Raw genomic sequence first — 57,055 nt, forward strand, 5'->3', positions numbered from 1 at the left:
AATCTCCAAACATCAAGGCGGTCAGAATAAAGTCCAGACCCAGGACTGCCAACGAGGCATAGACCACGGTCTTGGTGGTGGCACGGCTGATCCCCTCTGAGGTGGGCTCACAGTCATACCCCTGGAATACGGCGATCCAGGTCACGACGAAGGCGAACACCAGGCTCTTGATCAAGCCGTTGATCACGTCGTCGCTGAAAGAAACACTGTTCTGCATGTTGGCCCAGAACGAGCCCTCATAGACACCCAGCCAGTCCACGGCGACCCACGAACCACCCCAGATGCCGACCACACTGAAGATCAGCGCCAGCAGCGGCAGCGAGATGAAGCCGGCCCACAGGCGCGGGGCGACGATGTACTTGAGCGGGTCGACGCCGATCATCTCGAGGCTGGACAGCTGCTCGGTGGATTTCATGTTGCCGATCTCGGCGGTCAGCGCGGAACCCGCGCGCCCGGCGAACAGCAAGGCGGTAACCACCGGGCCCAGTTCGCGCAGCAGGGTCAGGGCGACCATTTGCCCCACGGCCTGCTCCGAGCCGTACTTGGTGAGAATGCTGTAGCCCTGCAGGGCCAGCACCATGCCGATGAACACACCGGACACGACGATGATCGCCAGCGACAGCACGCCGACCGAATACAGCTGCTTGACCAGCAACTGGAAGCTGCCGCCGATGCCGCCGCGACCAATCAGCGCGTGCCCGAGGAACAGGCAGGAGCGCCCCAGCACGGCCAGCACATCGATGGCCGAGCGGCCAAACAGGCGGATACGTTCGAGTAAGGATTTTCTGCGCATCAACGCGTCCCCAGCAGATCGGCGCGGTAGTCAGGCGCAGGGAAATGGAAAGGTACCGGACCGTCCGGGTCGCCCTTCATGAACTGGCGGATGCGCGGGTTGTCCGAGCCCATCAGCTCGGCCGGCGTGCCCTGCCCCAGCACCTGGCCATCACCCACCACATAGATGTAGTCGGCGATGCTGGCGGTTTCCGCCAGGTCGTGGGAAACCACGATGCTGGTGATGCCCAGGGCATCGTTGAGCAGGCGGATCAGGCGCACCAGCACGCCCATGGCGATCGGGTCCTGGCCGACGAACGGCTCGTCATACATGAGGATCTGCGGATCCAGCGCAATCGCCCGGGCCAATGCCACGCGGCGCTTCATGCCACCGGACAGCTCGTCGGGCATCAGGTCGATGGCGCCACGCAGGCCCACGGCCTGCAGCTTCATGAGCACGATGTCGCGGATCATCTCGTCCGACAGCTGCGTATGCACGCGCAAGGGGAAGGCGACGTTCTCGAAGACATCGAGGTCGGTGAACAATGCACCACTCTGGAACAGGACGCCCATCTGCTTGCGCGCATCGAACAGGTCGCTGCGCGAAAGCGCCGGCAGGTTCTGGCCGTTGACCCAGACTTCACCGCTGGACGGGCGCAACTGCGCGCCCATCAGGCGCAGCAGGGTGGTTTTGCCACACCCCGAAGGCCCCATGATGCCGGTGACCTTGCCGCGGGGAATACGAATGTCCACGTTGCTGAAAATGCTGCGCGAACCGCGCTTGAAGGTGACGCCCTTCAACTCGACCGCACAGGCGCTATCCACACTCATCTAGACTCCTTGCTAGTGCAGCCTCGCCTAGTTGACGCCGGCCTTCGTCAGGAAGGCACACGCGCCTGTGGCAGGCCGAATAGCGGCGAACTATAGCACCGCTGATAGGCCCGCCCCAAGGCCATCACCCGACTCGTTCAGGGCATAGACAGGCTGGCACGACAGACATATGACATTCGATGGATGAGCGTTTCACACATTGCGGCTATAATCGCCGCCTTTTCATCAGGCATTGCGTTCCGACATGACCCAATCCAGCGAGCTGATCCAATCCGCCCAGCGCACCCTGCGCCTCGAAGTCGAGGCCGTGGAGGCCCTGCTGGCCCGCATCGACGGCGATTTCGTCAAAGCTTGCGAGCTGATCCTGGCCAGCAAGGGCCGGGTCGTGGTGGTGGGCATGGGCAAGTCGGGGCACATCGGCAACAAGATTGCCGCCACCCTGGCCAGCACCGGCACCCCGGCGTTCTTCGTGCATCCGGCCGAGGCCAGCCATGGCGACATGGGCATGATCACCCGTGACGATGTCATTCTGGCCCTGTCCAATTCCGGCAGCACCGCCGAGATCGTCACCCTGCTGCCGCTGATCAAGCGCCTGGGCATCCAGATGATCAGCCTGACCGGCAATCCGGACTCGCCCCTGGCCCAGGCCGCCGAGGTCAACCTCGACGCCAGCGTCGCCCAGGAAGCCTGCCCGCTCAACCTGGCGCCAACCTCCTCGACCACCGCGGCGCTGGCACTGGGCGATGCCCTGGCCATCGCCCTGCTCGAGGCTCGCGGTTTCACCGCCGAGGACTTCGCGTTCTCCCACCCCGGTGGCGCGCTGGGCCGTCGCCTGTTGCTGAAGGTCGAAAACGTCATGCACGCCGGCGACGAATTGCCAGTGGTCAGGACCGGCACCCTGCTCAAGGACGCGCTGCTGGAAATGTCTCGCAAAGGCCTGGGCATGACCGTGGTCCTGGGCAACGACGACAAGCTGGCCGGCGTGTTCACCGATGGCGACCTGCGCCGCAGCCTGGATCGCAACATCGACGTGCACAAGACGCTCATCGACGAGGTCATGACCGTGCACGGCAAGACCGCCCGCGCCGAGATGCTCGCCGCCGAGGCACTGAAGATCATGGAAGACCACAAGATCAGCGCGCTGGTGGTCGTCGATCAGGACGACCGCCCGACCGGCGCCCTGAACATGCACGACCTGCTGCGCGCCGGAGTGATGTAAATGAACCAGGACCTGATGCAACGCGGCAAGGCCATCAAACTGGCGGTGTTCGACGTCGATGGCGTGCTCACCGACGGGCGCCTGTATTTCCTCGAGGATGGCAGCGAGTTCAAGACCTTCAACACCCTCGACGGCCAGGGCATCAAGATGCTCATGGCCTCGGGCGTGACCACCGCGATCATCAGCGGGCGCAAGACCCCAGTGGTCGAGCGCCGGGCCAAGAACCTCGGCATCCCGCACCTGTTCCAGGGCCGCGAGGATAAACTGGTGGTGCTCGACGGCCTGCTCGCCGAACTCAATCTAAGCTATGAACAGGTCGCCTACCTGGGCGACGACCTGCCCGACCTGCCGGTCATCCGCCGCGTGGGCCTGGGCATGGCCGTGCACAATGCCGCGCCGTTCGTGCGCCAGCACGCCCACGGTGTGACGCAGGCACGCGGCGGCGAAGGCGCCGCCCGCGAATTCTGCGAACTGATCATGCAGGCCCAGGACACCCTGGACGCTGCCAACGCCAACTACCTGTAAGGCCCCCCATGTTCAGCAAGAAGGTTCGCAATTTTGCGCTGCTTGGCGTGATCGCCGCCGTACTGGCAGCGGTCGGCTACTGGAACATCAGCCCCGAGAGCTTCCTCGACCAGCCCACGGCACAGGTCGACGAAAGCGCCATCGACTACTACGCCATCAACGCCCACAGCCTGCAGTTCCTGCCCGATGGCAAGCTGCAGTACGAAATGACCGCCGCCAAGGTCGAGCACCTGAAGGCCAGCGAGGTCACCCTGGTGACCACGCCCGACCTGCACATGTACCGTGGCACCGAGTACCCGTGGCACGTGCAGAGCAAGCGCGCCGAGGTCAACCCGGACGGCAGCGAGGTGGAACTGATCGACGATGTGCGCGTGGCGCGCACCGACGAGAAGCAACGCGAAACCATCATCACCAGCACACGCATGACCGTGTTCCCGCAGAAGCAATATGCGCAGACCGAGCAAGCCGTTAGAATCGACGGCGCCGGTGGCACAACTACGGGCAAAGGAATGAAAGCGTATTTGAAAGAAGGCAGGATGGACCTGCTCTCTAACGTAAGAGGACAGTATGAGGCTCGTTAAAACCATCCCCCTTCTGCTCAGCCTGGGCGTAGCACTGGGAAGCGCGAGCGCCTTCGCCCTGCCGAACGACCGTGACCAGCCGATCCGCATCCAGGCGGACAACGCCCACCTGGACGACAAACAGGGCGTTGCCACCTACACCGGCGACGTGATCATCACCCAAGGCTCGATGATGATCAAAGGCAACACCGTGACCATGACCCGTGCCGCCAACGGCGACATCGACGTGGTCACCTCGGTGGGCAACCTGGCCTACTTCGAGCAGCAGCAGAGCGCCGCCAAGCCGGACAAGATGAAAGGCTGGGCCGTGACCATCCAGTACCAGGCGCAGAAGGACACGGTAATCCTGACCGACCGCGCCAAGGTCGAGAACGAAGGCAACACCACCGAAGGCGAGAAGATCGTCTACAACACCAAGTCCCAGGTGGCGACCGCCGGTCGTGGCGGCAACGTGACTGCACCGCGTCAGCGTATCGACATGGTCATTCAACCGAAGAAAAAGGCCGAGTAAATGGCAACCCTCAAAGCCCAGCACCTGGCCAAGAGCTACAAAGGCCGGCAAGTCGTGCGCGACGTCAGCCTGTCCATCGACAGCGGCCAGATCGTCGGCCTGCTCGGCCCCAACGGCGCCGGCAAGACCACCTGCTTCTACATGATCGTCGGCCTGGTCCAGGCCGATCAGGGCCGCGTCCTGATCGACAACCTCGACGTCAGCCACCAGCCCATGCACGGCCGCGCACAGGCCGGCATCGGCTATCTGCCGCAGGAAGCCTCGATCTTCCGCAAGCTGTCGGTGGCCGACAACATCATGGCGATCCTCGAGACCCGCAAGGACCTCGACCGCGAGGGCCGGCGCAAGGAACTGGAAAGCCTGCTGCAGGAATTCCACATCAGCCACATTCGCGACAACCTGGGCATGAGCCTGTCCGGTGGTGAACGCCGCCGGGTCGAAATTGCCCGTGCCCTGGCCACCGCGCCCAAGTTCATCCTGCTGGACGAACCCTTCGCCGGTGTCGACCCGATCTCCGTCGGCGACATCAAGCAGATCATCCACCACCTCAAGAACAAGGGCATCGGTGTACTGATCACCGACCACAACGTTCGCGAGACCCTGGACATCTGCGAGACCGCCTACATCGTCAACGATGGCCAACTGATCGCCGAAGGCGATGCCGAGACCATCCTGGCCAACCAGCTGGTCAAGGAAGTGTACCTGGGGCACGAGTTCCGACTCTGACCCCGGTCTGCCCGGAGCACTGGCGCACAAGCCTGATCGAGGCTTAAGTTGTTACAGTGCTCTAGGCAAACGCTGCAATTTCAGGCATATAACTTGCTTAAATTCGGCGCCCACGCGCCCTACGTGTAGTGGATGGCGCATGCGCGCCGGCAAACAAGGTATTAAGCCCCTGCCATGAAACCATCGCTCGTCCTAAAAATGGGCCAGCAACTGACGATGACCCCGCAGTTGCAACAGGCCATCCGTCTGCTCCAGCTCTCCACCCTGGACCTCCAGCAGGAAATCCAGGAAGCGCTGGAATCCAATCCGATGCTCGAACGTCAGGAAGACGGCGACGATTTCGACAACAGCGACCCGATGGCGGACAACGCCGAGAGCAAACCGGTCGCCGAAGTCCAGGACAACAGCTTCCAGGAGCCGAGCGCCAACGCCGAGAGCCAGGAAGACGGCGAATGGGCCGAACGCATTCCCAACGAACTGCCGGTCGACACCGCCTGGGAAGACATCTACCAGACCAGCGCCAGCAGCCTGCCCAGCAACGATGACGACGAGTGGGACTTCACCACCCGCACCTCGGTGGGCGAGAGCCTGCAAAGCCACCTGCTCTGGCAACTCAACCTGGCGCCGATGTCCGACACCGACCGCCTGATCGCGGTCACCCTGATCGACAGCATCAACGAACAGGGCTACCTGGAAGACACCCTCGAGGAGATCTGCGCAGGCTTCGACCCAGAGCTCGACATCGAGCTGGACGAGGTCGAGGCGGTGCTGCACCGCATCCAGCAGTTCGAGCCCGCCGGTATCGGCGCCCGCTCCTTGGGTGAGTGCCTGCTGCTGCAATTGCGTCAACTGCCGGCCTCGACGCCGTGGATGAGCGAGGCCCAGCGCCTGGTCACCGACTTCATCGACCTGCTCGGCAGCCGCGACTACAGCCAGCTGATGCGGCGCATGAAGCTCAAGGAAGACGAGCTGCGCCAGGTCATCGAGCTCGTACAGACCCTGAACCCGCGCCCCGGCTCACAGATCGAGTCCAGCGAGCCCGAGTATGTGGTGCCCGACGTGATCGTGCGCAAGGACAGCGAACGCTGGCTGGTCGAGCTCAACCAGGAGGCCGTGCCGCGCCTGCGCGTCAACCCGCAGTATGCCGGCTTCGTGCGCCGCGCCGACACCAGCGCCGACAACACCTTCATGCGCAACCAGCTGCAGGAGGCGCGCTGGTTCATCAAGAGCCTGCAGAGCCGCAACGAAACGCTGATGAAGGTGGCGACGCAGATCGTCGAGCACCAGCGCGGCTTCCTCGACCACGGCGACGAGGCCATGAAGCCACTGGTGCTGCACGACATCGCCGAGGCGGTAGGCATGCACGAGTCGACCATTTCCCGGGTGACCACGCAGAAATACATGCACACCCCGCGTGGCATCTACGAACTGAAATACTTTTTCTCGAGCCATGTGAGCACCGCCGAAGGCGGCGAATGCTCGTCCACGGCGATTCGCGCGATCATCAAGAAACTGGTGGCGGCGGAAAATCAGAAAAAGCCATTGAGTGACAGCAAGATCGCTGGTTTACTGGAGGCACAAGGCATCCAGGTAGCCCGTCGCACCGTCGCCAAGTACCGCGAGTCGTTGGGGATCGCCCCCTCGAGCGAGCGCAAGCGACTGATGTAGCCCCGGGATGTGCCACCGCGTTTCAGTGGCAGGTGCAAGACCTGCCTCTTTATGCACGGGCAACAAAGGAGAAGCTGTATGCAAGTCAACATCAGTGGACAGCATGTAGAAGTCACCCAGCCACTGCGCGATTACGTGCTCGAGAAGCTCGCCCGCGTGGAGGGTCATTTCGACAAGATCACCAACGCGACGGTGATCATGAAAGTCGAGAAGCTGCAGCAGAAGATTGAAGCCACACTCCAGATTCCCGGTGGCGAAGTGGTCGCCAATGCCGAACACCAAGACATGTATGCCGCGATCGACGCCCTGGCTGACAAGCTCGACCGCCAACTGAAAAAACACAAGGAAAAACAGCAAAGCCTGCTGCAAGGTGCGGCCGCCCGCTGATACCCCTCATCCATGATCCGACTTGAAACCATCCTGACCCCCGGCCGTTCCCTCGTGAACGTGCCGGGCGGCAGTAAAAAGCGCGCCCTGGAAAAGGTCGCCAACCTGATCGCCGAGCAAGTCCCCGAGCTGGAGATGCAGGACGTCTTCGACAAGCTCATCGCTCGCGAGAAACTGGGATCCACCGGTTTTGGCAATGGCATCGCCATTCCCCACTGCCGGCTCGAAGGTTGCGTGGCGCCAGTCAGCGCCCTGCTGCACCTGGATGCCCCCATCGATTACGATGCCATCGACGGCGCCCCGGTCGACCTGCTGTTCGTCCTGCTGGTCCCGGAAGCCGCCACCGATGCGCACCTGGAACTGCTGCGCCAGATCGCCAGCATGCTCGATCGCAAGGAGGTTCGCGATCGCCTGCGTGCCGCCGACAGCAGCGAGACCCTGTACCAGGTTGTCCTGGACGTACAGAACGAGCACTGAACATGCGCCTGATCATCGTCAGCGGCCGCTCCGGCTCCGGCAAGAGCACCGCCCTCGACGTGCTGGAAGACAACGGCTACTACTGCATCGACAACCTGCCCGCGGGCCTGTTGCCGCAGTTGGCGGAAAACGCCCTGATCAATACCGAGCTGCTGCAGCCCAAGGTCGCCGTGTCCATCGACGCACGCAACCTGCCCAGCCACCTGTCGCGTTTTCCGGAACTGCTGCAAGAGGCGCGCGCACGACACATCCAGTGTGATGTGCTGTACCTGGACGCCGACGAAGAAACCCTGCTCAAGCGCTTCTCGGAAACCCGCCGGCGCCATCCGCTGACCAACGACAGCCGCTCGCTGGCCGAAGCCATCCGCGTCGAAAGCGAACTGTTGGGGCCGATCGCCGACCTGGCCGACCTCAAGATCGACACCACCAGCCTGAACCTCTACCAGCTGCGCGATTCGATCAAGCTGCGCCTGCTCAACCAACCCGAGCCAGGTACCGCTTTCCTGGTCGAGTCGTTCGGTTTCAAGCGCGGCATGCCGGTGGACGCCGACCTGGTGTTCGACGTGCGCTGCCTGCCCAACCCGTACTGGAAGCCGGAACTTCGCGAGCATTCCGGCCTCGAACAGCCGGTGATCGACTACCTGGCAGCCCAGCCGGACGTCGAGGAGATGTTCCAGGATATCTCCAGCTACCTGCTCAAGTGGCTGCCGCGCTTCGCCGCCAGCAATCGCGCCTATGTCACCATCGCCATCGGTTGCACCGGCGGCCATCACCGTTCGGTTTACATCACCGAGCGGCTTGGCCAGTTGCTCCAGCAATCCCTGAAAAACGTCCAGGTCCGTCACCGCGACCTCTAGCCCACAGGATATCCGCCCCACGATGCCCGCCCGCGAAATCACCATCATCAACAAGCTGGGCCTGCACGCCCGGGCAGCCGCCAAGTTCGTCGGCGTGGCCGGACGCTTCCCCTGCCAGGTACGGGTGGGCCGCGCACCGGACAAGCTGGTGGATGGCAAGAGCATCATGGCGGTGATGATGCTCGCCGCCGGCAAGGGCACGCCGGTGCACCTGCACACCGAGGGCGAGCAGGACGCTGAAGCCATGGATGCACTGGTCGCGTTGATCGAGAACTTCTTCGACGAAGGCGAGTGAACGCCGCAAGCAACTGCGCGCTTCGTGTAGGAGCGGCCTTGTGTCGCGAAAGGGCTGCGTAGCGGCCCCGGGACTTCAGCACAACTGCGCGATTGCCGGGGCTACAGGGGCCGTGTGGCCTCAGGACATCGCCGTATCCATCACCATCATCAAGCAGAACCCGACACACAGCCCCAGGCTCGCCAGGCGGTGATGCCCATTGCTGCGTGACTCGGGGATGATCTCCTGGGTCACCACCAGCAGCATCGCTCCCGCCGCGCAGGCCAAACCCAACGGCAACAGCAGTTCGGCGATGTTGACCAACCAGGCGCAGATCACCGCGGCCAACGGCTCGACCAGCCCCGACGCGGCGTCGATCAGAAACGCCTTGAACCGCGGCATCCCCGCCCCGGCCAACACCAGTGCGATCACCAGCCCCTCCGGCACATCCTGCAGCGCGATACCCATGGCCAGGCTATCGGCATCGGGCATGCCGCCCCCTGCGGACACGCCGATGGCCATCCCTTCGGGGATGTTGTGGGCAATGATGGCGATCACAAACAACCAGATCCGTGCAGCGATCACTGGCTGCTGATCGTTGCCGACCAAAGCCTCCGGCGAGGCGCCAGAGACCTTGAGATCGACCAGAAACAGGCACAGCGCGCCAAACAGCAGACCGGCGCTGATGACGCCACCGGCGCCCCAAGGGCTGAAGCCGATGGATTGCGCGGCATCCAGCCCCGGGATGATCAACGAGAACGCCGTGGCCGCCAGCATCACCCCGGCACCAAAACCGAGCAAGGTGTCGGCAACCGCCACCGGCATGTTGCGGATCACCAGCACCGGTACCGCGCCCAAGGCCGTCCCCAGCGCGCACAAGGCGCCCCCTTCGAGGGCCCGCAGCATGCGCGGCTCCAGGTCCAGCCAGGCGATGCCACGCGCTACCAGCAACGCGGTGCCGACCAGCAACAGCAAGGTCCCCAGCGCCAGGCGGAACAGGCGCACACTGCTGACAGACATCACCTCGGAGCGCATGCCGGCCAGACTCACTTCAGGGCTTCAAGGTAGCGACGTTCCACTTCGGCCCAGTCGACCACGTTGTAGAAGGCACCGATGTATTCCGGACGACGGTTCTGGTACTTCAGGTAGTAGGCATGCTCCCACACGTCCAGGCCGAGGATGGGGGTGTTGCCATGCATCAGCGGGCTGTCCTGGTTGCCACTGCTCTCCACCACCAGGTGTTTGTCCGGGGTGACGCTGAGCCAGGCCCAGCCGCTGCCGAAACGGCTCAGCGCGGCCTTGGTGAACGCCTCCTTGAAGGCCTCGAAGCCGCCGAGCTGGGCAGCGATGGCCTTGGCTACCTCGCCCTCGGGCTGGCCGCCGCCCTTGGGCGACATCACGGTCCAGAACAGGGTGTGGTTGGCGTGCCCGCCCCCTTGATTGATCACCGCGCCCTGCAGCTTCTCGGGCAGCTGCCGGACGGCGCCGACCAACTGCTCAACAGGCCATTCGGCCCACTCGGTGCCATCGATGGCGGCATTGAGGTTGTTGATGTAGGTCTGGTGGTGCTTGCTGTGGTGGATCTCCATGGTCTGGGTGTCGATGTGCGGTTCCAGTGCATCGTAGGCATAGGGCAACGCAGGCAAGGTATGCGGCATATCAGTGGATTCCGTAGGCAGGTGTGCGATCAGTGATATCCGCGTGCACGGCCAGCTCGCTGGCCGCCGGCGCCTGGCGATTGAGCAGGCGTTCGGTACGCGGGTATTGGCCATATTCGGCGATGAAACTCAGCAACTCGGTGTAGGTCCGCGCGCTGTGGCGCAACGCGGCGTCACGCAGCGCCTGGGGCAGACGCGCGTCCTGGCTGGCCTGCAATAGCCGCTGATGGGCGGCGCACAGGTAGTCGGCGCTTTCGTGGGGTTGGTTCAGGCGCAGGTGCAGGTCGGCCAGGTTGTGGTGGGCGACGACCAGTGCGGCCACCGCTTCGTCGACGTCATGCCAGCGCTCGAACAACACCTGGGCCAAGGCCAGCGCTTGCAGGTAGTGCTCGCGGGCGTCGACCAGCTCGCCCTGTTCGAACAGGCGATTGGCATTTTGCGTGGTGCGTTTCCAGTGCTGCATGACATGCCTCCTGGGCGGCCCGGGCTCAGATGCCGCCGGCGGTGAGTTTTTCCGGATCCAGCAGCGCCTCGAGCTGGTCACGCGACAGGTCGGTGTGCTCCAGCGCTACCTCGATGATCGGGCGCCCCTGCTTGTAGGCGGTCTTGGCGATCTCGGCGGCCTTGAGGTAACCGATGATCGGGTTGAGCGCGGTCACCAGGATCGGGTTGCGCGACAACGCTTCCTTGAGCTTGCCTTCGTTGACCTTGAAGCTGGCGATGGCCTTGTCGGCCAACAGCCGGCTGACATTGGCCATCAGCTCGATGCTCTCCAGCAGGTTGCGGGCGATCACCGGCAGCATCACGTTCAGCTCGAAGTTGCCCGACTGGCCAGCAACGGCAATGGTGGCGTCGTTGCCGATCACCTGCGCGGCGACCATGGCAGTGGCCTCCGGAATCACCGGGTTGACCTTGCCCGGCATGATCGAGGAGCCCGGTTGCAAGCCTTGCAGCTCGATCTCGCCGAGGCCGGCCAGCGGGCCGGAGTTCATCCAGCGCAGGTCGTTGGCGATCTTCATCAGCGCCACGGCGGTGGTCTTGAGCTGGCCGGACAGGGCCACGGCGGTGTCCTGCGAGCCGATCAGGGCAAACAGGTTGTCACCGGGGGTGAAGGTGACGCCGGTCAGGCCGCTGAGCTGGCGGGCGAAGCCGGCCGCGAACTGCGGGTGGGCGTTGATCCCGGTGCCGACCGCGGTACCGCCCTGGGCCAGCGCCTGCAGGCTCGGCAAGGTGGCCTGCAGATGCGCCTGGGCGCCTTTGATCTGCGCGGCCCAGCCACCGAGCACCTGGCTCATGCGCACGGGCATGGCATCCATCAGGTGGGTGCGGCCGGTCTTAACGTACTTGTGTACCTCGATGGCCTTGGCTTCGATCACCTGGGTCAGGTGACCCAAGGCCGGCAGCAATTGCTCGTGCAGGGCCAGGGCGGCGCTGACGTGAATGGTGGTCGGGATGATGTCGTTGCTGCTCTGGCCACAGTTGACGTGGTCGTTGGCATTGACCGGCTCGCCCAGCACGCGGCTGGCCAGGGTGGCGATCACCTCATTGGCGTTCATGTTGGAACTGGTGCCGGAACCGGTCTGGAACACATCCACCGGGAAGTGGCGGATGAAGTCTTCGGCCAGCAGTTGATCCACCGCCTTGACGATCGCCTCGCCCTGCCCCGCGCTCAGTTGCGCCAGTTCGACGTTGGCCTTGGCCGCGGCGGCCTTGGCCAGCAGCAGGGCGCGAATGAACTGGGCCGGCATCGGCTGGCCGCTGACCGGGAAGTTGTCGACCGCGCGCTGGGTCTGGGCGCCGTACAGGGCCTGGGCCGGTACCTGCAGTTCGCCCATGCTGTCGCGCTCGATACGGGTATCACTCATCTTCTTCAAGTCCTTGCATCAGTTCTTCGGGAGAAATCGACGGCAGCAGCACGCAGTTGGCGAGCTGCATCGCATAGGGTTGCCAGCGCTGGTTGTGTTCGCAGCGGTCGAGGTTGCGCAGGTCAAGCAAGGGCCGCCAGGCCTGGTCCAGGCACAGGCAGCGCCAATGCCAGGGCAGCATGCGGTCGTTGGCGGTATCCAGCAGCAGGCGGAAGGCGGTCATGGCGACCGTCCAGGGCGAGGTTTCGGTGCAGCACACCAGGTAACGCCCCTCGGCCAGGTAGTGGTCGATCAAGCGCGGCTCGTCAGGCTCGAGCGCGCAGCGGATGCGGCGGCTGAGCCAGCGCCAGTTTTCCAGGTAGGGCAGTTCGTGGAGGACAGGTTTCATGAACATCATCGCCGGGTTACTGGATAATGATATTCATTATTAGTTGATAATTAGAATCAGTTCAAGGTAGACGAAGGGCAAATAAAAACCCGGCGCGATGGCCGGGTTGCTTGCACACCCTGAATGAACGTCGGTCAGCTGCCTGCCACCGTCATCCGCTCGATCAGCACCGAGCCGCTATGGATGTTGCTGCGGGTCTCGATATCGCTGCCAATCGCTACGATTTGCTGGAACATGTCTTTCATATTGCCGGCGATGGTCACTTCCTGGACCGGGAACTGGATCTCGCCGTTTTCCACCCAGAAACCTGCGGCGCCACGGGAATAATCCCCGGTGACCATGTTCAGGCCGTGCCCCATCAGCTCAGTGACCAGCAGGCCACGGCCCATGCGCCGGATCAGCGCGGCCTGGTCTTCCACGCCATGGGTGACGAACAGGTTGTGCACGCCCCCGGCGTTGGCGGTGCTGGGCAACTGCAGCTTGCGCCCCGAGTAGGTGCCGAGGATATAGGACACCAGCTCACCCTTGTCGACGAACGGCTTGGCATAGGTCGCCAGGCCGTCACCATCGAATGCCGCACTGCCCAGCGCGCGCGGGATGTGCGGGCGCTCGTCGAGGCTCAGCCAGGTGGGGAACAGGCGCTGGCCGAGGGTGCCTTCGAGGAACGACGATTTGCGGTACAGATTGCCGCCGGAAATCGCCGAGAGGAAACTGCCGAACAGCCCCCCGGCCAGCTCCGCCGAGAACAGCACCGGCACCTCGCAGGTTGGCACCGGGCGCGCGCCCAGGCGGCTGGCGGCACGCTGCGCGGCGCGCTGGCCAATGCTGCGCGGATCCGCCAGCAAGCCGCCCTGGCGGTTGACGTCATACCAGTAGTCGCGCTGCATCTGCCCGTCGGCCTCGGCGATCATCACGCAGCTCAGGCTGTGCCGAGTGGAGGCGTAGCCGCCGATGAAACCGTGGCTATTGCCATATACCCGCACGCCCTGGTGGGTGTTGAGGGTGGTGCCGTCGGCATTGCGAATGCGCGTGTCGGCGTCGAACGCTGCGGCTTCGCAGGCCAGCGCCATCTCGATGGCCTTCTCCGGCTCGACATCCCAGTCGTGGTACAGGTCCAGGTCGGGGATTTCACGGGCCATCAGCGCCGCATCGGCAAGGCCCGAGCACTCGTCCTCGGAGGTGTGTTTGGCAATCGCCAGGGCCGCGGCGACGGTTTCACGAATGGCATCAGGGCCGCTGGCCGAGGTGCTGGCCGAGCCTTTGCGCTGGCCAACGTACAGGGTGATGCCGAAGCCCTGATCGCGATTGAACTCGACCGTCTCGACTTCACGCTGGCGCACCGTGGTGGACAGGCCCTGCTCCAGCGACACCGCCACTTCGCAGGCGCTGGCGCCCTGGCGGCGCGCCTCGGCGACGATCGCCTCGACCTGTTCCTGCAACGCCGGCAGGTCCTTGGGGCCTACGCTCTGGACTGCACTCATGGTTCTCTCCACTGAAAATTCTGCGTACGGCTTGGGTCATTCTACGACCGGGCCGGACAAGCGGCCCCCGACTGGTTATCATGGCGGCGATTTCCTGCGGACTGCCCCCATGGTTGATTCTTACGACGACGCCTTCGATGGCGAAAAAAGCAAAACCCAGATCAAGCGCGAGCTGCATGCGCTGGTCGAACTCGGCGAGCGCCTGACCACGCTCAAGGCCGATACCCTGGCGCGCCTGCCGTTGACTGACGAACTGCGCAAAGCTCTGGACGAAGCCAGCAAGCACACCGCCCACGGTGCCCGCAAACGCCACATGTCGTTCGTCGGCAAGCTGATGCGCGTACAGGACCTGGACGCCATCCATGCCGTGCTCGAGCAGGTCGACAGTTCGACCCGCCAGTACAACGAACGCTTCCACGGCCTTGAGCGCTGGCGCGACCGTCTGATCGACGGCAACGACGAGGACCTCGAGCGCTTCGTCAACGAGTACCCCGACACCGATCGCCAGCACCTGCGCTCGCTGATCCGTCATGCCCAGCACGAAAAGGCGCGGAACAAACCGCCAGCCGCCGCGCGCAAGGTGTTCAAGTACATCCGCGACCTCGACGAGGTCCAGCGCGGGTTGCGTTAGGGTTTGTACGAAAAGTCGCCGAGCGGCGATCAGGCAAGGCGAAAACAGGCGAGGAAGCGGAGTTGACTGGCTGTCAATGAGCATTCCGAGCCTGTTTTCAACGCAGCATGATCGTCGCGCAGGCACTTTTCGTACAAAGCCTAAGGCCAGAACCGGCTCGCCCTCACAGGCAAGCATGGCCGGCTGGCAAAACAATGTCCTTGTGGGAGCGGGTTCACCCGCGAACACCGGCGCAGCCGGTGCCATGCACCGCGTCGCCTGCTTCGCGGGCGAACCCGCTCCCACAAGGTTCGCCATCAAGCGCCGGTACCGCCCACGGTAATCGCATCCAGCTTGAGGGTCGGCTGGCCAACGCCCACCGGCACCGACTGCCCATCCTTGCCGCACGTTCCCACGCCACTGTCCAGCGCCAGGTCGTTGCCGACCATCGATACCCGGCTCATCGCCTCCGGCCCGTTGCCGATCAGGGTCGCGCCCTTGACTGGCGCGGTGATCTTGCCGTCCTCGATCAGGTAGGCCTCGCTGGTCGAGAACACGAACTTGCCACTGGTGATATCCACCTGGCCACCGCCGAGATTGGCGCAGTAGATGCCTTTTTTCACCGACCGGATGATTTCCTCGGGGTCGCTGTCGCCGGCGCGCATGTAGGTGTTGGTCATGCGCGGCATCGGCAGGTGGGCGTAGGATTCGCGTCGGCCGTTACCGGTCACCGCCATGCCCATCAGGCGAGCATTGAGCTTGTCCTGCATGTAGCCCTTGAGGATGCCGTTCTCGATCAGTGTGGTGCACTCGGTCGGCGTGCCTTCGTCATCGACACTCAGCGAGCCGCGACGGCCTTCGAGCGTGCCGTCATCGACGATGGTGCACAGGCTCGAGGCGACTTTCTCGCCGATCCGGCCACTGAACGCCGAGCTGCCCTTGCGGTTGAAGTCGCCTTCCAAGCCATGACCGACCGCCTCGTGCAGCAGCACCCCGGACCAACCCGGGCCGAGCACCACCGGCAGCGTGCCGGCCGGCGCCGGGATCGCCTCGAGATTGACCAGTGCCTGGCGCAGCGCTTCGCGGGCATACCCCATGACCCGCTCCTCGGTGAAGAAGCGGTAGTCGGTGCGTCCGCCACCGCCCTGCCCGCCACGCTCGCGACGGCCGTTGTGCTCGACGATCACGCTGACATTAAAGCGCACCAGTGGACGCACATCAGCGGCCAGGCTGCCATCGGCGGCGGCGACCAGAATACGCTCCCAGACCCCGGCCATGCTCACGCTGACCTGCTGGATGCGCGGATCAAGGGCACGCGTGGCGGCATCGACACGCTTGAGCAGGTCGACCTTCTCGGCACGGGTCAACACGTCCAGCGGGTTGTCCTGGCCGTACAGCGCGGTCACCTCCTGGCTACGGAAGGCCTGCACCGTGCCATGCTGCCCGGCACGGGAGATCGAGCGGGCGGCACGCGCCGCCGAGGTCAGGGCTTCGAGGTTGATCGCGTTACTGTAGGCGAAGCCGGTCTTCTCGCCGGCCTGGGCACGCACGCCGACGCCCTGGTCGAGGTTGAAACTGCCCTCTTTGACGATGCCGTCTTCCAATGCCCAGGTTTCCGAGATCTGGCCCTGGAAATACAGGTCGGCGGCATCAATGCCGGGGCCGGCCAGCTCGCCCAGCACCGTCTGCAGGCTATCAAGGGTCAAACCGCCGGGGCCCAGGAGCTGCTCGCTGACGGTGGATAGAATCTCGCTCATAGTCACTCCGAGGTGAGCGCAGGGCGCAAGGCGTCCTGCGAGAAAAAGCGCCGGTGGCTCAGCACCGGCATGCGCGCCCGGATGGACGCCTGTTCTTCAAGGTCGCGGCTGGCGAGCAGTACCGCCTCGCCCCGCGCCTGTTGCGCGACGATCCGCCCCCAAGGGTCGACGATCGCCGCCTGGCCATGGGTTTCCCGTGGCCCTGGGTGCTGGCCGCCCTGGGCCGCCGCCAGCACATAGCACTGGGTCTCGATGGCCCGCGCGCGAATCAGCACTTCCCAATGCGCCGCGCCGGTCACCGCGGTGAACGCCGCCGGCGCGCTGATCAGTTCGGCCCCGGCGGCGCGCAAGGCGCTGTACAGCTCGGGGAAGCGCAGGTCGTAGCACACCGACAGGCCCAGACGCCCGACCGGCGTGTCGGCCACCACCACCTGGCTGCCGTGGGCATAGTCGTCCGATTCGCGGTATCGCCCACGGTTGTCGGCCACATCCACATCGAACAGGTGCAGCTTGTCGTAGCGCGCGGCGATCTCGCCGTGCTCGTCGACCAGCAGCGAGCAGGCATGCGCCTTGGCTTCTGGCTGGTCGACCGGCGGTAGCGGCAAGGTGCCGGCGACAATCCATAACTTGAGGTCGCGGGCGGTGCGTTTCAACCAGGGCAGGATCGGCCCCTCGCCCACAGCCTCGGCCCGGCCGATGGCCGCCGCGTCGCGCCGGCCCATGGCGGCGAAGTTCTCTGGCAACACGGCCAGGCGCGCGCCACCGGCGGCGGCCTGTTCCAACAGCGCCGAGGCGCGTTGCAGGTTGCCCAGGATATCGTCCTGGCTGACCATCTGGATCACCGCTGACGTCATGACCACCCCGGGCTTATTTGTCGAAAGGTTTTACAAAAGTGATTTTAGGCTCTTTGATCGGACCTTCGACCCGATAATGCACGCTGGCGAAGCGCGCCACGCGGTCGCCGATCAGCCGATCGACCAGGAACAGCGCGCCGCCGACCGCCGGCGCACCGACGATCAGGGCCGCCAGCGGCAGGTTGTTGGTCACCGGCAAGGTCACCAGCAGCTTGGCATCGACGCGGTCGCGCACGAAGTCCATGGTGCCATCGAGCTCGAAATTGCTCGAAGGGCCGGTGACGGCGATCGGCTCGCGGGTCACGTAGACGCCTTCGCTGGCCACCAGCAAGCCCTTGACCCGGTCATAGGCCAGGCCCTTGCTGAACAGGTCGGAGAAGTCCAGGCGCAGGCGCCGACCGATGGAGTTGAAGTTGAGCAGGCCGAATACCCGCAGCGCCTGGGCGCTGCCCTCGACCTCGACGAACTGGCCCGAGCGCAGCGCCGCATCGAGGCTGCCGGAATACCGGTTGAGGCTGACCCAGGCCGGCGAGCCCGGCCAACGGCCATCGACATCCATGCGGAAGTCGCGGCTGGTGACGGTGGGGGCAAAGCCCCAGGCCTTGAGCACATCGCCCAGGTTCTTGCCGTCGATGCGTCCCTTGTACCAGCTCGCGGTCTTGCCCGGCTCGCCTTCCCAGCCGCCGCTGCCGTCAATGTGCAAGCCCTTGAGGTCGAGGTCGACATCACTCATGGCCATGCCCCTGGCGGTCTGGCGCAGCTTCAGGCTGGCGCTGCCGAACAGGTCGTCGCCGCGGTACAGCTTGTCGATGCTCAGGTCCAGTGGCGGCACCTTGCGCGGATCGACGCTGGCCAGCGGATCAGGCCCGTGCTCACTTTCGGCCTCGGCGGGATCGGCCGGCGGTAGGCGCAGAGTCTGCAAGCGAATGGTCATCGGCGTGGTCTTGGCATCGGGGATCCGCGCATTGCCTATGACTTCCTTGCTGTCCAGGCGCAAGTCCCAGGCTGGGCCGCCGCGGGCCAGGCGGATCACGCTCTGGTTGAGGTCCATGCCGAAGGCCTTGAGCTGGCCGATGCTCAGATCGACGCTTTGCAGGTTCTGCCGGGCATTGCCGCTCGGATCCTGGCCACCAAGGCGCTCCATCTGCTGCTGCCATGGCGCCAGGTCCAGCGCCTCGAGCCGGCCACGCACACGCAGCCCCTGGCCTGCTGGCAGGCTGGCGTCGCCCGTGCCCAGCAGCAGCTCGCCGCGGCCCTGGCCAAGTTTGTCGGCAGGGGCGGCATAGGCAAAGCGGGCAAGCTCGCCGTAGCTGGCATCGATGCGCCGCTCGGGGCCTTGCAGGGTCAGGCTGAAGCGGCTGTCACGGGTTTCCCCGCTGGCCTTGCCGAACGGCGCTGGCAGGTCGATCGCCAGCCCCTTGAGCGACGAGTTGACGCTCAGGCGGTTGTCACGGCTGCCCAGGGTCACTTGCAACTGGTATGGCAGGTCACCCGACACCGGCAGCGCCTGCTTGAACTGCAGCCAGTCGGTAAGCGTCTTGAGGCCGACCTGACCATTGGCGTTGATGCGTGACTGGATGTTCCCGCCCTGCCCTTCGGCGACGATCTGCGCGGTCACCGGTTTGCCGAAAGCGTACAGGGTGATGTCCTTGCCGCTCAGGCCCTTGTCGAAATCGAAGCTGAAGTCGCCTTTCAGGCGGCTCAGTTCCAGGGTCGGCGGCGCTACTTTCAGCGTCGCGTCCTGGGTGGCGAAGTCCACCAGCACCTTGGGGCGCTGGCCGTGGACCAGGGGAATGTCCAGCTTGACCTTGCCCTTGAGCGGGCCCTCGCCCTCCCAGCCGGCGAAGATCTCGCCGGTACCGATGGGCGCTTCCTTGAGGATCTTCAGGCCATCGCCGAGACTGCCGTCGAAATCGCCATCGAGGAACAGGTGGCTGTGCTGGTCGCCGTCGACATGGGGAATGTTGACGCTGACATCACTGACCTGGGTATCCAGCAACCGCCCATGATTGGCCTGGATGCGCACGCCGGTGTCTTCGATATAGACGTTGCCATCGACCTCCTGCACTTGCGGCCAGCCCGGCTGGAAGTCCAGCGCGGCGTCGTGGACCTTGAAGAACAGGCTGATGTCACGGGCGTGGGGCGGGGCGTTGTGGTGCAGCGATCCCTGGTACTGGAAGTAACCCTCGTCGACATTGCCCTTGACGATGGCACTGCGCAGCCATTCGTCCAGTGCCGGGCTGAGCACCTCGGGCAGGTACTTGGCGGTATAGCGCCCATCGCCCTCGGTGAGGCCGACGCGCAAGTCCATGTAGTCCTCGTGGCCCGGCTCCAGGTGGATGCGGATGAGGAAGTCGGCGGCGATCTTGCCTTCGTCCCCCAGCACCTTGATGTAGGGGGCAACCAGGGTGAAGGCCCGCTTGTCCAGGGTCCAGGTCAAGCGTGCGTTGGCCTTGGGGTAATGCCAGGGTTTGCCGAAGATCGGGTACAGGTGCAGCATGAACGCCTGGGTATCCAGGCGCAGCTCGCCGTGGCCGAGGTCGCCGCTGATGGCCCCGCTGACGTTGCCTGCGGCCGGCGCGCCGTGATAGGCGTCGAAGCCGACCTTCTCCAGGTTGGCGGCGAACTGCACGCGCTGGTCGCCCTCGGCCTTGGGCCGGATGTCCAGCTTCACGTTGCGCAGGGCGCCGGTAACCTTGAGCGCGTCGACCACGGTCATGAGTTTTTCCGGCAACGGCGCCAGGGCGTCGATCAACGGCGTCAACGGGGTCAGGTCGAGGCGGTCGGCCTGCACCTGCCAGCTTTCCTCGGCCGGGCTCTGGCCTGCGCGTTGCGCCAGTTGCAGGTGGGACTCCCAGCGGGTCTTGCCGAGGCTCATGGCCAATGAGTCGACGGTGACATCGAAGCCTTGCTCCTGGCGCTGGAACCACGCCGACACGGCCAGGTTGTCCAGGGTTATGGCCTTGCGCCCGGTGTAGGCGCCCTTGAGTTGCGGGGCATTCAGGCGTACCACGGCCTGCTGCAACTGGCCCTTGTTCCAGTCGATCCAGAACTCACCACCGGCACGCAAGGTGCTGGCCTGCCACTGCCCCAGGAGCTTGGGTGGCAACCAGCGCCCCCAGTCACTTTGCGGCAGGCTCAGGTAGGCTTGCAGGCGCCCGTCGCGCCACGCCTTGGCGCTGGCGCGGCTGTCCAGGCTCAGGGCCAGGGGCTGGCCATCGGGCAAGGTGGCGCGCAGATCGACACTCTGGCGCAAGGCCCCGGCCTGCAGGCCAAGGCTGACATAGGTGAGGGTCAAAGGGTCGCGCTGCCAGGGATGCAGGGTGACCTGGCTGTCAAACACATCGATCCGACCCAACTGGCGCAGGCGCTTGAGCGCCTCGGCCGGGTCGAGGGGCTTGTCGTCCTGGCTCGGCAGGCCTTCGAGCGCCCAGGCGCCCTGTTCGTCTTCGCGCAGGATCAGTTGCAGGCCACTGAGCTGGATACGCGCCAGGCGCACTTCGCGGGCCTTGAGGCTGGCCCACAGGTCCGGCACCAGCCTGACGTCATCCAGGCGCAAGGACGCGGCGCCATCGCCCAATTGCAGGTCGCGCACGCGCAACACCGGCGCCAGGCCGCTCCAGCGGCCCTCCAGGGCACCGACATGCACAGGCAGGCCCAGGGCCTGTTCGGCCTTGAGCTCGGCGTCGGCGCGGTATTCGGCGACCAGTGGCACCAGTTGCCGACCGAGGCTGACATACAGCGCCACCAGCACCGCCAGCAGGGCGCAGATTCCCAGCCCCCAGCGGGTCAAGGCGCCCAGAACGCGGGTCAGACGTTCCATGGCCATGGCCCTCCAAGTCGTCCCTTAACTATGGCCGGTGTATAGCGCTTTGCCAGCCCGTCCTTGGGGCAACCGCTTTCATGCAGGGTCAGAGCAGCACCACATCGTATTGTTCCTGGGAATACATGGACTCGACCTGGAAGCGAATGGTTCGCCCGATGAAGGTCTCCAGCTCGGCGACGTTGCCCGATTCTTCATCGAGCAGGCGGTCCACCACCTTCTGGTTGGCCAGCACACGATAGCCTTCGGCCTGGTAGGCACGGGCCTCGCGGAGGATCTCGCGGAAAATTTCGTAACAGATCGTCTCGGGGGTCTTCAGCTTGCCGCGCCCCTGGCAGGCCGCGCAGGGTTCGCACAGCACCTGTTCGAGGCTTTCACGGGTACGCTTGCGGGTCATCTGCACCAGGCCCAACTCGGTGATGCCGATGATGTTGGTCTTGGCATGATCACGCTCGAGTTGCTTCTCCAGGGTCCGCAGGACCTGGCGCTGATGCTCCTCGTCCTCCATGTCGATGAAGTCGATGATGATGATCCCGCCGATGTTGCGCAGGCGCAGTTGCCGGGCAATGGCAGTGGCCGCCTCGAGATTGGTCTTGAAGATGGTCTCTTCGAGGTTGCGGTGGCCAACGAAGGCACCAGTGTTGACGTCGATGGTGGTCATAGCCTCGGCCGGGTCGACCACCAGGTAGCCTCCGGACTTGAGCGGCACCTTGCGCTCCAGGGCACGCTGGATCTCGTCTTCGACGCCATACAGGTCAAAGATCGGCCGTTCGCCGGGGTAGTGCTCCAGGCGATCAGCGATTTCCGGCATCAGTTCGGCGACGAACTGCGTGGTTTTCTGGAAGTTTTCCCGCGAGTCGATGCGGATCTTCTCGATCTTCGGGTTGACCAGGTCGCGCAGGGTGCGCAGCGCCAAGCCCAGGTCCTCGTAGATGACCGTGGGCGCGCCGCAGGTCTTGATCTGCGAGCCGATCTGCTCCCACAGGCGGCGCAGGTAGCGGATGTCCTGGAGGATGTCTTCGGCCCGTGCGCCTTCGGCGGCAGTGCGCAGGATGAAGCCGCCGGCGTCCTTCATGTCTTCCTGGGCCATGCAGTCGGTGACCACCTGCTTGAGGCGCTCGCGCTCGGCTTCTTCCTCGATCTTCAGGGAAATACCGACATGGCTGCTGCGCGGCATGTACACCAGGTAGCGCGACGGGATCGACAGCTGGGTGGTCAGGCGCGCGCCCTTGGTGCCGATCGGGTCCTTGGTGACCTGCACCACCAGTGCCTGGCCCTCATGGACCAGCGCGGTGATGGTTTCCACCGCCGAGCCTTCGCGCTGGGAGATTTCCGAGGCATGGATGAACGCCGCGCGCTCCAGGCCGATGTCGACGAATGCTGCCTGCATGCCGGGCAACACCCGCACCACCTTGCCCTTGTAGATATTGCCGACGATACCGCGACGCTGGGTGCGCTCGACATGCACCTCTTGCAGGACACCGTTCTCCACCACTGCCACGCGGGATTCCATCGGGGTGATGTTGATCAGGATCTCTTCACTCATGGCGCGCTCTCGTCAGGGGTCTGGGGTAATGATGGATTGCTGCGGTGCGGCTGGCTAGCGCTGTGCGGAACCCTCTTGCAATTGCCAGCAAGGCACGCCGAATTGCTCGAGCATTTCGGCGGTTTCACTCAGGGGCAGGCCGACCACGGCCGAATAGCTGCCGTCGATGGCACTGACGAACACCGCGCCCAGGCCCTGGATGGCATAGCCACCAGCCTTGTCAGCGGGCTCGCCGCTATCCCAGTAGCGCAGCGCCTCCTCGAAGGAGATGGTGCGAAAACGCACGGTGGTGCTGACACAACGGCTGACACTGCGCCGGCCATCGGTCAGCGCCACAGCGGTGAGCACCTGGTGCTCGCGCTTGGACAGGTCGCCGAGCATGGCCAAGGCCTGCTCGCGGTTCTCCGGCTTGCCGAGGATCTGGCCATCGAGCACCACGGTGGTGTCGGCGCCCAGCACCACGCCAGCGCCGTCGGTATGGGCGAAGCCGGCCACGGCCTTGGCCTGGGCCAGGCGCTCGACATAGGCTGCCGGAGCCTCGTCCGGCATCGGGGTTTCGTCGATGGGAGCGCTGACCACGATGAACGGCACGCCGATCTGGGTCAGCAGTTCACGCCGGCGCGGCGAGCCGGAGGCCAGGTACAGCTGTGTCATATGGACATCTCCCGGTCAGTGGCGCGGCGCATCAGTGAATATGCAGGCGACGGCGCAGGCCGCGCAGGGCGAAGCTGACCCAGGGCCAGAGCAAGGCGCTGATCACCGCCGACCAGACCAGGGCCAGGGTCGGCAAGCGATTGCCGGTCAGGGCGCTGAGCCACAGCTGGATCAGCTGGGCTATGCCGAAGATCACCAGGATCACCAGGCTCTGCTGCCACATCGGGAACATGCGCAGGCGCTGCTGCAACGACAGCACCAGGAAGGTGATCAGGGTCAGGATCAGGGCGTTCTGCCCCAGCAAGGTGCCGTACAGCACATCTTCGGCCAGGCCCAGTACGAACGCAGTGGTCATGCCGACCTTGCTCGGCACGGCCAGGGTCCAGAAGGCCAGCAGCAGCGCCAGCCACATAGGCCGGAACACTTCCATGAACTGCGGCATGGGCGAGACGCTGAGCAACAGGCCGAGGGCGAAGGTCAGCCAGATGGCCCAGCCGTTTCTGCTACGGGTGCTGGCCATTATTGTCTCCGGGGTTGGGCAGGGGCGCTGGCCGGCGGCGTCGGGGCCGCGCCGTTTGCGGCAGGCGCCGGGGTCGCGGGAGCGGCGCTGGCCGGGGCTGTCGGGCTGGCCGCTGCCTGGCTGTGGCCGGCGCCCTGGCGGTCGGCCTCTTCCTGGGCGATGGCCGCCTCGGTGGCGCGTTCCTCAGGGGTGCGTCGATCGCTGAACACCAGCAGCATGTAGCGACTGCGGTTGAGCGCGGCGGTGGGGATCGCGCGAACGATGGCGAACGGCTGGCCGGAGTCGTGAATCACTTCGTTGACCGTGGCCACCGGGTAGCCGGCCGGGAAGCGTTGGCCCATGCCGGAGCTGACCAGCAGGTCGCCTTCCTTGATGTCGGCGGTGTCGGCCACATGGCGCAGTTCCAGGCGTTCCGGGTTGCCGGTGCCGCTGGCGATGGCGCGCAGGCCGTTGCGGTTGACCTGCACCGGAATGCTGTGGGTGGTGTCGGTGAGCAACAGCACCCGCGAGGTGTAGGGCATCAGTTCGACCACCTGGCCCATCAGGCCACGGGCATCGAGCACCGGTTGGCCGAGGAACACGCCATCGCGCTCGCCCTTGTTGATCAGGATACGGTGGGTGAACGGATTGGGATCGACACCGATCAGCTCGGCGACCTCGACCTTCTCGTTGACCAGCGCCGATGAGTTGAGCAACTCGCGCAGGCGCACGTTCTGCTCGGTCAGGGCCGCCAGCTTCTGCAGGCGCCCCTGCAGCAACAGGGCCTCGGTCTTGAGTTTCTCGTTCTCGGCGATCAGCTCGGTGCGGCTGCCAAATTGGCCCGCCACCCCTTGCCACAGGCGCTGCGGCAGGTCGGTGATCCAGTAGGATTCCATCAGGACCAGGCCCATCTGGCTGCGCACGGGCTTGAGCAGGTCGAAACGCGAGTCGACCACCATCAGCGCGACCGACATCACCACCAGCACGAGCAAGCGAACGCCCAGCGAGGGGCCCTTGGAGAAAAGCGGTTTAATGGGCCGTTCCTCGTGGACGACTCAGGAGGTCATTGGACATGGGCAATGCACCGGCCTGTTTGCGGATTGACGGAAACGACGCCCGAGCGGGCGTCGACAGCACATACAGGTAGCACTGTGCGTACCACCTGTAAACCTGGAGCTACACGACTCGCCGGCGATCACTCGCTGGAGAGCAGGTCCATGGCGTGCTTGTCCATCATTTCCAGCGCACGACCACCACCGCGGGCGACGCAGGTCAGCGGGTCTTCGGCGACGATCACCGGCAGGCCGGTTTCCTGGGCCAGCAGCTTGTCCAGGTCGCGCAGCAGCGCGCCACCACCGGTCAGTACCAGGCCGCGCTCGGCGATGTCGGACGCCAGCTCGGGCGGCGACTGCTCCAGGGCGCTCTTGACCGCCTGGACGATGGTCGCCAGGGATTCCTGCAGCGCTTCGAGCACTTCGTTGGAGTTCAGGGTGAAGGCACGCGGCACGCCCTCGGCCAGGTTGCGGCCACGGACGTCGACTTCGCGTACTTCGCCGCCCGGATAGGCGGTGCCGATTTCCTGCTTGATGCGCTCGGCGGTGGATTCGCCGATCAGGCTGCCGTAGTTGCGGCGCACGTAGGTGACGATGGCTTCGTCGAAGCGGTCGCCGCCGACCCGCACGGATTCGGCGTAGACCACGCCGTTGAGCGAGATCAGGGCGATTTCGGTGGTACCGCCACCGATGTCAACGACCATCGAGCCACGGGCCTCTTCGACCGGCAGGCCGGCACCGATGGCGGCGGCCATCGGCTCTTCGATGAGGAACACTTCACGGGCACCGGCGCCGAGGGCCGATTCACGGATGGCGCGGCGCTCGACCTGGGTCGACTTGCACGGCACGCAGATCAGCACCCGGGGGCTGGGCTGCAGGAAGCTGTTTTCGTGGACCTTGTTGATGAAGTACTGCAGCATTTTTTCGCAAACGCTGAAGTCGGCGATCACGCCGTCCTTCATCGGACGAATGGCAGCGATATTGCCCGGGGTGCGGCCGAGCATGCGCTTGGCTTCGGTACCGACTGCGACGACGCTTTTCTGGTTGCCGTGGGTACGGATGGCAACAACCGAGGGCTCATTCAGAACGATACCGCGCTCACGCACGTAGATAAGGGTGTTGGCAGTACCCAGGTCGATGGACAGATCGCTGGAAAACATGCCACGCAGTTTCTTGAACATGGGAAAGTGACCCTGGGGAAAGCGTGGGTAAAAAAGTGCGGCAAACTCTAACAATGGCAGGGATTTTGGGCAAGGAGCCAATATGTTAAATTGGCGGTTTTTCCGAGCATGCCTGCCGATGATCGCGGCCCTTTGACCGCCGGAATCCCGGCATGTTCCCCATCACGGACCCATTCCGTTCCTCGAATTCCCGGAGATCCCCATGGCGCTGCAACGCTCCGACGTGGAAAAGATCGCCCATCTGGCCCGCCTGGGCCTGAATGAAGGCGAATTGCCACGCATCACCGATGCCCTGAACAGCATTCTCGGGCTGGTCGACCAGATGCAAGCCGTCGACACCACCGGCATCGAACCTCTCGCCCACCCGCTGGAGACCACCCAGCGCCTGCGCCCCGACCAAGTCACCGAAAGCAACCAGCGCGACCGCTACCAAGCCGTCGCCCCGTCGACCGAGAACGGTCTGTACCTGGTTCCGAAAGTCATCGAATAAGGGATTGCGCCTGCCATGCATCAACTCACTCTGGCCGAGATCGCCCGTGGCCTCGCCGACAAATCGTTCTCCTCGGAAGAACTGACCGGCGCCCTGCTGTCGCGCATCAAGCAGCTCGACCCGCAGCTCAACAGCTTCATCACCGTCACCGAAGACCAGGCCCTGGACCAGGCGCGTGCCGCCGATGCCCGGCGCGCCGCCGGTGACACCGGCGCGCTGCTGGGGGCGCCGATCGCCCACAAGGACCTGTTCTGCACCAACGGCGTGCGCACCAGCTGCGGCTCGAAGATGCTCGACAACTTCAACGCGCCGTACGACGCCACCGTGGTCGCCAAGCTGGCCGAGGCCGGCATGGTCACTCTGGGCAAGACCAACATGGACGAATTCGCCATGGGCTCGGCCAACGAGTCCAGCCACTATGGCCCGGTGAAGAACCCGTGGAACCTCGAACACGTGCCGGGCGGCTCGTCCGGTGGTTCGGCCGCCGCCGTGGCCGCGCGCCTGCTGCCGGCCACCACCGGCACCGACACCGGCGGCTCGATCCGCCAGCCGGCGGCGCTGACCAACCTCACCGGCCTCAAGCCAACCTACGGCCGCGTCTCGCGCTGGGGCATGATCGCCTACGCCTCGAGCCTCGACCAGGGCGGCCCGCTGGCCCGCACCGCCGAGGACTGCGCCCTGCTGCTGCAAGGCATGGCCGGTTTCGACGCCAAGGACTCGACCAGCGTCGATGAGCCGGTGCCGGACTACAGCGCCAACCTCAACGCCTCGCTGCAGGGCCTGCGCATCGGCCTGCCGAAGGAGTACTTCGGTGCCGGCCTCGACCCACGCATTGCCGAACTGGTCCAGGCCAGCGTCAAGGAGCTGGAAAAGCTCGGCGCGGTGGTCAAGGAAATCAGCCTGCCGAACATGCAGCACGCCATCCCGGCGTACTACGTGATCGCCCCGGCGGAAGCCTCCTCCAACCTGTCGCGCTTCGACGGCGTGCGCTTCGGCCACCGCTGCGCGAACCCGGCGAACCTGACCGATCTGTACGAGCGTTCGCGCGGCGAAGGCTTCGGCGCGGAAGTGCAGCGACGCATCATGGTCGGTACCTACGCCCTGTCGGCCGGCTACTACGACGCCTACTACATCAAGGCGCAGCAAATCCGTCGCCTGGTCAAGAATGACTTCATGGCCGCCTTCCACGACGTCGACGTGATCCTCGGCCCGACCACGCCGAACCCGGCCTGGAAGCTCGGCGCCAAGAGCAGCGACCCGGTCGCCGCCTATCTCGAGGACGTCTACACCATCACCGCCAACCTGGCGGGCCTGCCGGGCCTGTCGATGCCGGCCGGCTTCGTCGATGGCCTGCCGGTGGGCGTGCAGCTGCTGGCCCCGTACTTCCAGGAAGGCCGCCTGCTCAACATCGCGCATCGGTACCAGCAAGTCACCGACTGGCACACCCGCGCCCCCAACGGCTTCTGAGGAGTTCACACATGCAATGGGAAGTTGTGATCGGGCTGGAGATTCATACCCAGCTCGCCACCCAGTCGAAGATCTTCTCCGGCAGCGCCACCACCTTCGGCTCCGAGCCGAACACCCAGGCCAGCCTGGTTGACTTAGGGATGCCGGGCGTACTGCCGGTGCTCAACCAGGAAGCCGTGCGCATGGCGTGCATGTTCGGCCTGGCGATCGATGCCGAGATCGGCCCGCGCAACGTGTTCGCGCGCAAGAACTACTTCTACCCCGACCTGCCCAAGGGCTACCAGATCAGCCAGATGGACCTGCCGATCGTCGGCAAGGGCCACCTGGACATCGCCCTGGAAGACGGCACCATCAAGCGCATCGGCGTGACCCGCGCGCACCTTGAAGAAGACGCCGGCAAGAGCCTGCACGAAGACTTCAACGGCGCCAGCGGCATCGACCTGAACCGCGCCGGCACCCCGCTGCTGGAGATCGTCTCCGAGCCGGACATGCGCAGCGCCAAGGAAGCCGTGGCCTACGTCAAGGCGATCCACGCCCTGGTGCGCTACCTCGGCATCTGCGACGGCAACATGGCCGAAGGCTCGCTGCGTTGCGATTGCAACGTCTCGGTGCGCCCGAAAGGCCAGGCCGAGTTCGGCACCCGCTGCGAGATCAAGAACGTCAACTCGTTCCGTTTCGTCGAAAAAGCGATCAACTACGAGGTCCAGCGCCAGATCGAGCTGATCGAGGACGGCGGCACGGTGACACAGGAAACCCGCCTGTACGACCCGAACAAGGACGAGACCCGCTCGATGCGCAGCAAGGAGGAAGCCAACGACTACCGTTACTTCCCCGACCCGGACCTGCTGCCGGTGGTCATCGAGCCGAGCTTCCTCGAATCCGTGCGTGCCGCGCTGCCGGAGCTGCCGACACAAAAGGTCGAGCGCTTCCAGCAGCAGTACGCGCTGTCGGCCTACGACGCCAACGTGCTGGCCTCCAGCCGCGAACAGGCCGACTACTTCGAGCAGGTGGTGAAGATTGGCGGCGACGCCAAGCTGGCGGCCAACTGGGTCATGGTCGAGCTGGGCAGCCTGCTGAACAAGCTGGGCCTGGACATCGACCAGTCGCCGGTCAGCGCCGAGCACCTCGGTGGCATGTTGCTGCGCATCCGCGACAACACCATCAGCGGCAAGATCGCCAAGACCGTGTTCGAGGCCATGGCCGCCGGTGAGGGTGACGCCGACAGCATCATCGAAAGCAAAGGCCTCAAGCAGGTCACCGACACCGGTGCGATCGACAAGATGCTCGACGAGGTCCTGGCCGCCAACGCCGAACAGGTCGAACAGTACCGCGCCGCCGACGAGGCCAAGCGCGGCAAGATGTTCGGCTTCTTCGTCGGCCAGGCGATGAAGGCCTCCAAGGGCAAGGCCAACCCGGGGCAAGTGAACCAATTGCTCAAGGCCAAGCTCGAAGGGTGATCTCGATCGCCGGACAAGGCCGCTCCCACAGGATGGCGCAGTACCTGTAGGAGCGGCCTTGTGTCGCGAAAGGACCGCAACGCGGTCCCAGTGCCTGAATCGGAGCACCCGACTTGCTAAAACGATCCCTCACCACCCTCACCCTCTTCTCCCTCCTGGCCGGCTGCGCCAGCCACGATATCGACCCACGCGGTTACGACGAAACCGGCACCGCCTCCTATTACGGCGCCCGCCACCATGGCAAACGCACTGCCAGCGGCGAGCCCTTCAACCAGCACGGCCTGACCGCCGCCCACCGCAGCCTGCCTTTTGGCAGCCGGGTGCTGGTCACCAACCTCGACAACCAGCGCAGCGTCGTGGTGCGCATCAACGACCGCGGCCCGCACACAAGGGGCCGGCTGATCGACCTGTCACGCGCCGCCGCAGAAAAAATCGGCATGCTCCGTAGCGGAACCGCGCGCGTCCGGGTACAAGGTCTGAGCGACTGACCTGACTGGAGCCTTCACCATTTTCGACCTGGCCACCCTTCCCGCCTTCAGCCTGCTGCAACTGGGCCTGGGCTTGCTGTTGCTGATCATCGGTGCCGAACTGCTGGTACGCGCGGCCCTGCGCCTGGCCGGGCGCCTGCATGTGCGCCCGCTGATCATCGGCCTGAGCCTGGTCGCCTTCGGCAGCACCGCGCCGCAACTGACCGTCAGCCTGCAGGCCGCCTACCAAGGCGCGCCGGATGTGGCCGTGGGCAGTGTCGTGGGCAGCAATATCTTCAACGTGCTGGTGATTCTCGGCCTGGCGGCACTGATCATTCCGCTGCGCGTGTCTCGTCAGCTGGTACGCCTGGATATCCCGTTGATGATCCTGGCCAGCGCCCTGGTCTACCTGCTCGCGCTCAATGGCCAGCTTGGGCGCCTGGAAGGTGGCCTGCTGCTGCTCGGCCTGCTCGCCTATCTGGGCATGCTCTGGCACCAGTCGCGCCACTATGCCCGCACCTACCCAGCGCCCAGTGCCGCGCACGCCTCTGCGGGGCGCTTCTGGAGTGGCGCGCTGCTGTTGATCCTGCTGGGCCTGGGCCTGTTGAGCCTGGCCGGGCATCTATTGCTCGAGGCTGCCGTCGAGGTGGCCACCGACCTGGGCTTGTCCGAACGCATCATCGGCCTGACCGTGGTGGCCGTGTGCACCTCGCTGCCGGAACTGGCCGCCGCGCTGATCGCCGCCCTGCGCGGCGAACGGGAAATCGCCGTGGGCACGGTGATCGGCAGCAACCTGTTCAACCTGCTGGCGGTGCTGGGCCTGACCGCCGTGGTCACCCCCGAGCCGCTGTCGATCTCGCCCAACGCCCTGGACTTCGACCTGCCAGTGATGCTCGGCGTCGCCGCGCTGTGCCTGCCGGTGTTCTATTCCGGTTACCGGGTCACCCGCGCCGAAGGTTTGGTGTTCCTGTGCCTGTACCTGGCCTATGGCCTGCACGTGGTGACCTTCACCACCGGCATGCCGCTGGCCGGGCGCCTCGAACGCTGGATGCTGTACTACGTCCTGCCGGTGCTCGGCATCGTGTTGTTGTACACCACGATCCGCGCCTGGCGTCGCCAACACTAAGGAAAACAACATGGCAGATTCGAAATCCACCGGCGAACGTATGCGCCGCCAGGTCATGGGCGATGCCTTCGTCGACCGTGCCTTGGGCAACGCGACCGAGTTCAGCCAACCGCTTCAGGACTTCGTCAACGAGCATGCCTGGGGCAGCGTCTGGGCTCGCGATGGCCTGCCGCTGAAGACCCGCAGCCTGATCACCCTGGCCACACTGACCGCGCTCAAGTGCCCGCAGGAGCTCAAGGGGCATGTGCGTGGAGCGTTGAACAATGGCTGCACCGTTGAGGAAATCCGCGAGGCATTGCTGCATTGCGCGGTGTATGCCGGGGTGCCGGCGGCGGTCGATGCGTTTCGGGCGGCGCAGGAAGTGATTGATAGTTATCAGGCGAGCCCTAGCGATTAAGGGCGGGCGCCCTGGCCTCGTGACTGTTACCTATGTGAGTGAACACCTGTGTAACCCATGTGGGTGATTCAAATATTTTCACGTGCAAGCCCGCCCCCACAGGGATGCATATGACCCTGTGGGGGCGGGCTTGCCCGCGAAGGCGACCTTAAGATCACACAGTTGCAACTAGCGACAGCTGCGCAAGCCCAGGCGCCGTGACTGTTACCTATGTGAGTGAACGCCTGTGTAACCCATGTGGGTGATCCAGATATTTTCACGTGCAAGCCCGCCCCCACAGGGATGCATATGACCCTGTGGGAGCGGGCTTGCCCGCGAAGGCGACCTTGCGATCACACAGTTGCAACTAGCGACAGCTGTGCAAGCCCAGGCGCCGTGACTGTTACCTATGTGAGTGAACGCCTGAGTAACCCATGTGGGTGATCCAGATATTTTCACGTGCAAGCCCGCCCCCACAAGGATGCATAAGACCCTGTGGGAGCGGGCTTGCCCGCGAAGGCGACCTTGAGATCACACAGTTGCAACTAGCGACAGCTGCGCAAGCCCAGGCGCCGTGACTGTTACCTATGTGAGTGAACGCTTGTGTAACCCATGTGGGCGATCCAGATATTTTCACGTGCAAGCCCGCCCCCACAAGGATGCATAAGACCCTGTGGGTGCGGGCTTGCCCGCGAAGGCGACCTTGAGATCACACAGTTGCAACTAGCGACAGCTGCGCAAGCCCAGGCGCCGTGACTGTTACCTATGTGAGTGAACGCTTGTGTAACCCATGTGGGCGATCCAGATATTTTCACGTGCAAGCCCGCCCCCACAGGGATGCATATGACCCTGTGGGAGCGGGCTTGCCCGCGAAGGCGACCTTGCGATCACACAGTTGCAAATAGCGACAGCTGCGCAAGCCCAGGCGCCGCCCGTACCTTCGCGACTTCAGGAGGCCGAACGCAGGTCTTGCGGAGGGAGGTGACGGGCATGGATGCCCGTCAAGCGCTGCGCCCCAGGATGGGGCGTTCAGCGCGGTCCTCCCGGGAGCAAGACCGGAGTGAGGGGACCCGGAGCGTAGCGGAGGGCCGGATGAATGGAGCGCAGCGTTTTTTGGTTACTTTTTGTCGCGTTTGACAAAAAGTGACTCGCCGTTGAACTGACCCCCGAAAGTTGGACGCCTGACCCCAAGCGGAGGGTGTTCCATGACGAAATACGACCTAGCGCTCAAGCAAGCACTCATCGAGGAGTGTCTTTCTGCCCGGAGTGTTCATGAGGTGGCACTGAGGCATAGCCTGAGTGCATCGCTGCTGCGCCGTTGGATAAAGGGCTATGAGCAACACGGTGCTGCAGGTCTGGCTACCAAGTACAGCCACTACGACGCCCAGTTCAAGTTGAAGGTTTTGCAGTGCATCGAGCAAGACGGACTGTCAGCCCAGCAAGCCTGCATACAGTTTGATATTCGTGGCCCGAGTAGCATCAGGCAATGGAAAAGGTTGTACGATGAAGGCGGACTAGAAGCACTTCACCCGCATCGTGCCCGAGAATCCAGTATGCCCCGCAAAGCATCAGAACAACCCAACGTAAGCCCTGCTAAGCCTGCAGATGCTGAGTTGACACCTAAGCAAATGCTCGAAGAGCTGGAGTATTTACGTGCGGAGAATGCCTATCTAAAAAAGCTCGATGCCTTGATCCAAGCGGATCCACGCACTGCGCAACCAAGAAAGCGCAGGCTGTCCAAGGATTGAGGCATGAACATCGACTGGCTCTGCTGTTACGTGCTGCAGGGCTGGCACGCAGTACCTTCTATTACCAAAGCAAAGCCTTGGTGGCCGACAAGCATGCGGCCCTCAAAGAACGCATCAAGAGTGTCTATCACAGGCATAAGGGGCGGTACGGCTATCGCCGCATCACCGCCGTGCTTGGGTGCCATGGCGAGGTGATCAATCACAAGAAGGTGCAGCGGTTGATGCAGTTAATGGATCTGAAATCGCTGGTAAAAGTGAAGAAATATCGCTCCTACCGAGGTTCCGAAGGGCTTGTTGCATCTGATCTGCTCAAGCGTGAGTTCAAGGCGGAAGCCCCTAATCAGAAATGGGTAACCGATGTGACAGAGTTCAAGGTGAAAGGGCAGAAGCTGTTTCTTTCGCCTGTGATGGACCTGTACAACGGCGAAATTCTTGCCTATCAGATCAATCCGCGCCCTGAGTTCAAGATGGTGTCGGCGATGTTGGAGCAAGCTTTCGAGCGGCTGAACCCAGATGACAAACCGATATTGCACTCCGATCAGGGCTGGCAATACCGACAGCCCGCTTATCGACATATGCTGGGCAGAAAGAAAATACAACAGAGTATGTCGCGTAAGGGTAACTGCCTGGACAATGCCGCGATGGAAAGCTTCTTTGGCACACTCAAGAGCGAGTTTTTCTATTTGCAATCGTTTGAGAGTGTTGAACAACTGGCGTCAGGCCTTGAGGACTACATCGCCTACTACAACCAAGAGCGTATAAGTCTAAGACTGAATGGCTTGAGTCCGGTACAATTTCGGACCCAAGCGCTGAACCCATAGCGTACCCCGTCCAACTTTCGGGGGTCAGTTCACGTAAAGGCGAAAAGGTGACTATGCGTCAACACGGCAAATGAATGCGCATACATCTGTAGAAACCCACGCCGACCGACTTTGACTTTGACTTTGACTTTGACTTTGACTTTCAAAGTATGGGTATTGAAAGTTATACGCTCATTCATTGGCGATGGCGACGCACAGTCACCTTTCCGCCCTTACGGCGGGTCCCTTTTTGAAGGATCAAAAAGGAACCAAAAAATCCTCGCTCCATTCATCCGGCCCCTACGCTTCGCTCCGGGGTCCCCTCACTCCGTTCTTGCTCCCGGGAGGACCGCGCTGAACGCCCCATCCTGGGGCGCAGCGCTTGACGGGCATCCATGCCCGTCACCTCCCTCCGCAAGACCTGCGCTCGGCCTCCTGAAGTCGCAATTGGTGGCGCCTGAACTATCGCGCGCTTAGCAGCAAGATCAAGATCAAGATCAAGATCAAGATCAAGATCAAGATCAAGATCAAGATCAAGAGATGCGAAGTTGGAAGTTAGATAATTGGCAATGTGTTGACTGCCTGCCATGGCAACCGAGAGATTGAAAGCAGACTTGAATAATACGCCTTCCAAGCCTGCTCGGTTTCAGGACACCGAACATATCCCGAAACCGAACAAGATCAAATCAGGCCTGCCGTGCCTTCTTCATCCGAAACGCCACCCACAACACAGCAATCCACGCCGGAATCAACATCACCGAAATACGAATCGGCGGTGTCAGGTACATCACCACCAGGATCAGCACAATGAACGCCAGACACAGGTAGTTGCTCAGCGGATGCCACAGACTCTGGTAGAACGGCGTGATCCCGGCCGCCAACTTGGCCTTGCGGAACTTGAGGTGGGTAATACTGATGCTCGCCCAGTTGATCACCAGCGCCGACACCGCCAGTGCCATCAACAGGCCAAACGCCTCACCCGGCATGAGGTAGTTGATCAGCACGCACAGGCCCGTGGCGAACGCCGACACCCCAAGCGCAGTCAGCGGTACGCCGCGACGGCTGACCTTGAGCAGTTGGCGCGGCGCATCGCCCTGGGTAGCCAGGCCGAACAGCATGCGGCTGTTGGCATAGACGCAGCTGTTGTACACCGACAGCGCCGCCGTCAGCACCACGATATTGAGGATGGTCGCCACCAGATCGCTGTCGAGGTTGTGGAAGATCATCACGAACGGGCTGCCGCCCTGCACCACCTTTTGCCATGGGTACAACGACAGCAGCACCGCCAGCGCGCCGATATAAAAGATCAGGATGCGATAAACCACCTGGTTGGTGGCCTTGGGAATGCTTTCACGCGGGTTGGCGGCTTCGGCGGCGGTAATGCCCACCAGCTCCAGGCCACCGAACGAGAACATGATCACCGCCAGTGCCATGACCAGCCCGACCACGCCATTAGGGAAGAAGCCGCCGTACTGCCACAGGTTGGCAACACTGGCATCCGGCCCGCCGTCACCGCTGGCCAGCAGCCAGGCGCCGAAGGCGATCATGCTGACGATCGCCACCACCTTGACCAGGGCGAACCAGAACTCCATCTCGCCATAGACCTTCACCTGGGTCAGGTTGATGGCGTTGATCACCACGAAGAAGATCGCCGCCGTGGCCCAGGTGGGGAAGTCCGGCCACCAGTACTGCACGTAGATGCCCACGGCGGTGAGCTCGGCCATGCCGACCAGCACGTACACCACCCAGTAGTTCCAACCCGAGACAAACCCGGCGAACTCGCTCCAGTACTGATGGGCGAAGTGGCTGAAGCTGCCGGCGACCGGCTCCTCGACCACCATCTCGCCAAGCTGGCGCATGATCAGGAAAGCCATCAGACCGGCGATGGCATAGCCCAGCAACACCGAGGGGCCGGCCAGCTGGATGGTCTGGGCGATGCCCAGGAACAGCCCGGTGCCGATGGCGCCACCCAGCGCGATCAGCTGGATATGGCGATTCTTCAGCCCGCGCTGCAAGCGCTCGGGCGTGCTCTGGTCTTGCATGAAGTGTCCTTTAAGTGAGGCCGTATTGTTGGATTTGTGTGCAGTGAGGGTCTAGATCCAACCGCCCCACTGCAAGACGAAAATACCGATGTTGGTGGTGATGGCCGCCATCAGTGTAGTGACCACGATGATCGACGCCGCCAGTTCGTGGTTGCCGTTGGCCTCGCGCGCCATCACATAGCTGGCCGCAGCGGTCGGGCTGCCGATGTACAGGAACAGGATGCCCAGCTCGGCGCCGCGAAAACCGCACAGCCAAGCGCCCAGGGTACCCAGTACCGGCAGCCAGACCATCTTCACCAGGCTGACGTCCAGCGCCAGCCGGCCACTGTCGCGCAGGGCGGCCAGCGACAGCGTGCCACCGATGCAGATCAGCGCCAGCGGCAGGGTCATCTGTGCCAGGTAATCGCCCGAAGTCAGCAGCCAATTGGGCAACGGCACCTGGCCATAAGCCATGGGCGTGGCCAGCAGCACGCTGATGATCAGCGGATTGCTGAGGATGTTCTTGCAGATACTCCAAGGGTCGGACTTCAGGTCCGGGCTATACACCGCCAGCACCACCGCCGACAGCGAGTTGTACAGAAGGATCACCAGCCCGGCGAGCACCGCGCCAAGGGAAATACCGTAGTCGCCGTACAGGCTGGCCGCCAGGGCCAGGCCAATGACCCCGTTGTTGCCGCGAAATGCGCCCTGGGTGTAGATGCCGCGGTCGGCCCGCGGGCAGCGCCAGATTGCCAGGCCCCAGGCCAGGCCGAAGCACGCCAGGGTGGCGATGACGAAGTACAGGATCACCCCGGGTTGCACCGCCGTCGCCAGGTCGGCGTGGTAGATACCGAGGAACAGCAGCGCCGGCATGCATACGTTGAACACCAGCTTGGAGGCGACCCGGTTGAAGTTGTCGTCGATCAAGCCAATGCGCTTGAGCCACACGCCCATGAACAGCATGGCGAACACAGGGGCCGTGATGTTCAGTGTCTGGATAAGAAGGGCGAGCATGCAGCGCGATCCTGAGGCTGGGCGTTGAAGGGGGCAATCATACGCCAGTGCCGGGGGCTTGCGCCCGCCGCAGCTGCCAGTTGCCAGCACAAACAGACCTTGACGTAGGAAATTTCCTGCCTATGATAACCATTACTGTATATGCGTACAGTATAAAAATGGATTATCCCGACATTGCAAGGAGCAAATCATGTCAGGAATGCACACTGCGCCCGTGGCCGCCCAGGCCCAGGCCAACCTGGTGGTCGCCGACCTCGACCAGTTGTTCGACCCGCAGGGTATTGCCCTCCCCGGCCCGGACAGCCATCTGGTGCTGGTCATGCATGGCCACCACACCCTCAAGTACCACCACTTCGCCGTCCCGGCGAACAATGACAAGGCCGGCCAACGCGACGCCGAGCAATACTTCGAAGGCGCCGAGCACACCGCCATCGGTGACAATACCCTGCTGCGCTTCGAGGCCGGCCAGCCGGCCATCGTCGCCCACGAGGCGCCGCTGCCGCTGCCCAACGGCCTGACCCTCACCTATGGCCAGGTGATCGCCCTGGGCGGTGACTTCTTCGGCCTGCCGGAGCGCCCCATCGCCGACGGCGCCAGCGACGCCGAACGCATCGAGCGCTTCACCCAGGCGTTCGACTCGCTGGCCCGCTTGCCGGCAGCCAAGAGCGAGGCCGAGCAAATCCTTGCGGTGATGCAGGAAGAAATTCGCGCCGCCAACCAGGCCATCAAGGACGGACGTCAGCCGCACGAAGCCTACGATGCGCTGGGCGACAGCCTGTCGGCGCGCTGGAACCGCATCACCGGTGGCGGCAGCTTCGCCTCCGACCTGTTCCCCCTGGGCCGCTACCTGAAGCTGGCCGCCAGCAACTGGGACCACTTCGGCCCCTGGGCGCTGCTGGCCTACCAGGCAGGCCATGCCGCCGCCCTGCAGCAAGCCGTGAAGGCCCGCGCCAGCGGTAGCGAACGCGACCTGCAACTGGCCTATGCGATGAACGCCTTCGCCGACCACTTCCTCACCGACCTGTTCTCCGCCGGCCACCTGCGGGTGCCACGCAAGGCCCTGGCCGACACGGTGACACCGAGCGATGTCGGCTCACTGATCTCGCGCTTCATGCACGACGAGGACAGCAAGTACGGCCTGGCCGTGCGCAACGCGGAAGGCGAGCAATGGCGTGCCTACGGAGACAAACGCTACTTCGACACGGTGGATGTGGCCAACCGCCGCCAGGTGAGCCGTGCCGTGCAACGCTCGGCCGACGAAGTGTTCCAGGCCTCCGTCGACGGTCGCCTGCCACAGGCCAAGGACTATGGCGCCCTGCGCCTGGCCCCGGACCTGCGCGCCGCCGAGCAGGACCTGGTGCCGGGCAACTTCGCCCCGCTGTATTTCCTGGATGGCAAAACGGTGCTGCGGCGCAAGGATGTCAACGACCTCAACGATCGCAAGCGCACCGCCGACTGGTGGGGCTGGAGCACCTACCTGCTGCTCAAGGACTACCAGCCGAACAAGCCGGCCGGCTTCATCGAGCCGCCAGCCGGGTCCGCGGCGATCACCGGCTGGCAACGCCATGAGCCGGATGGCCTGAACTGGCAGCCGGGCAATTCGGTGCGCTATGCCTTCAGCATCACCGATACGCTCAACGAGTCGTACATCGGCCCTTGGAGCGCCTATGCCGAACTGACCGACAAGTTCCACCCGACCCTGCAGGTGCCGCTGGACGGCAAGCAGCGCGGGCGCAACCTGTTCCGTCAGTTCCGTGGTGGCTCGCCGGAGCTGATCGCCAGCCTGGATGGCGCGACAAGCACTTACATCGATCGCAACGCGTGACAGGGAGGTCACTCATGACAATCAAGATCAAGCTGGAACTGGCGTCGGGCCAGTCGATGGCAGGAATGCCGCTGGAATTGCTGCGTGATGGCAAAGTGATCAGCCGGGCCAAGGTGCCGGCGGGCGGGCTGGTGGCGTTCGAAGCGCCAGCAGGTGCGGGGCAGTTGGCGGTGCGGGTTGACCGCTCGGGAGTAAAAGCCTGATTGAAGGCGGGGCCGCTACGCGGCCCTTTCGCGGCACAAGGCCGCTCCTACACGGGTGCGTGCCACCTGCTCACCAGGCAAGACAGCTTGCCGAAAGGGAGGATCTCAGCGCCGTACCGGGCGCTTCTGCAACTTGCGCTGCAAGGTGCGCCGGTGCATGCCCAGCGCCCGCGCGGTGGCGGAGATATTGCCCTCGTGCTCGCCCAGCACGCGCTGGATGTGCTCCCACTGCAGGCGGTCCACCGACATCGGGTTTTCCGGCACCAGGGTATCCAGGTCGGTGTGCTCCGAGAGCAACGCCGCCAGCACGTCATCGGCGTCGGCCGGCTTGCACAGGTAATTGCAGGCCCCGCGCTTGACCGCCTCGACCGCCGTGGCGATGCTCGAGTAGCCGGTCAGGATCACCACGCGCATCTCCGGGTCCAGCTCCAGCAGCTTGGGCAGCAGCACCAGGCCCGAGTCGCCTTCCATCTTCAGGTCCAGCGTGGCGTAGTCCGGCAGGTCCTGCTCGGCCAGTTTCAAGCCCTCTTCGGCGGAACCCGCGGTGCTCACGCGGAACCCACGACGGCTCATGGCGCGCGCCATGACCCGGGTAAAGGTGGCGTCGTCGTCCACCAGCAGCAGGTGCGGCAGTTCTTCGCCTTCGACCTGGATTTCTTCGCTCATCGTTCATCTCCTCGCTTGCCATGGGGCAGGCGCAATTCGGTCAGGGTGCCACCCTGCTCATGACTATAGAGTTTCACCGAACCGCCCGCACGGGTCACGCTGGCCTTGCTCAAGAACAGGCCCAGGCCGAAGCCTTTGCCCTTGGTGGTAATGAAGGGTTTGCCAATGGCCTCGGCAATCGCCGGCGGCATGCCGGGGCCATGATCGCGGATGCTGATGACGATGTCCTGGGCGTCCCAATCCAGGCGCACCTCCAGGTCGTCGGGGCAGGCATCGGCGGCATTGTTCAACAGGTTCAGCAGCGCCTGGGTCAGGTCTGGCGGCGGGGTCAGCCGCGGCACCTCGCCGTCGCGCAGACGCTGGAAGCGGTAGCTGGCCTCGGGGCGCATCAGGTGCCAGCGGTTGAGCGCCTCGTCGAGCCAGGCGGTGACATCCTGCTCGACGATCGCCAGGCGGCGGTTGGCCTCGGCGGCACGCACCAGCTGCTGCAAGGTTTCCTTGCACAGCTTGACCTGGTCCTGAAGGATCTGCAGGTCCTCCTGCAACATCGGGTCGGCGTGGTCCTGGCGCATTTCGTTGAGCAGCACGCTCATGGTCGCCAACGGCGTGCCCAACTCATGAGCCGCGCCGGCAGCCTGGGTGGCTACCGCCAGCAGTTGTTCGTCGCGCAGGCTTTCTTCGCGGCGCTCGGCGCGCAGGTTTTCCTGCCGGCGCAGTTCCTCGGCCATGCGCGCGGCGAAGAAGGTGATCACCGCCGCGGCCAGGGCGATGCTCAGCCACATGCCATAGACCTGCATGGTGTCACGCGCCATCGGCAGCGTTTCCAGCGGGTAGTACTGCACCAGCAGCAGGCTGTAGGCCACCAGGGCAATACCCGAGAGCACCAGCGAATAGATCCACGGCAGCGTCACCGCGGCAATCGCCAACGGCACCAGGTAATAGGAAACGAACGGGTTGGTCGAGCCTCCCGAGTAATACAGCAGGGCACTGTGGATCAGCAGGTCGCAGGCCAGCTGCAAGGCATACTCGAGCTCGGTGACCGGCAGCGACAGGCGCAGGCGCAGGGCGGTGAAGGCGCACAGCAGCGACGACAGAGCCAAGGTGACCGCCAGCGAGAACCAGGGCAGCGGCAGCAGCTCGGTCCAGTAGGCCACGCCGACCGAGCCGGCCTGGGCAGCGAGGACGAGGATGCGGATGAAGGTCAGACGCCAAAGGTTCTGGCGGGTGGCGGACAACGGATGTGCGGCAACGAGCATGAGCTCTCCCGATGGGTGCTCCAGAAAAATCGGCTGGAGTATACCGAAGCCGGGCACCTCGCTGCAGCGATGCGGCAAAGCGCCACACTTTGTCACAGGTTCATGATGGCACTGTTGAACCCACTACACTGTTTCACGGTCTGATCGGCCATGCGTGGTCTCGATGCCACGTCTTACACTGCCAAGGAGCTCCACATGCATATTCCCCGTCGCGCCACCGCCGCCGTCGCCCTGTCCTGCGGCCTACTCGCCAGCCTGCCCGCCCTGGCGGCCGACGAACCGCGCTACAACCAGGTGTCGCTGCGTGCCGAAGTGAGCAAGGAAGTGGCCCGCGACCTGATGGTCGTGACGCTCTACAGCGAAGCGCAGAACACCGACCCGGGCAAGCTCGCCAAGGACATCACCGAGACCATGAACAAGGCCGTGCAGCAAGCCCGCCAGGTCAAGGAGGTGAAAATCAGCCAGGGCAGCCGCAACAGCTACCCGATCTACGACACCAAGGGCCAGAAGATCACTGGCTGGCGCGAACGCGCCGAACTACGCCTGGAAAGCGCCGACTTCCCCGCCTTGTCCAAGCTCACCGGCGACCTGCTGCAGGACCTGAAGATGGGCGGCATGGACTTCTCGATCGCCCCGGCCACCCGCAAAGCCAGCGAGGACGACCTGCTCAAGGACGCCGTCGCCGCCTTCAAGGCCCGCGCCCAGCTGGCCACCGAGGCCCTCGGCGGCAAAGGCTACAAAGTGGTCAGCCTGAACCTCAACAGCAGTGGCTACCCGCGCCCGTACCTGCGCAATGCGCCCATGGCGATGATGGCCAAGGGGGCTGCTGACGAAGCCGCGCCAGCACCCGATATCGAAGCCGGTACCAGCGAAGTCAGCATGAGCGCCGACGGCCTGATCGAAGTCCAGGTGCCCTGACACCTCCAGTTGAATGTCCGAGGCGGTCAAAACCGTCTCGGACAGCCGTTTCAGACCCTTCCTACGCACCAAACGGGTGCATCTGCTTGTCACAAAAAGTGCGAAATATCCTGAAAATTTCGCGCCTTTTGCCTGCGCAAACGATCAACATTCGCCAAAGTTATATGGATGCGACATCCATGTACGTCCGTACCACGTTTTTGGCGTCAACCATCCTGCTGAGTGTTGCATTGGGAATAGCCCCTGCATAAGTATCCGCAGGTCGGCTCACGAGGCCGCCTCAATTCGAAAAATGACAACAATGAGGCCACCATGCTCAAACACGCAGTCATTCCGTTCCTGGTCGGCGCAGGCTTGCTAGCCGGCGCACCGTCCGCCCTCGCCGCGACCAACCTGGTGTTCTGCTCCGAAGGCAGCCCGGCCGGTTTCGACCCGGGGCAGTACACCACCGGAACCGACTTCGACGCCTCCGCCGAGACCATGTTCAACCGCCTGACCCAGTTCGAGCGCGGCGGTACCAAGGTCATTCCCGGCCTGGCCACCAGCTGGGAGGTCTCCGATGACGGCAAGACCTACACCTTCCACCTGCGCGAAGGCGTGAAGTTCCATACCACCGAGTACTTCAAGCCCACCCGGGCGTTCAACGCCGACGACGTGCTGTTCACCTTCAACCGCATGCTCGACAAGAACCATCCGTTCCGCAAAGCCTACCCCACCGAATTCCCCTACTTCACCGACATGGGCATGGACAAGAACATCGCCAAGGTGGAGAAGGTCGACGACCACACCGTGCGTTTCGCCCTCAACGAAGTGGACGCCGCGTTCATCCAGAACCTGGCCATGAGCTTCGCCTCCATCCAGTCCGCCGAGTACGCCGACCAGCTGCTCAAGCAGGGCAAGGCCGCCGACATCAACCAGAAGCCGATCGGCACCGGCCCGTTCGTGTTCAGCAAGTACCAGAAGGACGCGCAGATCCGCTACAAGGGCAACAAGGACTACTGGAAGCCCGAGGACGTCAAGATCGACAACCTGATCTTCGCCATCAGCACCGACGCCTCGGTGCGCATGCAGAAGCTCAAGAAAAACGAGTGCCAGGTCACCCTGTTCCCGCGCCCGGCCGACATCAAGCCGCTGCAGGAAGACAAGAAGCTGCAGATGCCTGAACAGGCCGGCTTCAACCTCGGCTACATCGCCTACAACGTGATGGACAAGGTCAAGGGCAGCGACCAGCCCAACCCGCTGTCGCAGCTCAAGGTCCGCCAGGCCCTCGACATGGCGGTGAACAAGCCACAGATCATAGAATCGGTGTACCAGGGCGCGGGCCAGCTGGCGGTCAATGCCATGCCGCCGACCCAGTGGTCCTACGACACCACCATCAAGGACGCCAAGTACGACCCTGAGAAAGCCAAGCAGCTGCTCAAGGAAGCCGGCATCAAGGAAGGCACCGAGATCACCCTGTGGGCCATGCCGGTGCAGCGCCCGTACAACCCCAACGCCAAGCTGATGGCCGAAATGCTCCAGGCTGACTGGGCCAAGATCGGTATCAAGGCCAAGATCGTCAGCTACGAGTGGGGCGAGTACATCAAGCGCTCCAAGGGCGGCGAACAAGGCGCCATGCTGATTGGCTGGAGCGGCGACAACGGTGACCCGGACAACTGGCTCGGCACCCTCTATGGCTGCGACGCCATGGACGGCAACAACTTCTCCAAGTGGTGCTACAAGCCTTATGACGACCTGATCAAGCAGGCCAAGGCGACCTCCGACCAAGCCAAGCGCACCGAGCTGTACAAGCAGGCGCAGCACATCCTCAAGGAACAACTGCCGATCACCCCGATCGCCCACTCCACCGTGTATCAGCCCATGAGCACGTCCGTGAAGGACTTCAAGATCAGCCCCTTCGGCCTGAACTCCTTCTACGGGGTCAGCGTGGAGAAGTAACGGCCGTGATCGTCCTGTCGCCGCGGTTGGCGACAGGACGATGACAGGACCGGGCGATACGTAGGGCTATTCCCTCACGCTCGCCAGAATTTCCCCGCCCCCATACCAGTACCTAACCCATGGTTCCCACTTCCCGACGCCTTTATCGTCGGGACTGGGACGCCACAGCCGTGTGTTGCCCACGCGGCCGGTTTCGACGACACGGACAAAGGATTTGCCATGCGCTTCACCACGCTGAGTTCCACCCTGATCGCCCTCGGCCTGCTGAGCCAGGCCCCGGTCAGCCTGGCCAACAACCTGGTGTTCTGCTCCGAGGGCAGCCCGGCGGGCTTCGATACCGCCCAGTACACCAGCGCCACCGACAACGACGCGGCCGAGCCGATCTACAACCGCCTGGTCGAGTTCGAGCGCGGCGGCACCGCCGTGCAGCCTGGCCTGGCCACCGACTGGCAGGTGTCCGACGACGGCCTGAAGTACAGCTTCCACCTGCGCCCCGGCGTGAAGTTCCACAGCAACAAGGACTTCAAGCCCAGCCGTGACTTCAACGCCGACGACGTGCTGTTCACCTTCAACCGCATGCTCGACAAGGGCCAGCCGTTCCGCAAGGCCTACCCCACCGAGTTTCCGTACTTCGTCAGCATGGGCCTGGACAAGAACATCGCCAAGGTCGAGAAGACCGACCCACTGACCGTGGTCTTCACCCTCAACAGCGTCGACGCCGCGTTCATCCAGAACCTCGCCATGGCGTTCGCCTCGATTCTCTCCGCTGAATACGCCGAGCACCTGCTGGCCGACGGCAAGCCCAGCGACATCAACCAGAAGCCGATCGGCACCGGGCCGTTCGTGTTCCAGCGCTACCAAAAGGACTCGCAGATCCGCTTCAAGGGCAACAAGGACTACTGGGCCCCGGAGCGGGTGAAAATCGACAACCTGATCTTCTCCATCAACGTCGACCCGTCGGTGCGCATCCAGAAGCTGCGCAAGAACGAATGCCAGGTCACCCTGCACCCACGCCCCGCCGACCTGCCGGCACTCAAGCAGGACAAGCAGTTGCAGGTGATGAGCCAACCCGGCTTCAACCTCGGCTACATCGCCTACAACACCCAGCACCCGCCGTTCGACCGCCTCGAAGTGCGCCAGGCCATGGACATGGCGGTGAACAAGCAGGCGATCATCCAGGCCGTGTACCAGGACGCCGGGCAACCCGCGACCAATGCCATGCCGCCGACCCAATGGTCCTACGACAGCACCATCAAGGACGCCCGGTACGACCCGGAACAGGCCAAGCAGTTGCTCACCCAGGCCGGGGTCAAGGACGGCACCGAAATCACCCTCTGGGCCATGCCGGTGCAACGCCCCTACAACCCCAACGCCAAGCTCATGGCCGAGATGCTCCAGGCCGACTGGAACAAGCTCGGCTTCAAGGTACGCATCGTCAGCTACGAATGGGGCGAATACCTCAAGCGCATGAAGAGCGGCGAGCACGACATCGCCCTGATCGGCTGGACCGGCGACAACGGTGACCCGGACAACTGGCTCGGCACCCTGTTCAGCTGCGACGCCATCGGCAGTAACAACTATTCCTTGTGGTGCGACCCGCAGTACGACGCGCTGGTGAAAAAAGCCAAGCAAGTCACCGATCGCGAACAGCGCACCACCCTTTACCAACAGGCCCAGCAGCGCCTCAAGCAGCAGGTACCGATCACCCCGGTGGCCCACTCGACAGTCAACCAGCCACTGAGCATCAGCGTGAAAGACTTCAAGGTCAGCCCCTTCGGACGCAACGTATTTTCCGGCGTCAGTATCGATTGACCCTGCAACGTCGGGTCGGGCGTGCAACCCACTCCCGCGACCGCGTGCAGCCCGGATTTGCCTGGCACCCCCCAGGCAGATACCCGCAGTACCGCGTCACCGTGACAAGCCCGGCCCACGAAGCCGGGTGATAACTAAAAAAAAGAAAGGGAGCTTTCATGTCGAGACGTACCGCAACCACCGCACTGGCCTTGTCCGTCGGCGCCTTCTGCGCCCTCGCCCAGGCCGAACCCGCCAGCCAGGACTATGTGCCGATCACGCTCAAGTCCGGCAGCGAGCAGGCCGAGGCCAAAGGCTTCATCGACGGGCAGAGCCTGTCTGGCACCACCCGTAACTGGTATGCCCGCGAGCGCGCCACCCGCGCGCCGCTGTGGAAATACACCAAGAGCGACGGCAGCCGCCACCCCACCCACAGCCGCGACAACTGGCTGCAGGGCACCATCCTCAACTACAGCTCGGGCTTCACCGAAGGCACCGTGGGCTTCGCCGTCGAGGCCGCGGCCTACAACGCCATCGCCCTGGAGCGCGGCCGCGCCGCGGTCGCCGGGCCGAACAACCGCACGCTCACCCACAGCGACGGCGATGTGATCGGCCAGTGGAGCAAGATGGGCCTGGGCAACGTCAAGGCCCGGATCTCCAACACCACCCTGACGGTCGGTCGCCAATCGGTGGACACGCCGATGATCGCCTATATCGGCAACCGCGCATTGCCGTCGAGCTTCCAGGGTGCGTTCCTGCACAGTGCCGAGTTCGACAACCTGTCGTTCGACCTGGGGACCTTCGACCGCGTCTCGCCGCGTACCGAACAGAGCCTGAGCAAGTTCCGCAGCGAATACGGCGCCGCCGGGGTCGAGACCGACCGCGCCAGCACCGCTGGTATCAACTACCAGCCGTTCAAGAGCCTGACCACCAGCCTCTACGCCACCAAGGTCGAGGACTTCTGGAACCAGTACTACTTCGGCGCCAACCATGTGCTGGGCGACAGCGCGGTGCTGAGCCTGACCACCGGCCTGAACTACTACAAGACGGTCGACGCCGGCAGCAAGAAGATGGGCGAGATCGACAACGATACCTACAGCCTGTCGCTGGGCCTGACGCACCAGGCCCACACACTCAGCGCCTCCTGGCAGCAGGTCAACGGCAACGAGTACTTCGACTACCTGCACGAAACCAACGGCATCTACCTGGCCAACTCCCTGCTGTCGGACTTCAACGGCCCGAACGAGAAATCGCTGCAGATCAGCTATGTGCTGAACATGGCGCCGTACGGCGTGCCGGGCCTCAAGTTCAACCTGTACAACGCCCGTGGCTGGGGCATCGACGGTACCCACTACAAGGGCACCGCCTACGACGTGCGCGGCATGGACGGCGAAACCCATTATGAATGGGGTATCGGCACCAGCTATGCGGTGCAGAGCGGCATGCTCAAGGACACCACCATCCGCGCCACCTACACCGCGCACCGCGCCAGCAAGGCCCAGGCCGATGGCAGCCTGGACGAACTGCGGATCGTGACCACCATTCCGTTCAACATCCTCTGACCGTCGCCGCCACGGTCCGACTCCCCACGGGTCGTGGCGGCTACGCTGGAACTAGCATTGCAGGGAGGTTCCATGAAATCGCTACCGCTACGCGCTGCCCTGGCAGCGGTCATCCTGGGCGCCGCATCGAGCCTGGCGGCCAAGCCGCTGGTGGTGTGCACCGAGGCCAGCCCGGAAGGCTTCGACATCGTCCAGTACACCACCGCCGTCACCGCCGATGCCACGGCCGAGGCCATCTTCAACCGCCTGGTCGACTTCAAGCCCGGCACCACCGAGATCCAGCCAGCGCTGGCCGAGCGCTGGGACATCAGCCCCGACGGGCTGGTCTACACCTTCCACCTGCGTGAAGGCGTCAAGTTCCACACCACCGACTACTTCACCCCCACGCGCGACTTCAACGCCGATGACGTGCTGTGGAGCCTGAACCGGCAACTGCGCAAAGACCATCCCTGGCACGACAAGACCAGCGTCGGCTACCCCTATTTCGAGAGCATGGCCTTCAAGGACCTGCTCAAGTCGGTCGAGAAGACCGACGACCACACCGTGGTGATCACCCTGACCCGCCCGGAAGCTCCCTTCCTGCGCGACATGGCCATGGCCTTCACCTCGATCTATTCCGCCGAGTACGGCGACCAGCTGCTCAAGGCCGGCAAGACCGGCGATCTGAACAGCAAGCCGATCGGCACCGGGCCGTTCATCTTCCAGCGCTACAACAAGGACGCCCAGGTCCGCTACAAGCCGAACCCGGACTATTTCCGTGGCAAGCCGCCGGCCGACGCGCTGATCTTCGCCATCGCCACCGACAGCAACGTGCGCCTGCAGAAGCTGCGCGCCAATGAATGCCAGATCGCCCTGTACCCCAAGCCTGACGACGTGCCGAGCATGAAGAGCGATCCCAAACTGAAGGTCGTCGAGATCGAGGCGCTGGTCACCGGCTACATCTCCATGAACACCCAGCACAAGTACCTGAGCGACGTGCGCGTGCGCAAGGCGATCAACATGGCCTTCGACCGCCAGACCCACGTCGACCAGCTGTTCGGCAAAGGCAACGCCCTGGTCGGGGTCAACCCCTATCCGCCGACCATGATCGGCTACAACACCGACAACAAGAACCCGCCGTACGACCTGGACAAGGCCCGCGCCCTGCTCAAGGAAGCCGGCGTCCCCGAAGGCACGGTGATCACCCTGTTCACCCGCAATGGCGGCGGCCCGACCAACCCCAACCCGCGGTTGTCCGCCGAGATGCTGCAAGCCGACCTGGCCAAGATCGGCATCAAGCTCGATATCCGAGTGATGGAGTGGGCCGAGATGCTGCGCCGCGCCAAGAAGGGCGAAGCCGACCTGGTTTCGGCGGGCTGGGCCGGCGACAACGGCGACCCGGACAACTTCCTCACACCGATGCTCAGCTGCGACGCGGCGAAGAGTGGCGAGAACTACGCGCGCTGGTGCAATCCGAAATTCCAGGAACTGATCAGCCGCGCCCGTGAAGTGATCGACAACGACGAACGCGCCAAGCTCTATAACCAGGCTTTGGCGGTGTACGATGAAGACCAACCGTGGATCAGCATGGCCCACCCGAAAATGTTCACCGCCATGCGCGAGAACGTCGAAGGCTATGTGATCAACCCACTGACCAACAACAACTTCGCCACCACCAAGGTGAAGTAGAACAACAACAGCCGCCGGACCTTGTGCAAGAGGTCCGGCGGCGCCGCCGTTCCGGCTGATGAGGTACCCCCGACAATGTTGAGTTTTATTGCCCGACGCCTGGGTCTGCTGATCCCGACCTTCTTCGGTATCACCCTGCTTACCTTCGCGCTCATACGCCTGATCCCCGGCGACCCGGTCGAAGTGATGATGGGCGAACGCCGGGTCGACCCCGAAATGCATGCCCAGGCCATGGAGCGCCTGGGCCTGAACAAGCCCCTGCCAGTCCAGTACCTGGACTACGTCGGCAAGCTTGCCCAGGGTGATCTCGGCGAGTCCCTGCGCACCCGCGAAAGCGTCTGGAACGAATTCCTCACCCTGTTCCCCGCCACGCTGGAGCTGGCCATGGCCGCCCTGCTGTTCGCCGGGGTCATCGGCCTGCTGGCCGGGGTGATCGCCGCGCTCAAGCGCGGTTCGCTGTTCGACCACGGAGTGATGGGCATCTCCCTGGCCGGCTACTCGATGCCGATTTTCTGGTGGGGCCTGATCCTGATCATGTTCTTCTCGGTGAGTCTGGGCTGGACCCCGGTGTCCGGGCGTATCGACCTGCTCTACGACATCGAGCCGAAGACCGGCTTCATGCTCATCGACACCCTGCTCAGCGACGAGGAAGGTGCCTTCAAGGACGCGGTGATGCACCTGATCCTGCCGGCCATCGTGCTGGGTACCATCCCGCTGGCGGTAATCGCCCGCATGACCCGCTCGTCGATGCTCGAGGTACTGCGCGAGGACTACATCCGCACCGCCCGCGCCAAAGGCCTGTCGCCGTCGCGCGTGGTGTTCATCCACGGCCTGCGCAACGCGCTGATCCCGGTGCTCACCGTGTTCGGCCTGCAAGTCGGCACACTGCTGGCCGGCGCCGTGCTCACCGAAACCATCTTCTCCTGGCCGGGCATCGGCAAATGGCTGATCGAAGCCATCGGCGCCCGTGACTACCCCGTGGTGCAGAACGGCATCCTGTTGATCGCCTGCCTGGTGATCCTGGTCAACTTCGTCGTGGACATCCTCTACGGCCTGGCCAACCCACGCATCCGTCACCAGCGCTGAGGATTCCATCATGACCAGCCCGATCCCGAAATCCGTCACCCCGTCCAGCGCGGTTGACCAAAGCTTGCTCTACCCCTCGCCCTACAAGGAATTCTGGCAGGCCTTCTCGCGCAACAAAGGCGCGGTGGCCGGCCTGGCCTTCATGTGCCTGATCGTGTTCTGCGCGCTGTTCGCCCCTTGGGTGGCACCGCACAACCCCAGCGAGCAGTATCGCGACTTCCTGCTGACCCCACCGGTCTGGCTCGAAGGCGGCACCTGGCAGTTCATCCTCGGCACCGACGAACTGGGCCGTGACTTGCTGTCACGCCTGATCCAGGGCTCGCGCCTGTCGCTGCTGATCGGCCTGTCGTCGGTGGTGATGTCGCTGATCCCTGGCATCCTGCTCGGCCTGCTGGCCGGTTTCTTCCCGCAGATCCTCGGCCCGTCGATCATGCGCCTGATGGACGTGATGCTGGCCCTGCCCTCGCTGCTGCTGGCCGTGGCCATCGTCGCCATCCTCGGCCCAGGCCTGATCAACACCGTGATCGCCATCGCCATCGTTTCGCTGCCGTCCTATGTGCGTCTGACCCGCGCCGCGGTGATGGGCGAACTGAACCGCGACTACGTCACCGCCGCGCGTCTGGCCGGTGCCGGCCTGCCACGGCTGATGTTCGTCACCGTGCTGCCCAACTGCATGGCGCCACTGATCGTGCAGGCGACGCTGAGCTTCTCCTCGGCGATCCTCGACGCCGCCGCCCTGGGCTTCCTCGGCCTCGGCGTGCAGCCGCCAACTCCCGAGTGGGGCACCATGCTGGCCTCGGCCCGCGACTATATCGAACGCGCCTGGTGGGTAGTGAGCCTGCCTGGCCTGACCATTTTGCTCAGTGTGCTGGCAATCAACCTGATGGGCGACGGACTGCGCGATGCGCTGGACCCGAAACTCAAGAATGCCGCCTGAGGAGACCGCCATGTCACTGTTGCAGATCAACAACCTGAATGTGCGCTTCGGCGACGCCAATGCCGTACCCGTGGTCGACGGCCTGGAGCTCTCGGTGGACGCCGGCGAGATCCTCGCCATCGTCGGCGAGTCGGGCTCTGGCAAGTCGGTCACCATGATGGCCCTGATGGGCCTGATCGACGCCCCCGGGCGCATCACCGCCGATGTGCTCAATTTCGACGGCATCGACATGCTCAAGCTCAGCGGCCGGCAACGACGCAAAGTGGTGGGCAAGGACATCGCCATGGTCTTCCAGGACCCGATGACCGCGCTCAACCCCAGCTATACCGTGGGCTACCAGATCGAGGAAGTGCTGCGCCAGCACCTCGGGCTGAAGGGCAAGGCCGCGCGCCAGCGCGCCCTGGAGCTGCTGAAGAAGGTCGAGATTCCGGCCGCCGAAAGCCGCCTGGACGCCTACCCGCACCAGCTGTCCGGCGGCATGAGCCAGCGCGTGGCGATTGCCATGGCCATCGCCGGCGAGCCGAAGCTGCTGATCGCCGACGAACCGACCACCGCGCTGGATGTGACCATCCAGGCGCAGATCATGGAACTGCTGGTCAACCTGCAGAAGGAGCGCAACATGGCGCTCATCCTGATCACCCACGACCTGGCGGTGGTCGCCGAAACCGCCAAGCGGGTGTGCGTGATGTACGCCGGCCAAGCGGTCGAGGTCGGCCAGGTACCAGAGCTGTTCGACATCCCTGCCCACCCGTACAGCGAAGCACTGCTGGCGGCAATCCCCGAGCACAGCATCGGCGCCGAGCGCCTGGCCACCCTGCCCGGCATCGTTCCTGGCCGCTATGACCGCCCACAGGGCTGCCTGCTGTCGCCGCGCTGCCCCTATGTCCAGGAAAACTGCCGCCGGCAGCGCCCGGCCCTCGATCCCCAGGCCCATAGCCTGGTGCGTTGCTTCTATCCGCTGAACCAGGAGGTGGCGTGATGGCCGTCGTACTTTCCGCCCGCGAGCTGACCCGCCACTACGAAGTCTCCCGCGGCTTGTTCAAGGGCCACGCCCTGGTGCGCGCGCTCAACGGCGTGTCGTTCGAGCTGGAGGCCGGCAAGACCCTGGCCGTGGTCGGCGAGTCGGGTTGTGGCAAGTCCACCCTGGCCCGTGCGTTGACCCTGATCGAGGAACCGTCTTCCGGCTCGCTGCAGATCGCCGGCCATGAGGTCAAGGGCGCCAGTAAGGACCAGCGCAAGCAACTGCGCCGCGACGTGCAGATGGTGTTCCAGAGCCCGTATGCCTCGCTCAACCCTCGGCAGAAGATCGGTGACCAGCTGGCCGAGCCGCTGCTGATCAACACCTCGCTGAGCAAGGCCGAGCGCCGCGAAAAAGTGCAGAAGATGATGGAGCAGGTGGGCCTGCGCCCCGAGCACTACCAGCGCTATCCGCACATGTTCTCTGGCGGGCAGCGCCAGCGGATCGCCCTGGCCCGGGCGATGATGCTGCAACCCAAGGTGCTGGTGGCGGACGAACCGACCTCGGCGCTGGATGTGTCGATCCAGGCCCAGGTGCTGAACCTGTTCATGGACCTGCAGAAGGAATTCAACACCGCCTACGTGTTCATCTCCCACAACCTGGCGGTGGTACGCCATGTGGCGGACCAGGTGCTGGTGATGTACCTGGGACGGCCGGCGGAAATGGGGCCGAAGGAGGATATCTACGAGAAGCCTCTGCATCCGTACACCCAAGCGCTGCTGTCGGCGACCCCGGCGATCCACCCGGACCCGCTGAAGCCGAAGATCCGCATTGCCGGTGAATTGCCCAACCCGCTGAATCCGCCGGATGGCTGCGCGTTCCACAAGCGTTGCCCGCATGCCACCGAGCGCTGTGCCAAGGAAGTGCCGGCGTTGCGGCAGGTGAGCACGCGGCAGGTGGCTTGCCACTATGCCGAGCAATTTCTTTAGCCTTTAGAAAGCCGGGGCCGCCCTGCGGCCCCGGGGATCTCAATGCATAAAGAACCAGATCAGGATGATCACCGGAATCGGCACTCCAATCATCCACAGCAGTATCGAGCGCATGGCCGTTCTCCTCGTTCGGTGTTGAACAAAAGAGGTGCAGCCCCCATGCCAGCTGTATCAAAAAATTACATACATACGAATCAAGCCCTTAGCCGGTAACCGCTCAGGAAAACCGTGCAAAATGCCGGGTCCACGTCCTTGCACCTGGGTTTTCTGCAATGCACTATCGAACCCATGACCGCCACTCCCCTCCCAGACGGCCCCGGGCAAACCCCGCTCACCGCCGACACCGTCATGCGCTACCACCTGTGCTGGAAGCATCGCGACCTCGACGGGGTAATGGCGCTGTACCATCCGCACATCCAGTACCACGACTTCTTCCAGAACCGCGTGCTCGGCTTCGACGAGCTGCGCGACTACGTGCGCGCCTGCCTGCCCCATGAGGCCGGCGAGGACATTGTCCACAGCGACCGCATCCGCGTTGATGGCTGCACCGCGTTCATCCAGTACCAGGTCACGGTACAGGGCGGGGATGGCCTGGTGGCGTTCCAATCCAGCGAGGCGATCACGGTCAAGGACGGGCTGATCTGGCGGGTCAACGAGTACGCCACCCTGGTACGCCAGGGCGGCAACGCCAGCCTGCCGGGCGGCCCACGCCCGGCCACCAGCCGCCTGGGCCTGTCGCCACGGCAACTGTCGACCATGGCCCAGGACCTGGAGCATTACTTCCAGGCCCAACACCCCTATCTCGACCCGGAACTCGACCTGCAGCAGGTCGCCGACGCCAGCGGCTACAGCCGCAACCAGATCTCCTACCTGCTCAACCAGGTGCTCGGCCAGAGCTTTTACCGCTACGTCAACCAGGCCCGCCTGCAACACCTGATGGCCAGCCTGGGTGATGAAAGCCTGCGTACGCCGATCGACGAACTGGCATTCAACGCCGGCTTCAACTCGCTGTCGGCCTTCTACAAGTGCTTCCGCGAACACACCGGCCTGTCACCCAAGGCCTATCTCAAGCAAATTTCCCTGCGTGCACGCACGTAAGACAGCCCTGCCAGCGCTTCACTAGGATCGCCCACAGACCCAAGTGGATGTGGAGCCCGACCCGATGCAACCCCTGCGCACGATCAGCCTGTGGATGGACCAGCTCGACGAGCCGCTATGCGCGCGCCCAGCCCTGCGCCAGGACCTGGATGTCGATGTGTGCATCATCGGCGCCGGCTACACCGGCCTGTGGACCGCCTATTACCTCAAGCGCCAGGCGCCCCAGCTGAACATCGCGGTGATCGAGGCCAACATTGCCGGTTTCGGCGCCTCCGGGCGCAACGGCGGCTGGCTGATGGGCAATTTGCTCGGCGAGGACCGCCTGCTCGCCACCCTCTCGCCGCAGCAACGGCGTGAAAGCATCGACCTGCTGCATGGCATCCCCGACGAGGTCCATGAGGTGCTGCTGCGTGAAGGCATCGCCTGCGACTACCGCAAGGGCGGCGTGCTGTATTGCGCCGCGCGCTACCCGGAACAGGAGCGCAGCCTGCGCGCCTGGCTCGATGACCTCTATCGACTGGGCATGACCGAGGACGACTATCGCTGGCTGCGTCCCGAACAGCTGGAGGCCCAGCTGAAGATCAGCACGCCCTATGGCGCCATCTTCAATCCGCATGTCGCCACGATCCAGCCGGCCAAACTGGTACGCGGCCTGGCGCGAGCGGTCGAGGCCATGGGCGTGCCAATCTACGAAAACACCCCGGCCATCGACTGGCAGGCCGGTGAAGTGCGCACCCCACTGGCGCGCATCCGCAGCCACTGGGTGGTGCCCGCCGTCGAAGGCTATGCCGCCAGCCTGCCACCACTTGGGCGGCACCAGTTGCCGGTGCAGAGCCTGCTGGTGGCCACCGAGCCCTTGCCGGAATCGACCTGGGAACAGATCGGCCTGAGCCAGGGCCAGGCCTTCAGCGAGAGCAGCCGCCAGGTCACCTACGGCCAGCGCAGCGCCGATAATCGCCTGGTGTTCGGCGCGCGCGGCGGTTATCGCTTTGGCGGTCGCTTGCGCGAGGACTTCACCCTCACCGGCAACGAAGTCGAATTGCGTCGCTACCTGTTCGGCGAACTGTTCCCGCAGCTCAAGCACGTGCGCATCACCCACTCATGGGGTGGCAACCTGGGCATGGCCCGGCGCTTTCGCCCGCACATGTTGTGCGACCGCCAACGCGGCATCGCCCTGTCCGGCGGCTACGGCGGCGAAGGTGTCGGCGCCAGCAACCTGGGTGGACGCACCTTGGCGGCGTTGATTCTCGGCCAGCACAACGCCCTGACCGCCCAGCCCTGGGTACACGACAACCGCCCGCTGTCGAGCCTGGCCAGCTGGCCGCCCGAGCCCTGCCGCTGGCTGGGCTACAACGCGATCATCCAGAGTTTCGTCCACGAGGACCGGACCCTCGCCAACCCGGCCAGCGCCCTGTGGCAGCGGCGCCTGGCCAGTGGGTTGGCCGACTTCATGGAAGGCTTCATGCACTGACTTCCCTTCATCACCACACAGGATCCACCGGCCATGAGCATCACCCAGTTCAAGCGCACCGACAGTGCCATCCTGGACAGTTCCAACCCGGTCGCCGTACCGCTCGGCGAACCGGTCGCGGTCACCTCGGTCACTTGCGTCGAACGCAGTGACGGCGTCGAGACCGGCATATGGGAATGCACCCCCGGGCGCTGGCGACGGCAGATCGTGCAACAGGAGTTCTGCCATTTCATCAAGGGCCGCTGCACCTTCACCCCAGACGGTGGCGAACCGCTACTCATAGAAGCCGGAGATGCCCTGATGCTACCGGCCAACAGCCTCGGCACCTGGGATATCCAGGAGACCGTGCGCAAGACCTACGTCCTGATTTTCTGATCCGCTGATCGCCTGCCTTCGATAACAACAGACAAAGCAAGGTAACCCCGACATGCGCACCTACCTTCTCGCCCCCTTGATGCTGGCCGCAAGCGTTGCCAGCGCCGCCGACTCGGTGAAGATCTACAACTGGTCGAGCTACATCGCCCCCGACACCTTGAAGCAGTTCCAGCAGGCCACCGGCATCGTGCCCACCTACGATGTGTTCGACAGCAACGAAACCCTCGACGGCAAGCTGATGACCGGCAACTCAGGCTATGACGTGGTGTTTCCGTCCAACCACTTCATGGCCCGGCAGATCCAGGGCAAGGCCCTGAAGAAACTGGACAAGTCGCAGCTGCCGAACTGGAAGAACCTCAACCCCGTGTTGCTCAAGGCGCTGGAGGTGAACGACCCAGGCAACCAGTACGGTTTCCCCTACCTGTGGGGCAGCACCGGCATCGGCTACAACATCGACAAGGTCAAGGCGGTGCTCGGCGACCATGCGCCCGTCGATTCGTGGGACCTGTTCTTCAAGCCCGAGTACCTGTCCAAGCTCAAGGGCTGCGGCGTGGCGGTGCTCGACAATGGCCCCGAACTGCTGCCGATCGCCCTGCACTACCTGGGCCTGCCGCACCACAGCCAGAACCCGGCGGACTACGACAAGGCCAAAGCGTTGCTGATGAAGGTGCGCCCGTACATCAGCTACTTCCACTCCTCGAAGTACACCGGCGACCTGGCCAATGGCGATGTGTGCCTGGTGGTGGGCTTCTCGGGCGATGTGCTGCAGGCGAAGAACCGTGCCGAAGAGGCGAACAACGGCGTGAAGGTGGGTTATTCGATCCCGAAGGAAGGTGCGCCGATGTGGTTCGACATGGTTGCCATGCCCGCCGATGCGCCCAACGAGAAAGCTGGGTACGCGTACATGAACTATCTGCTGCAGCCCGAGGTGATGGCGAACATCAGCAACTTCGTGCAGTACGCCAATGGCAACCAGCAGGCAGACGCCCTGGTCGACCCGGCGCTGAAGGGCAACACGATGATCTACCCGAGCGCGGATGTGATGGACAAGCTGTATGCGCTGGAGGCGATGCCGGCGAAGATCGACCGGATCAGGACGCGGATCTGGACCAGCATAAAAGCAGGCAACTGACATTCGTCAGTTGCAAAGCCT

Annotated in this window: 53 protein-coding genes (1 of these 53 only partly in view); 33 read left to right on the forward strand and 20 right to left on the reverse strand. The window is 63.9% G+C overall.

Annotation, left to right across the window (positions count from 1 at the left end):
* Both mlaE and HU772_RS20015 read right to left on the reverse strand, forming a co-directional pair.
* Positions 1–793, reverse strand: the 5' portion of a protein-coding gene (mlaE, locus tag HU772_RS20010; RefSeq protein WP_186658128.1) for a lipid asymmetry maintenance ABC transporter permease subunit MlaE. Its footprint begins 5 nt before the window's first position; only the first 793 of its 798 coding nucleotides appear in the window; the start codon lies at positions 791–793; its stop codon lies off the left edge, out of view.
* Positions 793–1,602 carry an ATP-binding cassette domain-containing protein gene (locus HU772_RS20015; RefSeq protein ID WP_186658126.1) on the reverse strand — a complete coding sequence of 270 codons (810 nt, stop codon included), beginning with the start codon at positions 1,600–1,602 and terminating at the stop codon, positions 793–795. Before HU772_RS20015 ends, mlaE begins: the two co-directional genes overlap by 1 nt.
* Before the next feature lie 244 nt (positions 1,603–1,846).
* Here HU772_RS20015 and HU772_RS20020 point away from each other — a divergent pair, with 244 nt between their 5' ends.
* From HU772_RS20020 to HU772_RS20065, 10 genes are all read left to right on the forward strand, one after another.
* On the forward strand, positions 1,847–2,821 hold the full coding sequence (locus HU772_RS20020; protein ID WP_186658114.1) for a KpsF/GutQ family sugar-phosphate isomerase: 975 nt from the start codon (positions 1,847–1,849) through the stop codon (positions 2,819–2,821).
* Positions 2,822–3,346: a KdsC family phosphatase gene (locus HU772_RS20025; RefSeq protein ID WP_186658111.1), complete on the forward strand. Its 525-nt coding sequence runs from the start codon at positions 2,822–2,824 to the stop codon at positions 3,344–3,346. It begins immediately after the preceding gene.
* Between the two features lie 8 nt (positions 3,347–3,354).
* Entirely contained in the window at positions 3,355–3,927 is a 573-nt protein-coding gene (lptC, locus tag HU772_RS20030) for an LPS export ABC transporter periplasmic protein LptC (RefSeq protein ID WP_186658109.1), read from the forward strand.
* Entirely contained in the window at positions 3,914–4,438 is a 525-nt protein-coding gene (lptA, locus tag HU772_RS20035) for a lipopolysaccharide transport periplasmic protein LptA (protein WP_186658107.1), read from the forward strand. The genes lptC and lptA overlap by 14 nt, the downstream gene beginning before the upstream one ends.
* Positions 4,439–5,164, forward strand: a complete 726-nt coding sequence (lptB, locus tag HU772_RS20040) for an LPS export ABC transporter ATP-binding protein (RefSeq protein WP_186658097.1) — start codon at positions 4,439–4,441, stop codon at positions 5,162–5,164. It begins immediately after the preceding gene.
* Between the two features lie 174 nt (positions 5,165–5,338).
* Positions 5,339–6,832 carry an RNA polymerase factor sigma-54 gene (locus HU772_RS20045; RefSeq protein ID WP_186658085.1) on the forward strand — a complete coding sequence of 498 codons (1,494 nt, stop codon included), beginning with the start codon at positions 5,339–5,341 and terminating at the stop codon, positions 6,830–6,832.
* A 78-nt stretch (positions 6,833–6,910) separates the two neighbouring features.
* Complete coding sequence (gene hpf, locus HU772_RS20050; RefSeq protein WP_166883684.1) at positions 6,911–7,219, forward strand: ribosome hibernation-promoting factor, HPF/YfiA family; 309 nt, start codon at positions 6,911–6,913, stop codon at positions 7,217–7,219.
* Positions 7,220–7,231: 12 nt separating this feature from the next.
* Positions 7,232–7,696, forward strand: coding sequence for a PTS IIA-like nitrogen regulatory protein PtsN (ptsN, locus tag HU772_RS20055; RefSeq protein ID WP_186658083.1), 465 nt, complete (start codon positions 7,232–7,234; stop codon positions 7,694–7,696).
* A gap of 2 nt (positions 7,697–7,698) precedes the next feature.
* Positions 7,699–8,553 (forward strand): RNase adapter RapZ, encoded by an 855-nt coding sequence (gene rapZ / locus HU772_RS20060; RefSeq protein ID WP_186658080.1) that lies wholly within the window; start codon positions 7,699–7,701, stop codon positions 8,551–8,553.
* 22 nt (positions 8,554–8,575) lie between these two features.
* Complete coding sequence (locus HU772_RS20065) at positions 8,576–8,848, forward strand: HPr family phosphocarrier protein (protein WP_096048637.1); 273 nt, start codon at positions 8,576–8,578, stop codon at positions 8,846–8,848.
* 120 nt (positions 8,849–8,968) lie between these two features.
* Here the strand turns inward: HU772_RS20065 and HU772_RS20070 are convergent, their stop codons facing one another.
* The 6 genes from HU772_RS20070 to pmbA all read right to left on the reverse strand — a co-directional run bounded on the left by HU772_RS20070 (position 8,969) and on the right by pmbA (position 14,219).
* Complete coding sequence (locus tag HU772_RS20070) at positions 8,969–9,862, reverse strand: ZIP family metal transporter (protein ID WP_186658635.1); 894 nt, start codon at positions 9,860–9,862, stop codon at positions 8,969–8,971.
* 11 nt (positions 9,863–9,873) lie between these two features.
* Entirely contained in the window at positions 9,874–10,485 is a 612-nt protein-coding gene (locus tag HU772_RS20075; RefSeq protein ID WP_186658077.1) for a superoxide dismutase, read from the reverse strand.
* A 1-nt stretch (position 10,486) separates the two neighbouring features.
* A complete protein-coding gene (locus HU772_RS20080; protein WP_186658074.1) occupies positions 10,487–10,948 on the reverse strand; it encodes a DUF2753 family protein in 462 nt (153 codons plus the stop codon).
* A gap of 25 nt (positions 10,949–10,973) precedes the next feature.
* Positions 10,974–12,350, reverse strand: a complete 1,377-nt coding sequence (locus HU772_RS20085; RefSeq protein WP_186658071.1) for a class II fumarate hydratase — start codon at positions 12,348–12,350, stop codon at positions 10,974–10,976.
* Positions 12,343–12,747 (reverse strand): FagA protein, encoded by a 405-nt coding sequence (locus tag HU772_RS20090; protein ID WP_186658067.1) that lies wholly within the window; start codon positions 12,745–12,747, stop codon positions 12,343–12,345. Before HU772_RS20090 ends, HU772_RS20085 begins: the two co-directional genes overlap by 8 nt.
* A gap of 125 nt (positions 12,748–12,872) precedes the next feature.
* On the reverse strand, positions 12,873–14,219 hold the full coding sequence (pmbA, locus tag HU772_RS20095; RefSeq protein WP_186658064.1) for a metalloprotease PmbA: 1,347 nt from the start codon (positions 14,217–14,219) through the stop codon (positions 12,873–12,875).
* 109 nt (positions 14,220–14,328) lie between these two features.
* On the opposite strand from pmbA, the gene yjgA reads away from it, so the two are divergent.
* Positions 14,329–14,850, forward strand: a complete 522-nt coding sequence (gene yjgA, locus HU772_RS20100; protein WP_186658060.1) for a ribosome biogenesis factor YjgA — start codon at positions 14,329–14,331, stop codon at positions 14,848–14,850.
* 296 nt (positions 14,851–15,146) lie between these two features.
* Here the strand turns inward: yjgA and tldD are convergent, their stop codons facing one another.
* The 8 genes from tldD to mreB form a co-directional block, all read right to left on the reverse strand.
* Positions 15,147–16,586, reverse strand: a complete 1,440-nt coding sequence (gene tldD, locus HU772_RS20105; protein WP_186658057.1) for a metalloprotease TldD — start codon at positions 16,584–16,586, stop codon at positions 15,147–15,149.
* 2 nt (positions 16,587–16,588) lie between these two features.
* On the reverse strand, positions 16,589–17,440 hold the full coding sequence (locus HU772_RS20110) for a carbon-nitrogen hydrolase family protein (RefSeq protein WP_186658049.1): 852 nt from the start codon (positions 17,438–17,440) through the stop codon (positions 16,589–16,591).
* A gap of 13 nt (positions 17,441–17,453) precedes the next feature.
* The gene (locus tag HU772_RS20115) at positions 17,454–21,269 is read right to left on the reverse strand and encodes a YhdP family protein (RefSeq protein WP_186658047.1); all 3,816 of its coding nucleotides are present in this window, start codon (positions 21,267–21,269) and stop codon (positions 17,454–17,456) included.
* A gap of 82 nt (positions 21,270–21,351) precedes the next feature.
* A complete protein-coding gene (gene rng, locus HU772_RS20120; RefSeq protein WP_186658045.1) occupies positions 21,352–22,809 on the reverse strand; it encodes a ribonuclease G in 1,458 nt (485 codons plus the stop codon).
* A gap of 54 nt (positions 22,810–22,863) precedes the next feature.
* Positions 22,864–23,463: a Maf family protein gene (locus HU772_RS20125; protein WP_186658043.1), complete on the reverse strand. Its 600-nt coding sequence runs from the start codon at positions 23,461–23,463 to the stop codon at positions 22,864–22,866.
* 31 nt (positions 23,464–23,494) lie between these two features.
* Complete coding sequence (gene mreD, locus HU772_RS20130; protein ID WP_186658041.1) at positions 23,495–23,983, reverse strand: rod shape-determining protein MreD; 489 nt, start codon at positions 23,981–23,983, stop codon at positions 23,495–23,497.
* Entirely contained in the window at positions 23,983–24,948 is a 966-nt protein-coding gene (gene mreC, locus HU772_RS20135; RefSeq protein WP_437182452.1) for a rod shape-determining protein MreC, read from the reverse strand. Before mreC ends, mreD begins: the two co-directional genes overlap by 1 nt.
* A 209-nt stretch (positions 24,949–25,157) precedes the next feature.
* Positions 25,158–26,195, reverse strand: coding sequence for a rod shape-determining protein MreB (gene mreB / locus HU772_RS20140; protein WP_003255163.1), 1,038 nt, complete (start codon positions 26,193–26,195; stop codon positions 25,158–25,160).
* A 202-nt stretch (positions 26,196–26,397) separates the two neighbouring features.
* Between mreB and gatC the strand changes: the two genes are divergently transcribed.
* The 7 genes from gatC (at position 26,398) to HU772_RS20175 (ending at position 34,147) form a co-directional block, all read left to right on the forward strand.
* A complete protein-coding gene (gene gatC / locus HU772_RS20145; RefSeq protein WP_134689941.1) occupies positions 26,398–26,685 on the forward strand; it encodes an Asp-tRNA(Asn)/Glu-tRNA(Gln) amidotransferase subunit GatC in 288 nt (95 codons plus the stop codon).
* A 15-nt stretch (positions 26,686–26,700) separates the two neighbouring features.
* The gene (gene gatA / locus HU772_RS20150; protein WP_186658039.1) at positions 26,701–28,152 is read left to right on the forward strand and encodes an Asp-tRNA(Asn)/Glu-tRNA(Gln) amidotransferase subunit GatA; all 1,452 of its coding nucleotides are present in this window, start codon (positions 26,701–26,703) and stop codon (positions 28,150–28,152) included.
* 11 nt (positions 28,153–28,163) lie between these two features.
* The gene (gatB, locus tag HU772_RS20155; RefSeq protein WP_186658037.1) at positions 28,164–29,609 is read left to right on the forward strand and encodes an Asp-tRNA(Asn)/Glu-tRNA(Gln) amidotransferase subunit GatB; all 1,446 of its coding nucleotides are present in this window, start codon (positions 28,164–28,166) and stop codon (positions 29,607–29,609) included.
* Positions 29,610–29,722: 113 nt separating this feature from the next.
* The gene (locus HU772_RS20160; protein WP_186658034.1) at positions 29,723–30,097 is read left to right on the forward strand and encodes a septal ring lytic transglycosylase RlpA family protein; all 375 of its coding nucleotides are present in this window, start codon (positions 29,723–29,725) and stop codon (positions 30,095–30,097) included.
* Positions 30,098–30,158: 61 nt separating this feature from the next.
* Positions 30,159–31,202, forward strand: a complete 1,044-nt coding sequence (locus tag HU772_RS20165) for a calcium/sodium antiporter (RefSeq protein ID WP_186658629.1) — start codon at positions 30,159–30,161, stop codon at positions 31,200–31,202.
* Between the two features lie 10 nt (positions 31,203–31,212).
* On the forward strand, positions 31,213–31,599 hold the full coding sequence (locus tag HU772_RS20170) for a carboxymuconolactone decarboxylase family protein (protein ID WP_186658031.1): 387 nt from the start codon (positions 31,213–31,215) through the stop codon (positions 31,597–31,599).
* A 1,184-nt stretch (positions 31,600–32,783) separates the two neighbouring features.
* Positions 32,784–34,147 (forward strand): IS3 family transposase gene (locus HU772_RS20175; RefSeq protein WP_437182400.1). Its coding sequence is split into 2 segments (ribosomal slippage): positions 32,784–33,249 and positions 33,249–34,147, totalling 1,365 coding nucleotides; the frame shifts between segments, so codons are not numbered across the junction.
* 665 nt (positions 34,148–34,812) lie between these two features.
* On the opposite strand, the gene HU772_RS20180 is transcribed toward HU772_RS20175, so the two are convergent.
* The gene (locus HU772_RS20180) at positions 34,813–36,168 is read right to left on the reverse strand and encodes an amino acid permease (RefSeq protein ID WP_186658659.1); all 1,356 of its coding nucleotides are present in this window, start codon (positions 36,166–36,168) and stop codon (positions 34,813–34,815) included.
* Positions 36,169–36,219: 51 nt separating this feature from the next.
* Positions 36,220–37,161, reverse strand: a complete 942-nt coding sequence (locus tag HU772_RS20185) for an AEC family transporter (protein ID WP_186658662.1) — start codon at positions 37,159–37,161, stop codon at positions 36,220–36,222.
* Positions 37,162–37,351: 190 nt separating this feature from the next.
* On the opposite strand from HU772_RS20185, the gene HU772_RS20190 reads away from it, so the two are divergent.
* Together HU772_RS20190 and HU772_RS20195 are read left to right on the forward strand one after the other, a co-directional pair.
* The gene (locus HU772_RS20190) at positions 37,352–38,986 is read left to right on the forward strand and encodes a phospholipase (RefSeq protein ID WP_186658664.1); all 1,635 of its coding nucleotides are present in this window, start codon (positions 37,352–37,354) and stop codon (positions 38,984–38,986) included.
* Positions 38,987–39,000: 14 nt separating this feature from the next.
* On the forward strand, positions 39,001–39,189 hold the full coding sequence (locus tag HU772_RS20195) for a hypothetical protein (RefSeq protein WP_186658667.1): 189 nt from the start codon (positions 39,001–39,003) through the stop codon (positions 39,187–39,189).
* Positions 39,190–39,294: 105 nt separating this feature from the next.
* Here the strand turns inward: HU772_RS20195 and HU772_RS20200 are convergent, their stop codons facing one another.
* Both HU772_RS20200 and HU772_RS20205 read right to left on the reverse strand, forming a co-directional pair.
* Complete coding sequence (locus HU772_RS20200) at positions 39,295–39,855, reverse strand: response regulator transcription factor (RefSeq protein WP_186658669.1); 561 nt, start codon at positions 39,853–39,855, stop codon at positions 39,295–39,297.
* Positions 39,852–41,111 carry an ATP-binding protein gene (locus HU772_RS20205; protein WP_186658672.1) on the reverse strand — a complete coding sequence of 420 codons (1,260 nt, stop codon included), beginning with the start codon at positions 41,109–41,111 and terminating at the stop codon, positions 39,852–39,854. Before HU772_RS20205 ends, HU772_RS20200 begins: the two co-directional genes overlap by 4 nt.
* Positions 41,112–41,306: 195 nt before the next feature.
* On the opposite strand from HU772_RS20205, the gene HU772_RS20210 reads away from it, so the two are divergent.
* The 13 genes from HU772_RS20210 (at position 41,307) to HU772_RS20270 (ending at position 57,034) form a co-directional block, all read left to right on the forward strand.
* Positions 41,307–42,029, forward strand: coding sequence for an SIMPL domain-containing protein (locus HU772_RS20210; RefSeq protein WP_186658674.1), 723 nt, complete (start codon positions 41,307–41,309; stop codon positions 42,027–42,029).
* A 312-nt stretch (positions 42,030–42,341) separates the two neighbouring features.
* Positions 42,342–43,967 carry an ABC transporter substrate-binding protein gene (locus tag HU772_RS20215; RefSeq protein WP_186658676.1) on the forward strand — a complete coding sequence of 542 codons (1,626 nt, stop codon included), beginning with the start codon at positions 42,342–42,344 and terminating at the stop codon, positions 43,965–43,967.
* 219 nt (positions 43,968–44,186) lie between these two features.
* Entirely contained in the window at positions 44,187–45,779 is a 1,593-nt protein-coding gene (locus HU772_RS20220) for an ABC transporter substrate-binding protein (protein WP_186658679.1), read from the forward strand.
* Positions 45,780–45,937: 158 nt separating this feature from the next.
* The gene (locus tag HU772_RS20225; protein ID WP_186658682.1) at positions 45,938–47,320 is read left to right on the forward strand and encodes an OprD family porin; all 1,383 of its coding nucleotides are present in this window, start codon (positions 45,938–45,940) and stop codon (positions 47,318–47,320) included.
* A gap of 72 nt (positions 47,321–47,392) precedes the next feature.
* Positions 47,393–48,988, forward strand: a complete 1,596-nt coding sequence (locus HU772_RS20230; protein ID WP_186658685.1) for an ABC transporter substrate-binding protein — start codon at positions 47,393–47,395, stop codon at positions 48,986–48,988.
* A 75-nt stretch (positions 48,989–49,063) separates the two neighbouring features.
* The gene (locus tag HU772_RS20235; RefSeq protein WP_134689956.1) at positions 49,064–50,074 is read left to right on the forward strand and encodes an ABC transporter permease subunit; all 1,011 of its coding nucleotides are present in this window, start codon (positions 49,064–49,066) and stop codon (positions 50,072–50,074) included.
* A gap of 10 nt (positions 50,075–50,084) precedes the next feature.
* Positions 50,085–51,011: an ABC transporter permease subunit gene (locus tag HU772_RS20240; RefSeq protein WP_186658688.1), complete on the forward strand. Its 927-nt coding sequence runs from the start codon at positions 50,085–50,087 to the stop codon at positions 51,009–51,011.
* Between the two features lie 10 nt (positions 51,012–51,021).
* On the forward strand, positions 51,022–51,990 hold the full coding sequence (locus tag HU772_RS20245) for an ABC transporter ATP-binding protein (protein WP_028689621.1): 969 nt from the start codon (positions 51,022–51,024) through the stop codon (positions 51,988–51,990).
* Positions 51,990–52,958, forward strand: a complete 969-nt coding sequence (locus tag HU772_RS20250; RefSeq protein ID WP_186658691.1) for a peptide ABC transporter ATP-binding protein — start codon at positions 51,990–51,992, stop codon at positions 52,956–52,958. Before HU772_RS20245 ends, HU772_RS20250 begins: the two co-directional genes overlap by 1 nt.
* A 288-nt stretch (positions 52,959–53,246) precedes the next feature.
* Entirely contained in the window at positions 53,247–54,056 is an 810-nt protein-coding gene (locus HU772_RS20255) for an AraC family transcriptional regulator (protein ID WP_186658694.1), read from the forward strand.
* 64 nt (positions 54,057–54,120) lie between these two features.
* Positions 54,121–55,527, forward strand: a complete 1,407-nt coding sequence (locus HU772_RS20260) for an NAD(P)/FAD-dependent oxidoreductase (RefSeq protein ID WP_186658697.1) — start codon at positions 54,121–54,123, stop codon at positions 55,525–55,527.
* A 33-nt stretch (positions 55,528–55,560) separates the two neighbouring features.
* Positions 55,561–55,902: a cupin domain-containing protein gene (locus HU772_RS20265; RefSeq protein WP_186658700.1), complete on the forward strand. Its 342-nt coding sequence runs from the start codon at positions 55,561–55,563 to the stop codon at positions 55,900–55,902.
* 52 nt (positions 55,903–55,954) lie between these two features.
* On the forward strand, positions 55,955–57,034 hold the full coding sequence (locus HU772_RS20270) for a polyamine ABC transporter substrate-binding protein (RefSeq protein ID WP_186658703.1): 1,080 nt from the start codon (positions 55,955–55,957) through the stop codon (positions 57,032–57,034).
* Positions 57,035–57,055 lie beyond the last annotated feature (21 nt).

This window comes from Pseudomonas xantholysinigenes, assembly GCF_014268885.2.
Lineage (GTDB): Bacteria > Pseudomonadota > Gammaproteobacteria > Pseudomonadales > Pseudomonadaceae > Aquipseudomonas > Aquipseudomonas xantholysinigenes.

What these genes read in the sequence shown, in the direction of transcription:
- HU772_RS20245 (WP_028689621.1), top strand. Translation starts at nt 51,022, where the DNA reads ATGTCACTGTTGCAGATCAACAACCTGAATGTGCGCTTCGGCGACGCC.
- HU772_RS20270 (WP_186658703.1), top strand. Translation starts at nt 55,955, where the DNA reads ATGCGCACCTACCTTCTCGCCCCCTTGATGCTGGCCGCAAGCGTTGCC.
- lptA (WP_186658107.1), top strand. Translation starts at nt 3,914, where the DNA reads ATGAGGCTCGTTAAAACCATCCCCCTTCTGCTCAGCCTGGGCGTAGCA.
- mreB (WP_003255163.1), bottom strand. Translation starts at nt 26,195, where the DNA reads ATGTTCAAGAAACTGCGTGGCATGTTTTCCAGCGATCTGTCCATCGAC.
- mreD (WP_186658041.1), bottom strand. Translation starts at nt 23,983, where the DNA reads ATGGCCAGCACCCGTAGCAGAAACGGCTGGGCCATCTGGCTGACCTTC.
- HU772_RS20230 (WP_186658685.1), top strand. Translation starts at nt 47,393, where the DNA reads ATGAAATCGCTACCGCTACGCGCTGCCCTGGCAGCGGTCATCCTGGGC.
- HU772_RS20015 (WP_186658126.1), bottom strand. Translation starts at nt 1,602, where the DNA reads ATGAGTGTGGATAGCGCCTGTGCGGTCGAGTTGAAGGGCGTCACCTTC.
- HU772_RS20190 (WP_186658664.1), top strand. Translation starts at nt 37,352, where the DNA reads ATGTCAGGAATGCACACTGCGCCCGTGGCCGCCCAGGCCCAGGCCAAC.
- HU772_RS20265 (WP_186658700.1), top strand. Translation starts at nt 55,561, where the DNA reads ATGAGCATCACCCAGTTCAAGCGCACCGACAGTGCCATCCTGGACAGT.
- HU772_RS20085 (WP_186658071.1), bottom strand. Translation starts at nt 12,350, where the DNA reads ATGAGTGATACCCGTATCGAGCGCGACAGCATGGGCGAACTGCAGGTA.
- lptB (WP_186658097.1), top strand. Translation starts at nt 4,439, where the DNA reads ATGGCAACCCTCAAAGCCCAGCACCTGGCCAAGAGCTACAAAGGCCGG.
- HU772_RS20075 (WP_186658077.1), bottom strand. Translation starts at nt 10,485, where the DNA reads ATGCCGCATACCTTGCCTGCGTTGCCCTATGCCTACGATGCACTGGAA.
- HU772_RS20210 (WP_186658674.1), top strand. Translation starts at nt 41,307, where the DNA reads ATGCATATTCCCCGTCGCGCCACCGCCGCCGTCGCCCTGTCCTGCGGC.
- ptsN (WP_186658083.1), top strand. Translation starts at nt 7,232, where the DNA reads ATGATCCGACTTGAAACCATCCTGACCCCCGGCCGTTCCCTCGTGAAC.
- HU772_RS20260 (WP_186658697.1), top strand. Translation starts at nt 54,121, where the DNA reads ATGCAACCCCTGCGCACGATCAGCCTGTGGATGGACCAGCTCGACGAG.
- HU772_RS20025 (WP_186658111.1), top strand. Translation starts at nt 2,822, where the DNA reads ATGAACCAGGACCTGATGCAACGCGGCAAGGCCATCAAACTGGCGGTG.
- HU772_RS20045 (WP_186658085.1), top strand. Translation starts at nt 5,339, where the DNA reads ATGAAACCATCGCTCGTCCTAAAAATGGGCCAGCAACTGACGATGACC.
- HU772_RS20180 (WP_186658659.1), bottom strand. Translation starts at nt 36,168, where the DNA reads ATGCAAGACCAGAGCACGCCCGAGCGCTTGCAGCGCGGGCTGAAGAAT.
- HU772_RS20200 (WP_186658669.1), bottom strand. Translation starts at nt 39,855, where the DNA reads ATGAGCGAAGAAATCCAGGTCGAAGGCGAAGAACTGCCGCACCTGCTG.
- HU772_RS20020 (WP_186658114.1), top strand. Translation starts at nt 1,847, where the DNA reads ATGACCCAATCCAGCGAGCTGATCCAATCCGCCCAGCGCACCCTGCGC.
- HU772_RS20250 (WP_186658691.1), top strand. Translation starts at nt 51,990, where the DNA reads ATGGCCGTCGTACTTTCCGCCCGCGAGCTGACCCGCCACTACGAAGTC.
- pmbA (WP_186658064.1), bottom strand. Translation starts at nt 14,219, where the DNA reads ATGAGTGCAGTCCAGAGCGTAGGCCCCAAGGACCTGCCGGCGTTGCAG.
- HU772_RS20235 (WP_134689956.1), top strand. Translation starts at nt 49,064, where the DNA reads ATGTTGAGTTTTATTGCCCGACGCCTGGGTCTGCTGATCCCGACCTTC.
- HU772_RS20220 (WP_186658679.1), top strand. Translation starts at nt 44,187, where the DNA reads ATGCGCTTCACCACGCTGAGTTCCACCCTGATCGCCCTCGGCCTGCTG.
- hpf (WP_166883684.1), top strand. Translation starts at nt 6,911, where the DNA reads ATGCAAGTCAACATCAGTGGACAGCATGTAGAAGTCACCCAGCCACTG.
- HU772_RS20225 (WP_186658682.1), top strand. Translation starts at nt 45,938, where the DNA reads ATGTCGAGACGTACCGCAACCACCGCACTGGCCTTGTCCGTCGGCGCC.
- HU772_RS20080 (WP_186658074.1), bottom strand. Translation starts at nt 10,948, where the DNA reads ATGCAGCACTGGAAACGCACCACGCAAAATGCCAATCGCCTGTTCGAA.
- HU772_RS20070 (WP_186658635.1), bottom strand. Translation starts at nt 9,862, where the DNA reads ATGCGCTCCGAGGTGATGTCTGTCAGCAGTGTGCGCCTGTTCCGCCTG.
- HU772_RS20255 (WP_186658694.1), top strand. Translation starts at nt 53,247, where the DNA reads ATGACCGCCACTCCCCTCCCAGACGGCCCCGGGCAAACCCCGCTCACC.
- gatA (WP_186658039.1), top strand. Translation starts at nt 26,701, where the DNA reads ATGCATCAACTCACTCTGGCCGAGATCGCCCGTGGCCTCGCCGACAAA.
- rng (WP_186658045.1), bottom strand. Translation starts at nt 22,809, where the DNA reads ATGAGTGAAGAGATCCTGATCAACATCACCCCGATGGAATCCCGCGTG.
- HU772_RS20170 (WP_186658031.1), top strand. Translation starts at nt 31,213, where the DNA reads ATGGCAGATTCGAAATCCACCGGCGAACGTATGCGCCGCCAGGTCATG.
- HU772_RS20125 (WP_186658043.1), bottom strand. Translation starts at nt 23,463, where the DNA reads ATGACACAGCTGTACCTGGCCTCCGGCTCGCCGCGCCGGCGTGAACTG.
- HU772_RS20110 (WP_186658049.1), bottom strand. Translation starts at nt 17,440, where the DNA reads ATGACGTCAGCGGTGATCCAGATGGTCAGCCAGGACGATATCCTGGGC.
- HU772_RS20205 (WP_186658672.1), bottom strand. Translation starts at nt 41,111, where the DNA reads ATGCTCGTTGCCGCACATCCGTTGTCCGCCACCCGCCAGAACCTTTGG.
- gatC (WP_134689941.1), top strand. Translation starts at nt 26,398, where the DNA reads ATGGCGCTGCAACGCTCCGACGTGGAAAAGATCGCCCATCTGGCCCGC.
- lptC (WP_186658109.1), top strand. Translation starts at nt 3,355, where the DNA reads ATGTTCAGCAAGAAGGTTCGCAATTTTGCGCTGCTTGGCGTGATCGCC.
- yjgA (WP_186658060.1), top strand. Translation starts at nt 14,329, where the DNA reads ATGGTTGATTCTTACGACGACGCCTTCGATGGCGAAAAAAGCAAAACC.
- HU772_RS20215 (WP_186658676.1), top strand. Translation starts at nt 42,342, where the DNA reads ATGCTCAAACACGCAGTCATTCCGTTCCTGGTCGGCGCAGGCTTGCTA.
- HU772_RS20065 (WP_096048637.1), top strand. Translation starts at nt 8,576, where the DNA reads ATGCCCGCCCGCGAAATCACCATCATCAACAAGCTGGGCCTGCACGCC.
- HU772_RS20115 (WP_186658047.1), bottom strand. Translation starts at nt 21,269, where the DNA reads ATGGCCATGGAACGTCTGACCCGCGTTCTGGGCGCCTTGACCCGCTGG.
- rapZ (WP_186658080.1), top strand. Translation starts at nt 7,699, where the DNA reads ATGCGCCTGATCATCGTCAGCGGCCGCTCCGGCTCCGGCAAGAGCACC.
- gatB (WP_186658037.1), top strand. Translation starts at nt 28,164, where the DNA reads ATGCAATGGGAAGTTGTGATCGGGCTGGAGATTCATACCCAGCTCGCC.
- tldD (WP_186658057.1), bottom strand. Translation starts at nt 16,586, where the DNA reads ATGAGCGAGATTCTATCCACCGTCAGCGAGCAGCTCCTGGGCCCCGGC.
- HU772_RS20240 (WP_186658688.1), top strand. Translation starts at nt 50,085, where the DNA reads ATGACCAGCCCGATCCCGAAATCCGTCACCCCGTCCAGCGCGGTTGAC.
- HU772_RS20195 (WP_186658667.1), top strand. Translation starts at nt 39,001, where the DNA reads ATGACAATCAAGATCAAGCTGGAACTGGCGTCGGGCCAGTCGATGGCA.
- HU772_RS20185 (WP_186658662.1), bottom strand. Translation starts at nt 37,161, where the DNA reads ATGCTCGCCCTTCTTATCCAGACACTGAACATCACGGCCCCTGTGTTC.
- HU772_RS20090 (WP_186658067.1), bottom strand. Translation starts at nt 12,747, where the DNA reads ATGATGTTCATGAAACCTGTCCTCCACGAACTGCCCTACCTGGAAAAC.